This window comes from Kitasatospora sp. CB01950 (assembly GCF_001905465.1).
In the GTDB taxonomy this organism is placed as follows: Bacteria; Actinomycetota; Actinomycetes; order Streptomycetales; family Streptomycetaceae; genus Kitasatospora.
Genome location: NZ_LISX01000013.1, coordinates 55001 through 97308, shown reverse-complemented (window position 1 = coordinate 97308; position 42308 = coordinate 55001). Strand labels below are relative to the sequence as shown.

General features: G+C 74.2%; 37 protein-coding genes and 2 pseudogenes (1 of these 39 cut by a window edge). 13 read left to right on the top strand and 26 right to left on the bottom strand.

Features of this window, described 5'->3' with window-relative positions; genetic code table 11:
• The 3 genes from AMK19_RS36165 to AMK19_RS38275 all read right to left on the bottom strand — a co-directional run.
• The coding region (locus AMK19_RS36165) for a WXG100-like domain-containing protein (protein WP_158071951.1) at window positions 1-1508 on the bottom strand (1508 nt) is incomplete at its 3' end.
• A gap of 222 nt (window positions 1509-1730) precedes the next feature.
• Window positions 1731-2114 (bottom strand): hypothetical protein, encoded by a 384-nt coding sequence (locus tag AMK19_RS27205; RefSeq protein WP_073816229.1) that lies wholly within the window; start codon window positions 2112-2114, stop codon window positions 1731-1733.
• Between the two features lie 354 nt (window positions 2115-2468).
• Window positions 2469-3149 (bottom strand): ArsR/SmtB family transcription factor, encoded by a 681-nt coding sequence (locus AMK19_RS38275; RefSeq protein WP_073816227.1) that lies wholly within the window; start codon window positions 3147-3149, stop codon window positions 2469-2471.
• 263 nt (window positions 3150-3412) lie between these two features.
• Between AMK19_RS38275 and AMK19_RS27195 the strand changes: the two genes are divergently transcribed.
• On the top strand, window positions 3413-5113 hold the full coding sequence (locus AMK19_RS27195; protein ID WP_083647403.1) for a PxKF domain-containing protein: 1701 nt from the start codon (window positions 3413-3415) through the stop codon (window positions 5111-5113).
• A 67-nt stretch (window positions 5114-5180) separates the two neighbouring features.
• Here AMK19_RS27195 and AMK19_RS27190 read toward each other — a convergent pair whose 3' ends face one another.
• From AMK19_RS27190 to AMK19_RS27175, 4 genes are all read right to left on the bottom strand, one after another.
• Complete coding sequence (locus tag AMK19_RS27190; RefSeq protein WP_241844611.1) at window positions 5181-6992, bottom strand: hypothetical protein; 1812 nt, start codon at window positions 6990-6992, stop codon at window positions 5181-5183.
• The gene (locus AMK19_RS27185; RefSeq protein ID WP_073816224.1) at window positions 6989-7741 is read right to left on the bottom strand and encodes an ABC transporter ATP-binding protein; all 753 of its coding nucleotides are present in this window, start codon (window positions 7739-7741) and stop codon (window positions 6989-6991) included. Before AMK19_RS27185 ends, AMK19_RS27190 begins: the two co-directional genes overlap by 4 nt.
• Window positions 7742-7945: 204 nt before the next feature.
• Window positions 7946-8503, bottom strand: coding sequence for a GNAT family N-acetyltransferase (locus tag AMK19_RS27180; RefSeq protein WP_073816222.1), 558 nt, complete (start codon window positions 8501-8503; stop codon window positions 7946-7948).
• A 68-nt stretch (window positions 8504-8571) separates the two neighbouring features.
• The gene (locus tag AMK19_RS27175; protein ID WP_073816221.1) at window positions 8572-9732 is read right to left on the bottom strand and encodes an FAD-dependent monooxygenase; all 1161 of its coding nucleotides are present in this window, start codon (window positions 9730-9732) and stop codon (window positions 8572-8574) included.
• Between the two features lie 151 nt (window positions 9733-9883).
• On the opposite strand from AMK19_RS27175, the gene AMK19_RS27170 reads away from it, so the two are divergent.
• A complete protein-coding gene (locus tag AMK19_RS27170; RefSeq protein ID WP_073816219.1) occupies window positions 9884-10639 on the top strand; it encodes a TetR/AcrR family transcriptional regulator in 756 nt (251 codons plus the stop codon).
• Window positions 10640-10937: 298 nt separating this feature from the next.
• Here AMK19_RS27170 and AMK19_RS27165 read toward each other — a convergent pair whose 3' ends face one another.
• From AMK19_RS27165 to AMK19_RS27155, 3 genes are read right to left on the bottom strand one after another with little or no spacing between them, the layout of a single operon-like run.
• Window positions 10938-11723, bottom strand: coding sequence for a heme ABC transporter ATP-binding protein (locus AMK19_RS27165; protein WP_083647402.1), 786 nt, complete (start codon window positions 11721-11723; stop codon window positions 10938-10940).
• Entirely contained in the window at window positions 11720-12805 is a 1086-nt protein-coding gene (locus AMK19_RS27160; protein ID WP_143200421.1) for an iron ABC transporter permease, read from the bottom strand. The genes AMK19_RS27165 and AMK19_RS27160 overlap by 4 nt, the downstream gene beginning before the upstream one ends.
• Window positions 12802-13857 carry a heme/hemin ABC transporter substrate-binding protein gene (locus AMK19_RS27155; RefSeq protein WP_073816217.1) on the bottom strand — a complete coding sequence of 352 codons (1056 nt, stop codon included), beginning with the start codon at window positions 13855-13857 and terminating at the stop codon, window positions 12802-12804. Before AMK19_RS27155 ends, AMK19_RS27160 begins: the two co-directional genes overlap by 4 nt.
• 160 nt (window positions 13858-14017) lie before the next feature.
• Here AMK19_RS27155 and AMK19_RS27150 point away from each other — a divergent pair, with 160 nt between their 5' ends.
• The 3 genes from AMK19_RS27150 (at window position 14018) to AMK19_RS27140 (ending at window position 18453) form a co-directional block, all read left to right on the top strand.
• Window positions 14018-15454, top strand: a complete 1437-nt coding sequence (locus AMK19_RS27150) for an HtaA domain-containing protein (protein ID WP_073816216.1) — start codon at window positions 14018-14020, stop codon at window positions 15452-15454.
• 52 nt (window positions 15455-15506) lie between these two features.
• Window positions 15507-17036, top strand: a complete 1530-nt coding sequence (locus AMK19_RS36670) for an HtaA domain-containing protein (RefSeq protein ID WP_073816214.1) — start codon at window positions 15507-15509, stop codon at window positions 17034-17036.
• Between the two features lie 223 nt (window positions 17037-17259).
• The gene (locus AMK19_RS27140) at window positions 17260-18453 is read left to right on the top strand and encodes a hypothetical protein (RefSeq protein ID WP_143200420.1); all 1194 of its coding nucleotides are present in this window, start codon (window positions 17260-17262) and stop codon (window positions 18451-18453) included.
• Between the two features lie 35 nt (window positions 18454-18488).
• Here AMK19_RS27140 and AMK19_RS35515 read toward each other — a convergent pair whose 3' ends face one another.
• The 3 genes from AMK19_RS35515 to AMK19_RS27130 form a co-directional block, all read right to left on the bottom strand.
• Window positions 18489-18746 carry a hypothetical protein gene (locus AMK19_RS35515; RefSeq protein ID WP_143200419.1) on the bottom strand — a complete coding sequence of 86 codons (258 nt, stop codon included), beginning with the start codon at window positions 18744-18746 and terminating at the stop codon, window positions 18489-18491.
• Window positions 18747-18804: 58 nt separating this feature from the next.
• Window positions 18805-19104: a hypothetical protein gene (locus tag AMK19_RS36155; RefSeq protein WP_083647400.1), complete on the bottom strand. Its 300-nt coding sequence runs from the start codon at window positions 19102-19104 to the stop codon at window positions 18805-18807.
• 69 nt (window positions 19105-19173) lie between these two features.
• A complete protein-coding gene (locus AMK19_RS27130) occupies window positions 19174-19890 on the bottom strand; it encodes a biliverdin-producing heme oxygenase (protein ID WP_073816209.1) in 717 nt (238 codons plus the stop codon).
• Window positions 19891-20031: 141 nt separating this feature from the next.
• Between AMK19_RS27130 and AMK19_RS27125 the strand changes: the two genes are divergently transcribed.
• Complete coding sequence (locus tag AMK19_RS27125) at window positions 20032-20802, top strand: methyltransferase domain-containing protein (protein WP_073816207.1); 771 nt, start codon at window positions 20032-20034, stop codon at window positions 20800-20802.
• Window positions 20803-20806: 4 nt separating this feature from the next.
• On the opposite strand, the gene AMK19_RS27120 is transcribed toward AMK19_RS27125, so the two are convergent.
• A complete protein-coding gene (locus AMK19_RS27120; protein WP_073816206.1) occupies window positions 20807-21805 on the bottom strand; it encodes a hypothetical protein in 999 nt (332 codons plus the stop codon).
• 205 nt (window positions 21806-22010) lie between these two features.
• On the opposite strand from AMK19_RS27120, the gene AMK19_RS27115 reads away from it, so the two are divergent.
• Window positions 22011-23231, top strand: coding sequence for a serine hydrolase domain-containing protein (locus tag AMK19_RS27115; protein WP_073816204.1), 1221 nt, complete (start codon window positions 22011-22013; stop codon window positions 23229-23231).
• A 55-nt stretch (window positions 23232-23286) separates the two neighbouring features.
• Here AMK19_RS27115 and AMK19_RS27110 read toward each other — a convergent pair whose 3' ends face one another.
• Window positions 23287-24315, bottom strand: a complete 1029-nt coding sequence (locus AMK19_RS27110) for a methyltransferase domain-containing protein (RefSeq protein ID WP_073816202.1) — start codon at window positions 24313-24315, stop codon at window positions 23287-23289.
• Between the two features lie 92 nt (window positions 24316-24407).
• On the opposite strand from AMK19_RS27110, the gene uppS reads away from it, so the two are divergent.
• Complete coding sequence (gene uppS / locus AMK19_RS27105; protein ID WP_073816200.1) at window positions 24408-25184, top strand: polyprenyl diphosphate synthase; 777 nt, start codon at window positions 24408-24410, stop codon at window positions 25182-25184.
• Window positions 25185-25297: 113 nt separating this feature from the next.
• Here the strand turns inward: uppS and AMK19_RS27100 are convergent, their stop codons facing one another.
• Window positions 25298-25750 carry a PaaI family thioesterase gene (locus AMK19_RS27100; RefSeq protein WP_073816199.1) on the bottom strand — a complete coding sequence of 151 codons (453 nt, stop codon included), beginning with the start codon at window positions 25748-25750 and terminating at the stop codon, window positions 25298-25300.
• Between the two features lie 167 nt (window positions 25751-25917).
• Here AMK19_RS27100 and AMK19_RS27095 point away from each other — a divergent pair, with 167 nt between their 5' ends.
• The gene (locus AMK19_RS27095) at window positions 25918-26568 is read left to right on the top strand and encodes a TetR/AcrR family transcriptional regulator (protein WP_083647399.1); all 651 of its coding nucleotides are present in this window, start codon (window positions 25918-25920) and stop codon (window positions 26566-26568) included.
• A gap of 59 nt (window positions 26569-26627) precedes the next feature.
• Here AMK19_RS27095 and AMK19_RS27090 read toward each other — a convergent pair whose 3' ends face one another.
• From AMK19_RS27090 to AMK19_RS27080, 3 genes are all read right to left on the bottom strand, one after another.
• A complete protein-coding gene (locus AMK19_RS27090) occupies window positions 26628-28265 on the bottom strand; it encodes an alkaline phosphatase D family protein (RefSeq protein WP_073816196.1) in 1638 nt (545 codons plus the stop codon).
• Window positions 28266-28392: 127 nt separating this feature from the next.
• The gene (locus AMK19_RS27085) at window positions 28393-28884 is read right to left on the bottom strand and encodes a YfbM family protein (protein ID WP_073816195.1); all 492 of its coding nucleotides are present in this window, start codon (window positions 28882-28884) and stop codon (window positions 28393-28395) included.
• Between the two features lie 70 nt (window positions 28885-28954).
• On the bottom strand, window positions 28955-29716 hold the full coding sequence (locus tag AMK19_RS27080) for a DeoR/GlpR family DNA-binding transcription regulator (protein WP_073816194.1): 762 nt from the start codon (window positions 29714-29716) through the stop codon (window positions 28955-28957).
• A 90-nt stretch (window positions 29717-29806) separates the two neighbouring features.
• Here AMK19_RS27080 and AMK19_RS27075 point away from each other — a divergent pair, with 90 nt between their 5' ends.
• A complete protein-coding gene (locus AMK19_RS27075; RefSeq protein ID WP_241844610.1) occupies window positions 29807-31021 on the top strand; it encodes an MFS transporter in 1215 nt (404 codons plus the stop codon).
• Window positions 31022-31233: 212 nt separating this feature from the next.
• Here the strand turns inward: AMK19_RS27075 and AMK19_RS27070 are convergent, their stop codons facing one another.
• Window positions 31234-31686 (bottom strand): DUF6228 family protein, encoded by a 453-nt coding sequence (locus tag AMK19_RS27070; RefSeq protein ID WP_073816190.1) that lies wholly within the window; start codon window positions 31684-31686, stop codon window positions 31234-31236.
• Window positions 31687-32151: 465 nt separating this feature from the next.
• Between AMK19_RS27070 and AMK19_RS27065 the strand changes: the two genes are divergently transcribed.
• Window positions 32152-32940 (top strand): GNAT family N-acetyltransferase, encoded by a 789-nt coding sequence (locus AMK19_RS27065; RefSeq protein ID WP_073816189.1) that lies wholly within the window; start codon window positions 32152-32154, stop codon window positions 32938-32940.
• A 16-nt stretch (window positions 32941-32956) separates the two neighbouring features.
• Here AMK19_RS27065 and AMK19_RS27060 read toward each other — a convergent pair whose 3' ends face one another.
• Both AMK19_RS27060 and AMK19_RS27055 read right to left on the bottom strand, forming a co-directional pair.
• A complete protein-coding gene (locus AMK19_RS27060) occupies window positions 32957-33748 on the bottom strand; it encodes a class I SAM-dependent methyltransferase (RefSeq protein WP_073816187.1) in 792 nt (263 codons plus the stop codon).
• Complete coding sequence (locus AMK19_RS27055) at window positions 33745-34086, bottom strand: S26 family signal peptidase (protein WP_073816185.1); 342 nt, start codon at window positions 34084-34086, stop codon at window positions 33745-33747. Before AMK19_RS27055 ends, AMK19_RS27060 begins: the two co-directional genes overlap by 4 nt.
• Before the next feature lie 150 nt (window positions 34087-34236).
• On the opposite strand from AMK19_RS27055, the gene AMK19_RS38270 reads away from it, so the two are divergent.
• The gene (locus tag AMK19_RS38270) at window positions 34237-34497 is read left to right on the top strand and encodes a hypothetical protein (protein WP_143200418.1); all 261 of its coding nucleotides are present in this window, start codon (window positions 34237-34239) and stop codon (window positions 34495-34497) included.
• 130 nt (window positions 34498-34627) lie between these two features.
• Here AMK19_RS38270 and AMK19_RS27045 read toward each other — a convergent pair.
• Window positions 34628-35227 (bottom strand): annotated as a pseudogene (locus tag AMK19_RS27045) (RNA ligase (ATP)); the annotation flags it as partial.
• Between the two features lie 600 nt (window positions 35228-35827).
• Between AMK19_RS27045 and AMK19_RS27040 the strand changes: the two are divergent.
• Complete coding sequence (locus tag AMK19_RS27040) at window positions 35828-36916, top strand: alpha/beta hydrolase family protein (protein WP_241844609.1); 1089 nt, start codon at window positions 35828-35830, stop codon at window positions 36914-36916.
• Window positions 36917-37005: 89 nt separating this feature from the next.
• On the opposite strand, the gene AMK19_RS27035 is transcribed toward AMK19_RS27040, so the two are convergent.
• From AMK19_RS27035 to AMK19_RS38710, 3 genes and pseudogenes are all read right to left on the bottom strand, one after another.
• On the bottom strand, window positions 37006-41715 hold the full coding sequence (locus tag AMK19_RS27035) for a tetratricopeptide repeat protein (RefSeq protein WP_073816182.1): 4710 nt from the start codon (window positions 41713-41715) through the stop codon (window positions 37006-37008).
• Between the two features lie 4 nt (window positions 41716-41719).
• A complete protein-coding gene (locus tag AMK19_RS27030; RefSeq protein ID WP_073816180.1) occupies window positions 41720-42049 on the bottom strand; it encodes a trypco2 family protein in 330 nt (109 codons plus the stop codon).
• A gap of 83 nt (window positions 42050-42132) precedes the next feature.
• A pseudogene (locus AMK19_RS38710) lies at window positions 42133-42308 on the bottom strand (hypothetical protein) (its annotated part continues 22 nt past the right edge of the window); the annotation flags it as partial.

The following is a 42308-nucleotide window of genomic DNA, read 5'->3' as shown; positions in this document are numbered from 1 at the left end:
GCCGGACGCCCACCATCGGCACTCGTGTGCGACGCACCCTCATGACCCGCAGGCCGACCCGCGTCAGCACCCGTGTGCGACGCACCCTCATGACCAGCCGGCCGACCCGAGTCAGCGCCGCTCTGACCCGCACCGTCCGCACCGGTCCGCGTCGGACCGTCGTGCGTCGGCGTCGGCGTCGGCGTCGGCGTCGGCGCGCCCGAACGGCCGTCGTGGCCGGGCGAGTTCACGCCGTCCGCGCCCGTCCGCGTGGGGCTGTCGTGCGACGGGGTGGACGATCCGGCGCTCGTGTCGTGGGCGGGAGGCTGGTGGTCGGTGCCGACCCGGGTGCCGAAGGGGTCGAGCGCCGGACTGTTGTCGCGCGGCGGTCGGGCCGGGGCGGACTGCTCGTGGCCGCTGTTCGGCGCGTGGTCGGACCCGCTGCCCGTCGAACCGTTCGCGCCGTTCGTACCGCTCGCGCCGTCCGAGCCGGACGAACTGATCGTCGGGCCGCTCCCGCCGCTTCCGTGCTGCAATGACCCACCGGTGGGCGAACTCCCGCCCCCAGAGGCCGAGTTCGTGTGCCCGCCACCCGACGGCACCGACCCGCCGCCACCCGTGCTGCCACCCGCCCCGGCCCCATCGCCATGCCCGGCCGACGCCCCCGAGCCCGACCCCGACCCCGCCCCAACCCCGGAGCCGGACCCAGAACCGGCCCCGGCGCCCGAAGACTCCCCTCCCCCGCTCCCCGCCCCGTCGTGCTCGCCGCCCGGCGAGGAGTCGCCGCGCCCGGCCGCGTGGTCGATGCCGCCGCGGACGTGGCCGCCGGCGCGCGAGCCGAGGCCGTCGCGGAGGGACTCGGTGAAGGTCTGGCCGGAGTTCTTGACGGACTCCTTGAAGTCGTCGAGTCCGCGCTTGCCCGTGCGCCCCAGGTCGTAGCCGTTCTGCGCGCCGAAGCCCTGGTTGACGGTCTGCGCGATCAGGTCGCTGATCATGCCCTGGATCGCCGAGACGGCGGGCTCCTTCAGGGTCTCCATGATCGCTTCCATCAGCGCCTTGCGAAGCTCCTTCAACAGACGACGAACAATCATCTTCGTCGCCGCGGTCGCCCCGGCCGCACCCAGCTCCGACAGGCCGAGAGTGAACGGCGCGGCAGCCTGCGCGGCGATCAACTCGACTGCCAGTGCCACCAATTGGGCGATCACCGCCACCTTGCAGGTGATCACGATGACGGCGGCCGCGTCGAACGCCGCGGCGATCAGACGCGAGGCCATCGCCGCGTCGGCGAGGTAGCCGTCCGAACCGCCGCCGGAGAACTTCTCCCAGGTCTTGCCGAAGGCGTCGATGCTGTCGCCGGAGTTGCTGGACAGCACGCTGTTGGCGGCGGTCGCGCCCCGGTAGTGGATCTCCTCGACCTGGTCGGCGAAGTCCCGCCAGACCTGCGCGGACTCCCGGAGTTTGTCCTCGTCCGCGGTCGGCCAGTCGAAGCCGAGCATCTCCAGGACCCACTCGACACTGTCCGGCAACATCAGCGACACTTCGCCAAACCCCCTGCGCCTCACGGGAAACGAACAAACGGACCAACAAACGGACCAACAAGCGGACAGATCAACAGACCGTCAATTCACCCCGACGGCACAGGGAAAGGGCCGACCTCGCCGGCCCCCGGGGCCCGGGGCCCGGGGCCCGAAAACCGGAAGCCCGGAAGCCCGGAAGCCCGGAAGCCCGGAAGCCCGGCGCCCAAAAACCCGTCAGTAGACCCGCGGCCGCTGCAACGACTGGATCCCGCCGCCGAGTTCGTCCGCGCGGGCCTCCATGGTGTGGAGGGTGTCCTCGGTGTCGGCCTCGTTGGACTCGTGACTGGCGGCCATGTTCTGCAACTTGTCGCCGATCTCGCCGATCCGGGTGCCGAGGGACTCCATCGACTCCTTCATGCCGTCGCGCAGGCCCTCGTAGACGATGCCGAACTTCTCGCCGAGGTCGTCGTCGCCCCAGGGCGGCGTGTCGCCCTGTTCGAGGGCTTCGAGTCGGCCGGAGAGGGTGCCGAGGGCGGAGAGGAAGTCCTGCCCGACGGCGGCCATGTTCCGGCCCTCGGCCCGTAGGTTCTGCGAATCGACCACGATCTGCTGAGACATGCCCGCCCCCGACTCGGACCACCGGGGCCGCTCGCACTGCTGACCCCGTGAGTTCGGGACCCCCGGGTCGGTTCCGACGGCGGCGGGTCCAATTTTGGTCCCTGCATCATAGGGCCGGAATCATTGCCAAGCCATGCTGCCCACCAACGTCGCAAAAGCTTGTCACCACACCTCCACCGTCGTGCAGTTGACCCGCACCGGCCCGGATCGCCCACCCGAGCTCCACAGGCCTTGATCTGCAACGGTGCTCCGCCGACGAAGTGCCCCAGCGGCCCCACCGGCCCCGGACCCGGAAGGCCCACCGCCACCCCACGGGGCCTTCACATCATCGCCACCGGCTGCACACGCGGGCAGTCAGGCCGCCGCCCCGCCCGCGTCCACGGGCAGGTCCGCGAGCCGCCACTCCAGCATCCCGTCGTCCAGCCGGATCGCCCGCCGCCCTCGCGCGGTGAGCAGCCGGACGGCGTCGTAGGCGAGGGCGCAGTATGCGCCGCGGCAGTAGACGACGACCTCGGCGTCCTCGGGGAGTTCGCCGATCCGTTCGGCGAGTTCCTCGACGGGGATGGAGAGTGCGCCGGGGATGTGTCCGGCGGCGTACTCCTCGGCGGGGCGGACGTCGAGGGCGACGGCGCGGCCGTCGGCGATCCGGGTCAGCAGGTCCTCGCGGGTGACGGCGTCGGGCTCGTCGGGGGCTTCGGGGCCGAGGTAGGCGGTCCGGGCGGGGGCGACGGCGGCCTGGTGGCGTTCGGCGACGCGGCGCAGCAGGTCGAGGAGTTGGGCGACGTCCTCGCCGGCGAGGCGGTAGTGGATGCGGACGCCCTCGCGGCGGGTGGCGACCAGTCCGGTCTGCTTGAGGGTCTGGAGGTGCGCGGAGGCGGTGGTGAGGTTGAGTCCGGCGGCTCTGGCGAGCGCGTCGACGGTGCGTTCGCCCTGGGCCAGCAGGTCGAGCAGTTCGAGTCGTTTGCCGCTGGAGAGGGCTTTGCCGGTGGCGGCGAACGCCTCGTAGAGCTCGGTCTTCGCGGCCCGGTCCGCCATGGCTGCGACCCCTTTCTCGGCAATTCTATGGAATAAGGGTACTCGGCCACCGCGCAGCCCCCGGCCGGCGCAGTGGAAGAAGTGCCGAGGAATCGTCAATACCGGCTCACAAAAGGCCAGTTGAGCCGGGCCACGCGCCCTGGTGCGGCCCGCCCCGGTGCGCCAGGCTTCTCCCGAGGGCTCCCCCCTGCACCCCCACAACCCCCGCGGCGCTTCGCCGGGCGGATCCCCGATCGGTGCGCCGGACAGAGAGGTGGAGTCACATGACAGCGCTCCCCAGCGGACGGGCCGGCTCGCCGGGCCGTCTTCGAAGGCTGCGGCACCGGGCGTCGGTCGTCTCGGTGGCCGTCTCGGTGGCCGTCTCGGTGGCCGGCGCGCTCGGAGCCCTCGGCGTGGTCGTGCCCGTGTCGTCGGCGCACGCGGCCGGCGAGGTCGGCGAGGCTCCCTCACCCGGCAGGGCCTCCGCGCACCGGCTGGTCTACATCGCCAACTCGCGCGCGAACTCGGTCACCGCCTACGACCCGTCGACCGCCTCGGCCGTCGCGACCATTCCGGTCGGCACGTACCCGCAGGCGGTGGCGGTCTCCCCGGACGGCAGCGAGGCGTACGTCGTCAACAACGGCAGCGGCACGGTGTCCGTGATCGACACTGCCACCGGCACGGTCGGCTCGACGATCGCGGTCGGCCGGCTGCCCGGACCGGTCTCGTTCTCCCCGGACGGGACGCACGCGTACGTCGGGCACTACGTCAGCGCGCGGGCCGGCGGCGTCGACGTCATCGACACCGCGACCCGGACGGTCACCACGACCGTGGCGGTCGGCAGCCAGCCGTTCGGCATCGCCGTGGCCCCCGACGGGGCGCACGCGTACGTGGCGAACCTCATCGGCGGCTCGGTCTCGGTGATCGACACCGCCACCAACAGCCTGACCGAGACGATCGTCGACAGCCGGGCCCGGATGCCCGCCGCCGTGGCGGTCTCGCCCGACGGCGGCCGGGTGTACGTCGCGAACTTCGCCGGCGACAACGTCTCGGTGATCGAGACCGCCAGTAATACGGTCACCGGCGTCGTCCCCGTCGGGGCCGGGCCCGGGGGCGTGTCGATCACCCCGGACGGCGCCCACGCCTACGTGGCGAACCAGAACGAGGACACCGTCTCGGTGATCGACACCGGGACCGGCGGCGTCAGCGACACGGTCGCGGTCGGCGCCACCCCCGTCGGCGTGCTGGTCGACCCGGCCGGTGGCGCCGCGTACGTGGCCAACAGCCGCGCGGGCACCCTGTCCGTGATCGACACCGCCACCCGCAACGTCACCCGTACGGTCGACACCGGCAGCTCCCCGTACGGCCTGGCCGTCGCCACCGTCGCGCCCACCGTGACCGGGGTTCGGGCCGGCCACGGGCCCGACGCCGGCGGCAACAGCGTCACGGTCGTCGGCGCCCACCTGGCCGGCGCCAGGGCGGTCATGTTCGGCGACACGCCGGCGACCGGCGTCACCGTCGTCAACGACTCCACCCTCAGGGCGACCGCCCCCGCACGGCCCGGCGGGGCGGTGAACGTCACGGTGACCACCCCGGCGGGCACCAGCCCCGTCGGCACCGCCGGCCGGTACACCTACGCGTATCCGTTCAGCGGCTTCCGGCCGCCGGTCGCCGACCCGCCCGCCGTCAACCGGATGAACGCCGGCCGGGCGGTCCCGATCAAGTTCGGCCTGGGCGGCGACCGCGGCCCGGACGTCGTCTCCCGCGACCACCCGACCGCCACCCGCGTCGACTGCACCACCGGCGCACCGCTCGGCCCGCCCGTGCCCACCGCCGCCACGGACGGCGGGCTGCGGTACGACCGGGCCGCCGACACGTACAGCTACGTCTGGAAGACCGATCGGTCCTACGCCGGCAGCTGCCGACTGTTCACCCTCGGCCTGAACGACGGCACCCTGCACACCGCGCTGTTCCGGTTCAGCTAGCCGAGGCCGGGGCCGGGCGGCGGGCCGTACCCACCGCCCGGCCCTTGTCCCGACTTCATGTCCCCGCCTACCCCGCCGCGCCGGGCCGGGCCTGCGCGGGCAGCCGGCCCGCCCTCGCCGACGCCCACTGGAACAGGACGGCGGCCATCGTCAGGGCGATGACCGAGGCCTGGACCAGGGCGCTCGCCGACCCGCCGCGCAGCGCCGCCGAGAACGACAGGGCCAGCACCGGGACGGCGACCGCCGGACCGGCCGCGTACCAGGCGGCGAAGAACGCGACGCCGGTGCCGCCGGACGGCTGCGGGCGGTACAGCAGGTCCCGGCGGGCCGCGCCGCGGCAGGCGTTCACCAGTCCGGCCGCGACCAGGGGCGGGACGGCGATGGGCGCCAGCCAGGCTGCCGGCCCGCCGCCGAGCGACAGCGCCACGGCCGACCCGGCCACTGCCAGCACGAGGCCGAGCACGGTGGGCACCACCGCGTGGCGCTGCATCAGGCCGGCGAACGGGTACGGGGACCAGGACGCCCGGCGCACGTCGTCGGTCTCGATCCGGGCGGGTTCCAGCAGTTGGGCGACCGCCAGGTAGTCGAAGGCCAGCGCGACCACGGTCACGACCCAGGACAGCACGCCGCCGGTGCCGTGCGCGAGGACCGCGCAGAGCACGGCCGGCACGGTCAGCAGCACCGCGCGCCCGAGTCGGGCGGGCGTGCGGAGCAGGGCGAGGGCGTCCCGCCAGTACAGGATCAGCCAGGCGTGCCGGGGCGCGGGCAGCCGGAGCCGGAGCTGTCGGCCGTTGCCGGACGCGCCGCTCACGGCCAGCCGGGCGGCGCGCAGTTCGACGGTCCGCAGCGCGGCCAGCACGCCGGCCGCCGCCCGGGCGCGCTCGCGCAGCAGGGGCAGCGGCAGGGTCCCGGCGGCCCGGTCGGCGAGCACCAGGGAGGCCGCGGTCGCCACCACCAGTAGCGCGGCGGCGGGCGCGGCTCCGGGGACGGCGGCGGGCGTCGGGCCGAGCGCGGCGAGTCCCGCCCAACCCCACGGGCCCGACCACAGCTCCGCCTGCTCCAGCCAGTGGACGGGGTGGCCGGCGACGGCCAGCGCGCTCTGCGTCGCGAGCGCCAGGATCAGCAGGGTCGCGTACGGGGTCAGCCTGCGTGCCCAGCGGGCGGCCGACGGGCTGCTCTGCACCAGCAGTCCGGCGCAGACGCCCAGCAGCGGCAGGCAGAGTCCGCCGACCAGGCACCAGCCGAGGGCGGCGGGCAGGCCGACGCGCGCGGTCAGGCCGAGCGCGACCATGCCGCCGACGGCGATCACCAGTCCGGGGAAGGCGGCCAGCCCGCAGGAGAGCCAGAACCACGGGCGCAGCACCGGACGCGGCCGGACGGGGTGCGCGAGCAGCCAGTCGGTGGTGGCCCGGGGCGGCAGGACGGGCCCGCGCCACAGTCCGTCGCGGACGGCCAGCAGCAGGGTGGCGAGTCCGACGGCGGCGATGCCGCTGGGCATGGCGGCCAGCAGGTCGGGGCCGTGGCCGGTGTAGTCGGCGCCCTCCGAGGCGTGGACGAAGAGGCCGAGGCTGGGGAGGCCGCCCCACATCACCAGGATGAGCACGGTGCAGTAGAGCGCGAACGCGACCTGCTTGGTCCGGTTGCGCCGGTGCGGTGCGCGCAGGGCGCGCAGGACCGCCAGTGCCTCGTCGGTCCAGTCGTCGTCCTCGCTCCACTCCGCGGCGGTCGCGCCCCCGGCCCACTCGTCGCCGCAGCCCCGCTCCTCGTCGCCGCCCCGGTCGGCGCTCTCGGCCTCGTCAGTCGCGGAGACCTCGCCCGTCGCCGCGGCCTCGTCCGTCGCCGCAGCCTCGTCCGTCGCCGCAGCCTCGGGGCGGCTCATCGGGCGCCCGCCGATGCGGCGCGACCGGCCGTGCCGGTGCCGTCGGCGCCGAGGACGGCGGCGGGTGCGCCCTGTCGGACGATCCGTCCCTCCTCCAGGACCACCACCCGGTCGGCGACCTCCCGTGCGAGGTCGGTGTGGTGGGTGACCAGCAGCACCGCGACCCCGTCGGCGAGTTCCGCCGTCAGGAGTTCGGCGAGCCGCCGGCGCGCGTCCGGGTCGAGGCGCTGCTCGGGCTCGTCGAGCAGCAGCAGGTCCCGGGGCCGGACGAGGGCGCAGGCCAGCAGCAGGGCCTGCATCTGTCCGGAGGAGAGGGCGGACGGCAGCGCGTCGGCCCGTTCGGTGAGGGAACGGTTCTCCAGCACCTGCGCGACCCAGTCGGCGGCGTCGACGACCCCGTGCGCGACGGCGACCAGCAGCAGGTGCTCGCGCACGGTCAGGTCGGGGTAGCAGGCGACCATGTCACCGACGACCGCGACCCGGGCGCGGATCCGGGGGTCGTTCTCGTTCATCGGCAGACCGTCGAAGCGAACGGTTCCGGTGGTCGGCAGGTCACGGCCGGCCGCGATGCGCAGCAGGGTGGACTTCCCGGATCCGTTGTGCCCGAGCAGCGCCACGCATTCGCCGGCCGCCAGTTCGAGGCCGACGGGGTGGAGCACTTCCCGGCCGCCGTACGCGCGGCTCACCCCGGTCAGTTTCAGCAACGCTGGACGGGAGCCGGCACGGGGTGCGGCGGATTTCTTGGCCATGTGGACGGCGCCTCTCGACGGATTGGTCGACCAAGTATCGCCCGCTGCCCGCGCGCGGTTCTCCGCCCCTCCCGGTCCGGCCGAACGCCGGTGCGGGGCGAGTCCCTCGGTGCGGCCCGCGTCCAGCCCCCGCCCCAGACCCAGACCCAGGCACCGGCACCGGCACCGGTGGGCCGATGACCGTACCGGCAGGCCGGCAGGCCGTCACACCGCAGGCACGCTCAGCACCATCTCGTGCTCCACCGACGCCTCGTCCCCCGGCATGGGCACGGTCAGGCCGCTGCGGGCGAAACCCATCCGCCGGTAGAACGCCTGGGCGCGCGCGTTGTTCTCGTGCACGAACAGGCGCACCTGCGCGACCCGGGGCTCGTCGAGCTGCCGGGCGAACGTGATCGCCGCGTCGAACAGCTCGCGTGCCAGGCCGGTGCCGCGCTGCTCGGGGCGGACGAACACGCCGACCAGGTGGGCCTGGTCGACGAGGGCCGGCCCGCCGAAGACGTCCTGGCGGCCGGCCCGCTCGATCAGCACCGTCACCGACCCGTCCAGTCCCCCGTCCGGCCGCTCGGCGACGAACTGCTGGGCGATCATGTCGCCGCGGGCGCCGGCCGCGCGCTCCTGCCAGTGCTCGTCCGGCTGCGCGGACGCGGCCTCGTAGGTGTCCAGGAAGGCGATCTTCGCGACCGGGTCGCGCAGCGCGTCCAGGCGCAGGCCCTTGGTGCGCTGCCAGTCCTCGGCGGTGGTGGCTCGTATCACGTGGTTCATCGTCCGATCCTCGCTGAGCTGCGGGAACGCAGGCAACCATTTTTCAGCACCGGCCGCCCCGCGCCGGCTCACACCGGCTCGGGCAGTTCCAAGGTGGCGACGTCCTTGCCGAGTTCGAGCATCCGCCGCAGGATCCGCCCGTTGCTCAGCAGGGCGTTGCGGGCCCGCAGCCCGGCAGCGGTGCGCGGGGCGAGGAACGGGCCGGTGCGGTCGCCGCCGCGCTGGCAGCGTGCGGCCCAGGGGCGCACCGTCCGCTCGTAGCGGGCGAACGCGGTGCGGTGGTCGCCGTCGGCGCGGGCGAGTTCGGTGGCGAGGACGTACGCGGCGACCAGTGCGGTGCCGGTGCCCATGCCGCCGATGGTGGCGCCGCAAACGGCGTCGCCGAGCAGCGCGATCCGCCCGTGGGACCAACTGGGCACGTCGGCGCGGCTGATCGAGTCGAAGTAGAGGTCGTCGGCGTCGCGGAGGGTCTCCAGCAGGTGCGGGACGGGGCGGCCGAGGTCGGCGAAACGTTGCTGCAGCAGGGACTTGAGGGCGTCGGTGTCGTGCCGGTCGTGGTCGACCGGCGGCGAGGCGAACAGCAGAAACGCTCCTGCGCGGTCCGGGTCGCGGGGGTTTGCCCCGGCGGCGGCGAGCCGGCCGGGGGTGTTGACGCCGGTGCTGCCGGCGGGCAGGCCGAGCCGGTTGGGGAACTGCCAGGTGGCGGCGTAGTAGCCGAGGTGGCGGACGTAGTCCTGTTCGGGGCCGAAGGCGAGGGCGCGGATCCGGGAGTGCAGTCCGTCGGCGCCGATCACCAGGTCGAAGCGGCGTTCGGGGCCGTAGCGGAAGGCGGCGCGGACGCCGCGGTCGTCCTGCTGGAGCGCGGTGACGGTGTCGCCGAACAGGTACTCGGTGGTGGATTCGCTGTGCCGGTACAGGAGTTGGGCGAGTTCGCCGCGCGGGATCTCGATCTCGCCGCCGGCGAAGTCGGCGGGCAGCCGGAGTCGGACGCGGCCGTGGCGGTCGGTGAAGGCCATCGGGCTGCCGCCGGTGTCGAGCGCGCGCAGCTCGTCCAGCAGGCCCATGCGTTCGAGCACCGTCAGGTGGGTGGGGCCGCGGAAGTCGACGGCCTGGCCGCCGGGCCGCAGCGCGGGTGCGAGTTCGACCACGGTGGGGCGGTGGCCGTACCGGCCGAGCCAGTGGGCGAGCGCCGGGCCGCCGATGCCGGCGCCGGAGATCAGGATCTGCACGGTGTTTCCCCCTCGGAGAGCAGAGTCCAACGGGCCCTCCCCGGGCCCGGAGCAGAAAATGTGTCTCGCGGACACTGTTTGCTTCTGTGTACCGTAGACACAGTTTCCAGCCGGGCGCAAGGCGGTCCCGGCCCGGCACCAGGGAGGGCCAGTGAACGAACAGGACGCGGCGGTACGGCTGCTGTGGGGTCCCCCGGCGCGGCCGACCCGGGGGCCGAAGCCGGCCCTCAGCCTGGAGTCGATCGCCCGGGCCGGGGTCGAGATCGCGGACGCCGAGGGCCTGGCGGCGGTGTCGATGCAGCGGGTGGCGGGGCTGCTGGCGTACACCAAGATGTCGCTGTACCGGTACGTGCAGGGCAAGGCCGAGCTGATCGCCCTGATGGTCGAGCACACGGTCGGCGAGCCCCCGCCACCGAGCGCGGCCCCGTGGCGGGACCAACTCACCGACTGGGCGCACCGGATGGCCGCGCTGTTCGCCGCCCACCCCTGGGTGCTGGACGCGCTGTCCGGCGGCCCGCGGCTCACCGGCCCGCGCGAACTGGCCTGGCTGGAGCGGGTGGTGGCGGCGCTGGACGGCCACGGGCTGAGCGGCGCCGAGCGGATGGACGCCGCCGTGCTGCTGGTCGGCCACGTGCGGACGATCGCCGCGCAGCAGCGGCAGTCCCGGGAGGGTTCGCCGGAGGCGGAGATGCTGCGCGCGCTCGGCGGGTTGGTGGCGTCCCACGCGGAGCGCTACCCGGCCCTCGCCGCCGCCATGGCCGAGCCGGGCGAGGGCCGCGACAACGCCTTCGACTTCGGCGTCGAACGGATCCTGGACGGCCTGGCCGCCCTGATCGACCGCCGGAAGCCCCTCGACCGCCGGAAGCCCCTCGACAACCGGAAGCCCCTCGACAACCGGGCGGATTGACCGATCTACCGAGGTTTCACGGGGCCGGACGGCGCGGCCCGGCGCGGTGGCGGCCGCGCCGGGCGGGGGTGCGGGTGGCGCTCACGGCGCCGGCCAGCACGAGGGGGGTGAGCAGCAGAACCATGGTCAGGTGCATGCGGTGCCTCCGGGTGGTCCGGTTCCTGCTGGTGGCCGTTCCCGTGCCGGGCCCGGCCATGTGGGCCGCCGACGTGGGATCACCCGCCCGGACCGCGTCGCGGTCCGGATCTCCCCCGGTCGGTCGTCCCCCGGCTGTGGATCTTCCCGGGCCGACGATCCGTCAATCTGCTTCGCGGGGGCGCTCGGGCAGCACGATGGGCGCGCCTCCGTGCGGGTGCGCCAGTACTTCGACGGGGTGCCGGTAGACCCGGCTGAGCAGTGCGGCGTCCAAGACTTCGCCGGTCGGGCCGACGGCGACGGTGCGGCCGGCGTCGAGCAGGGCGATCCGGTCGGCGTGCGCGGCGGCCAGCGTGAGGTCGTGCAGCACCACGATCACGCCCCGTCCTGCTTCCGCGCGCTCCCGGGCGATCCGCAGGACGAGTTCCTGGTGGCGCAGGTCGAGGGCGGCGGTGGGTTCGTCGAGCAGCAGCAGCGGGGTGTCCTGGGCGAGGATCCGGGCCAGCGCGACCCGGGCCCGTTCGCCGCCGGAGAGCGCCGTGAACGGCCGGGCCGCCAGGTGCGCGCAGTCGGTGGCGGCCATCGCGCGGGCCACCGCCTGCTCGTCCTCGCCCGCCCGGGGGGTGCCGGCCCAGGGCGCGCGGCCCATCCGGACCACCTCCCCGGCCGCGAACGGGAACGACACCTCGTGGTGCTGCGGCAACAGGGCGCGCAGCCGGGCGAGTTCGGCGGGCCGGTAGGCCGCGAGCGGCCGCCCGTCCAGCCGCACCCGGCCGTCGGTGGGTCGCCGGTCGCCGGCCAGCACCGACAGCAGGGTCGACTTGCCCGCGCCGTTCGGGCCGAGCAGCGCGAGGATCTCGCCCCGGCGCACCGTCAGCCGGACGTCGGCGAGCAGCGGTCGGCCGCCGACGGTGCAGCCGACCGCGTCCGCGTGCAGGAGTTCCGTCATGCCCAGCCTCCCTGGCGGCGTCGGGTGCGGCGCAGCAGCCAGAAGAAGAACGGGCTGCCGATGAGTGCGGTGAGGACGCCGAGCGGGAGTTCGGCGGGTGCGGCGAGGGTGCGGGCGGCCAGGTCGCCGGCGACCAGCACCAGTGCGCCGCCGACGGCGGAGGCGGGCAGCAGGAACCGGTGGCCCGGCCCGGCGAGCATCCGCAGCAGGTGCGGGACGACCAGGCCGACGAACCCGATGATGCCGCTGACGGCGACGGCGGCGGCGGTCAGCAGCGCGACCACGGTGATCAGTACGATCCGCATCCGTTCGACGTCCACGCCCAGGTGCCGGGCCGGCCGCTCGCCGAGGGCGAGCAGGTCGAGGCGGCGGGCGTAGCGGGGGGCGACGGCGAGTCCGAGCGCGGCGAACGGCAGCACGGCCAGCACCTTGCTCCAGCTGGCCTGCGAGAGCGAGCCGAGCTGCCAGAACGTCACCTGGCTGATCGCGGCGGTGTCGGCGGTGAACAGCAGCAGGCCGATCAGCGCGCCGCAGAACGCGTTCACGGCGACGCCGGTGAGCAGCAGCGTCACCACCTCGGTGCGGCCGCCGCTGCGCGACATGGCGTAGACGGCGCCGACGGTGAGCAGTCCGGAGGCGAACGCGGCGGCGGTGACGGTCCAGCTGCCGAGGGCGTCCAGGCCGAGCACGATGCAGGCGACGGCGCCGACCGCGCCGCCGGAGGAGACGCCGATCACGGCGGGCTCGGCCAGCGGGTTGCCGAACACGCCCTGCATCAGCGCCCCGGCGCAGCCCAGCGCCCCGCCGACCAGCAGCGCGAGCACCACCCGGGGCAGCCGGACGTTCCACAGCACCGACTCGGGGACGCGTTCCAGCGGGTGGCCGCCGAGGTGGGCGCGGTGCGCGAGCGAGGCGAGGATGTCGCCGAGCGGGATCCGGTACGCGCCGGTGCCGGCGGCGAGCAGCGCGCAGGCCAGCAGGGCGATGCCGAGGGCGGCCAGCAGCAGCGGCCGCCGGTCGCGAACCGCCTTGCCCGTCTTGCCGGTCGATGCCTCTTCGGGCTTCACGACGGTGGTGGTCACCGGGCGCCGTCCCGGTGCAGTCCGGCGGCGATCTCGCGCAGCACCTGCGGGGTGCGCGGCCCGTAGGACAGCAACCGTCCGTCGTCCACGGAGACGATCCGGCGGTCGAGTCCGGCGGGGGTCTGGGCGACGCCCGCGAGGTCGAGCAGTCCGTCGACGCCGCCGACGGAGTCGAGGCCCTTGCTCATCACCAGGATCGCGTCGGGCGCGGCCTTGACCAGGGCTTCGCTGGTCAGCGGGGTGAAGTCGCCGGTCAGGCCGGCGGCCGTTCCGGCGTCCTCGCCGCCGGCGGCCTCGATCAGCGAGGGCGCGCCGGAGTCCGGGCCGCCCAGCAGGAACACCGAGGCGCTGCCGCGCAGGTAGAGGAATGCCACCCTGGGGCGCTGCGCGGCGGCCGGGATCCCCGACCGCACCTCCGAGATCTGCTGCTCCGTACGGGACTTGAGCTCCACGCCCGCCTCGGGGACGCCGAGGGCGGCGGCGACCCGGTCGATCCGGGCGCCGATGTCGGCGAGCTGCTTCGCGTCGTCCACCACGATCAGCGGGACGCCGGCGGCCCGGATCTGCTGCACCGCCTCGGCCGGGCCGGTGCTGCGGTCGGCGAGCACCACGGTGGGGCGCAGCGAGAGCACGCCCTCGGCGGAGACCTCGTGCGCCTGGGTGATCACGGGCAGCTGCGCGGCCTGTTCGAAGGTGGTGGACACGTCACGGGCCACCGCGTGCGGGCCGAGTCCGAGGCTGAAGACCAGCTCGGCGAGGCTCCCGCTCAGCGGAATGATCCGCTCGACGCTGTCGACCGTGACCTGCCGCCCGTCGGCGGACGGCACGGTGACGGGCAGTCGGGGCGTCGGCGTCCCCGGCAGCGCCTCGATCCGGTCCGGGCTCGCGGCGCCGCCGACCGCCGTCGGCGCGGCGGCGGGCTCGCCGGTGGCGCAGGCGCTCGCGCCGAGCAGCAGCAGGAGCCCCCCGAGGGCGGCTCCGGCGCGGGCGCGCAGGCGGGTGCGAGGAGCGCGTGGACGGTGTGGGCTGCGGGGGCCGCGGGGACTGCTCAACGTCGGGCCTTTCTGGGTGCGTTGACGTCCCGTCGAGGCCGACCGTGCGGGTCGTGGGCGGAACGCATGACCCATATATTAGGTTAGCCTTACCTCACCCCGGCAAGCGGGCTGTCCCCCGCGCCCCTGCCGCTTCCCCCTCCCCGAGGAGTGATCCGCCATGCCCGTCCCCGGACGGCCCCCAGCTCCGGCCCGCCTCCGCGCCGCCCTCACCCTGCCGTTGGCCGTACTGCTGACCCTGCTCTGTCTCCCCGGCCGGGCCGTCGCGGCCGACCCGGCGGTCTCCGGCGGACGGTTGGACTGGGGAATCAAGGCGAGCTTTCTGACGTACGTCACCGGCCCGGTGGCGAACGGCAAGTGGGCCCTGAGTGGCGGCGCGTCCACAATCGGCGGCTCGGTGTTCCGCTTCCACTCCGCGACCGGCAGCTACGACCCGGAGACCGGCCGGCTGTCCGCCGCGTTCCAGGGCGGCGTCCGCTTCACCGGCCACCAGGAGAACGGCGGCAACGCGCTCGACCTGAGCATCTCCCGCCTCACCGTCAAGGCCGACCCCGACGGCGGCGCCGCGCTGTACGCCGACGTCAGCTCCAAGTCCCGCCAGACCGGCAGCACCTCGTCCACCGCCCAGGCCCGGCTGGCCGACCTCTCGCTCTCCGGCGTCTCGCTGAAGGGCGCGTCCGGCACCGTCACGCTCAGCCGGGTGCCCGCCACCCTCACCTCCGCCGGAGCGGCCGCGTTCGGCGGCTTCTACACCGCCGGGACGGCCCTCGACCCGCTCACCTTCTCCGTCACCCTCAAGTCCGCCCCGACGCCCACGCCCTCCACGCCCGCGCCCTCCCCCTCCGAGTCCTCCTCCGCCGCCGCGCCCTCCTCCGCGCCCTCGACCTCGGCCCCCGCCTCCTTCACCAACGGCGCCCTCGACTGGGGCGTCCGCCGGACCTTCCGCGACTACGTCACCGGCTCGATCGCCCAAGGGAGTTGGCAGCCGGCCGACGGCGCGGCGGATGGCGGGGCATTCTTCCGCTGGACGCCCGCCCGCGGCACCTGGGACGCGGCCGCCGGCGCCCTGGACGCCTCGTTCACCGGCGCCGTCCACTTCACCGGCCTGCGCCAGGGCGACACCCTCGGCCTCGACCTGACGTTCGCCAACCCGCGCCTGTCCGTGACGGGCGGTCAGGGCCGCCTGCTCGCCGACGTCAACGGCCGCGCCCCCGACGGCTCCACCCGCAACGCCCCCGCCACCGAGCTCGCGACCTTCCCCGCGACCGAACTCAAGACCGAGAACGGGCTGCTCACCGCCACCGACCTCCCCCTGACCCTCACCGCCTCCGGCGCCCAGGCCTTCGGCTCGCTCTACCCGGCGGGCACCGAACTCGACCCGCTCACCTTCGCCGTCGCCCTCGACCCGTCGGCCGCCCTCCCCCCGCTCCCCGACCTCGGCAGCCCCACCACCCCCTCCCCCGACCCCGCCCCGATCGCCGCCGCCACCACCTCCTCCTCCCGGCCCACCACCGCCCTCGTCCTCACCGCGACCGCCCTCCTCGCAGCCGCCGCCACCGCCATCGCCTTCGTCGTCCGCCGCCGTCGCCGCGACTGACCCTCACCCCTGACCACCCCCGTTCCCCCTCTGCTCAAGGAGCCCATCACCCATGTCCCGCACCATCACGTCCCACCGCAACCGCACCCGCCTGGCCGCCCTCGCCGCCGTCACCACCGGCCTCGGCCTGACCGCCTTCGGCCTGCCGAGCCTCGCCTTCGGCGCCGGCGCGCCCACCTCCGTCAGCTACGACACCGGTTCCCTCGACTGGGGCGTCAAGGCCGGCTTCCGCACCTACGTCACCGGCCCGGCGGGCGGCGGCAGCATCGAACTGACCGGCGGCGCAACCCTCAACACGGACGGCACCTACCACTTCAACCTGGCCTCCGCCGGCTACGACCCGACGACCCACTCCCTGAACGCGGCCTTCGACGGCGGCGTCCACTTCCTCGCCCACGGCGGCGCACTCGACGTGGCCCTCAGCGACCTGCGCATCACCACCAGCGGCACCACCGGCACCCTCACCGCCGACACCGCCTCCAAGGAGACCGTCGGCGCCCCCGCCCCGACGCTCCGCCAGGACGTCCCGCTGGCCACCTTCACCGTCGCCCGCGACACCACCAACGGCACCCCCACCCCCGCCAAGCTCACCGAGGCGGGCGCCAAGGCCTTCGCCGGCTTCTACCAGCCCGGAGCCGAACTCGACCCGCTGTCCGTCCTCCTGAAGCAGTCCCCCGCATCCCCCTCCCCCTCGCCCACCCCGACCACCGAACCCACCACCGAGCCCACCACCGAACCCTCGACTCAGCCCACCACCGAACCCACCACCGAGCCGTCGACCCGGCCCACCACCTCCCCCTCTCCCTCCACCTCCACCTCCGCCTCCGCCTCCCCGTCCCCCTCCACCCCGCCCAGCAACGAACTCGCCATCGCCGACGGCCGCCTGGAGTGGGGCGTCAAGGAGGGCTTCCGCACCTACGTCACCGGTCCGATCGCGGCCGGCAAGGTGCAGTTCGACGGCGGCGCGAGCGACTACCGCTTCGGATCGGCCACCGGCAGCTACCGCACCGACTCCCACGCCCTGACGGCAGACTTCGCGGGCTCGGTCCGCTTCCTCGGCCACCAGTCCGCCGACGGCCACTACGAGTTGGACACCCGGCTCTCCCGCCTGGGCATCCGGGTGGACGGCTCCGGCGCGTACCTGGTCGCCGATGTCGAGGCCGCCACCCGTGGCGGCGGTGCGCCGGTCGCCCTCAGCGGGGTGCGCCTCGCCGAACTCGACCTCACCAAGGCCGACTTCAGGCCCGTCGACGGCGTGGTGACGCTCCGCCAGGTCCCGGCCAGGCTCACCGCCGCCGGCGCGCCCGCCTTCGGCACCTACCCGGCCGGCGAGACCCTCGACGCCCTCACCGTCACCCTCGCCTTCGACCGCAACGCCACCCTCCCCACCCCCACCCCGACCCCCACCTCCGGCACCACCACGACCGACACCACCCCCACCCTCACCACCTCCTCCACCACCGACGGCGAACTCGCCTTCACCGGCGGCGGCAACTCCCTCCCGCTCCTCGCCACCGCCGCCGGCCTCGTCCTCCTCGGCGGCGCCACCACCGTCCTGGTCCGCCGCCGCACCACCGACTGACCGCCCCACCGACCCCGGGCGGCCCCCAACCCCCGCCCGGGCCCCTACTGACCACACCGCAGCCCTCCGCTCCCGAACTCTGCCCGGCCGGCCCGGACTCGGACCGACCCGTGATCGTCCCGGAGCAGCCGCACAATCGACGAACCGCAAGGCAGCCAAGCCGGTACCGGGTCGGCCGGAAACTCGTTCGCACCGCCGACCCGGTCGCGGGCACAATCGGCCGATGGACCTGCCCGCACTGTTGGCCGCTGTCGAACGCAGAGACGATGACGCGGCGCTCGAACTCCTTTATGGCGCTACTGCGGACGATCTGGCCGCCGATGATGCCGTGACCTTGCTGGCCGCGGCCGCGAGGGCCGGACGTGAGAGGATCGTCGACCACTTGGCCGTCTGGGGCATGGATGTGACCCGCCCCTGGGACGACGGCGTGGACCCCGTGACCTGGGCCGCCGAGAACGGCCGGTACGGGGTGCTGAATGCCCTGCTGTCCCACAGCGACAACCCGTTGAGCGGCGACAGCCCGCACCGGCGCGCGCTGCGTGTCGCGCAGGACGCGCTCGCGTCCGGGGTAGGAGCCGGGAACGAGCCGCCACCCGCGCACTGGGCGATCATCACCACTCTGGAAGCCACTCTCGGTGTCCGTCACTCGCCGGACGAACTGATGGTCCGTGCCCTGGTGCATGCCGACCGTGACCATGACGACTGGTTCGCCTCGGCCTGCGAACTGGGGCGCCGGATCGACCAGGAGACCTTCGACTGGGCCCTGGAAGCGGCCCAGGACGCCTCCGATCTCGACCGCAGGCGCTTCGGCATCGACACGATGGACCAACTGGCGATCGCGTTCAGCCTCCTCCCGCTGCCGGACGACGCCGAACTCCCCTTCGAACGCGAGGCCGAGGACTTCCTGCGCCCGCTGCTCCACAGCGAGCAGGACCCACGCGCGCTCGCCCTCGCCATCGGCGCCTTCGCCTCCTACAACAACGCGGGCGACACGGTCGCGGTGGTCCTGGAGCACGCCTACCACGCCCACCCCAGGGTCCGGGCGAGCGTCTCCACGATCATCCACACCAACACCGCGCAACACCAGGAAGCCCTCGCCGCCCTCGTGCACCTGGCCGACGATCCTGTGCCCACGACCCGGGCGAACGCGCTCAGCAAACTCCTCATGTCCACCGTCGACACTCCGGAGCTGCGCACACTCTTCGCCACGCACCTGGCAGACCCGTACTTCGACGCCCGTCTGAACGCCGCCGCCGGACTCGCCCTACGTGATGACGAACGCGGACAGGCCGTCCTCGCCGAGATCGAATCCGGCATCAAGAACATGAACAGCCCCGGCACGGGCAGTCTCTCCATCATCGACCACCTCCTACGGATGCGCGCCGAGGCAGCCGAACCAACCGCCCAGGACCGTTGACGGCCCGTCACCGGTCAAGGTCATGTGGCAAACGGTCAGAACTGCCTGTCAAAGGTCACCAGGCCGGCCTGCGCAGCCTCGGGCACGGGGCCTGGGACGCCGTCGACTTCTGGCTGCACGCCACCGGGCAGCACCTGCGCTTCGCGCTCCGTCCCGGCGACTACCGGAACCGGCGGCAGGCCGTCGAGAGCCTCGGCGCGAAGACCGGCCGGGTCGAACGCACCGCCGCAGCGACGGACGCCTCCACGACCGGAAGTGTCGTCGGACCGTCCCGCGATGCCGGGACGAAGCATGGCAGATGGACGTCCTGCGACGGCACTCGTTGTGGCGTCACCGCCGCGCCCAGACGCTCTAGCGTTCGGCGGCCAGCATCGCCAGCTCCCGGAGGCGGGTGAAGTACTCGCTCGCCTCCGCGTCGTCCGCGAGGGCGGGGAGGATGCGGTGGAGGGTGGCGATGCCGTGGCGGAGGGCTTCGCGGCGGCGGTGGTCGAGGGGGCCGGTGAGGGCGGAGGACACGCAGCCGGCGAGGTGGCTGTCGAGCAGGACGAGGTCGTCGCCGACCGGGGGCTGCCGGTAGCAGCTGCGCGGGAAGGGCAGGGTGAGGAAGTCCTGCCACAGGCGGGCGAGCCGGTCGGGGTGCGTGTCGCTCATGGCGTCGATGATGCCCGAGCGAACGGCTGCCGCGTCACCCCGTCCCGGCCCGCGGGCAGCAGGCAGCGGTCAGGCCTGGCGGCCCGCCGGGTGGCTCAGGCCCGCCAGGTGGCTCAGGCCCGCCGGGTGGCGTTCGGCGAGTTCGGCGAATATCGCGCCGTTGAGGCCGAAGGCCGCCTTGCACTCGGCGGCGACGCGCTCCCGCTCCGCCTCGTCCAGCAGTTCGCCCGCGGCGTCCAGCTTGGCGCGGTAGTCGCGCTTGAACGCGGCGGGGTTGTCGATCTCCTCGAAGACGTAGAACCGGACGCCGTCGCCCTTCCGGGCCAGGCCGAAGGTGCGTTCGGCGACGCCGCGGATGATCTGGCCGCCGGACAGGTCGCCGAGGTAGCGGGTGTAGTGGTGGGCGAGGTAGCCGGCCGGCCAGTCGGTGGCGAGGGTGTGGATGCGTTCGGCGCAGGCGGCGGTGGCGGGCAGCGGGGTGAGGGTGTCGCGCCAGTCCGGGCCGGCCAGGTGGTCGAGGTCGCGTTCGATGGCGGCGGTGCGCAGCAGGGCGCGATCGGTGAGCGGTCCGGTGACGGGGTGCCGGGCGAGGGTGTCGAGGTGGGCTTCGAGGGCGCGGTAGACGTACCGGAGTTGGGCGGTGAGGTCGGTGTAGGCCTGGATGCCGAGCCGCCCGCCGAGCAGGTCGCTCATGAAGGAGGACTGTTCGGCCGCCTGGTGTTCCTCGGCGCTGGCGGTGCGCAGCTGGACGGAGAACGGGGCGGTGACGGGGGCGTGGACGGACATGGTGGGGCCTCCAGAGATCGAGTACCCCGATTATTTAGGTAAGGCTTGCCTTAGTCAAACCTCTTGCCGACGCCGCGTCGGAAACCCCGCACACCGTCAATTCGTTCGCCCGCCAACGCCCCACCTGCTTGGATGCTCGGCATGAACAGTTCATTCGACGAGCTTCTCGCCGAGGCCGAGACCGCCCCGGTCGACGGCTGGGACTTCTCCTGGCTGGACGGCCGGGCCACCGAGCAGCGCCCCTCCTGGGGGTACCGGCGGCTGCTGGGCGAGCGGCTGTCGGGGGCGTCGGCCGCGCTGGACGTGCAGACCGGCGGCGGCGAGGTGCTCGCGGGCGCGGCCGCCCGCGCGGCGGGCTTCCCACCCACCATGGTCGCCACTGAGGGCTGGCCGCCGAACGCGGCCCGGGCGACCCGCCTGCTGCACCCGCTCGGCGCGGTGCTGGCGGCCGTCCCGGAGGACGCCCCGCTGCCGTTCGCGGACGGCGCGTTCGACTTGGTGACGAGCCGTCACCCGGCGGTCGTGCACTGGGCGGAGATCGCCCGGGTGCTGGCGCCGGGCGGCAGCTACGTCGCGCAGCACGTCGGCGGGCGGACCAACGTCGAGCTGAGCGCGTTCTTCCTCGGCCCGTTCGAGCCGGCCGACACCCGCGAGCACGAGGTGGAGGCGGCGCAGGCGCGGGCGGCGGGGCTGGAGGTGGTGCAGTGCCGCAACGAGCGGCTGCGGCTGGAGTTCTTCGACGTCGGCGCGGTGGCGTGGTTCCTGCGCAAGGTGATCTGGACGGTGCCGGACTTCTCGGTGGACCGCTACCGCGAGCGCCTGCGCGAACTGCACGAACTGATCGGCCGGGAGGGCGTGTTCGTCTCCACCATGTCCCGCACCCTGATCGAGGCCCGCAAGCCCGCCGCCTGAAGCGTCAGCGCGCGAACCACCGCACGGGGTGGCCGGCGGGGCCGGTGGTGAGCCAGCTGCCGTCGCCGAGCGGCTCCAGGTCGTAGGGGTGCTCACCGTGGGTGGCGAACTCGCCGAGGACCCGGCCGTCGTGGGCGTCGACCCGGTACGTCCGGAACCACTCCTCCTCTTCCTCGGTCTCGCCGACCAGGACCAGCAGCAGGGTGTCCGCGTCGAGGTAGCCGCCGCTCCACTCCACCACGGCCTCCCGCTTCTCGGCGTCCGGGCCGAAGTCGCCGAGGACGACGGTGAGTCGGACCTCGCCGTCGGCCAGCGCCAGCACGGTCGCGTCGTCCTGCCCGTGGTCGACGGTCAGCAGGTGGCGGCCGTCGGGCGACAGGCCGATCGGGCACCGGTCGTCCCAGGGCAGGCGCTCCACCCGCAGGCCGTCCTCGGTCAGCGTGCCCCGGTGGACGGTGGTGCCGTCCTGGCCCTCGCCGACGTCTAGCAGCATCGCGCCGCCGCCCGCGTCCACCCACTGCTCGCCGCCGTGGCCGGCGGTCTCCAGGTCGGCCCGGCCGAGCAGCGCACCGGTCTCGGCGTCCAGCACCGCCCACCGGTCGGCGTCGGCCCGCCCGGCCATCGCGTCCGGTCGGTAGACCCAGACGGTCCGACCGTCCGGTGCCACAACGCAGTTGGGCGTGTGGTTCCACGCCCCGCCCTGCGCCGGCTCGAACGCGTAGCGCCACAGCTGCTCGCCGGCGGGGTCCACGCACACCACGGCGTCCGAGGTCGCGTAGTACGCCCGGGCGAGGTCGGCGGGCACCGCGCGGCTCACCGGCTCGTCGCCGGCGACCGGCCGGAACACGGCGACGGGCGCCAGCTCGACCGAGCCCGCGCCCGCGTCTGTGCCCGCACCCGCACCCGCGCCCGAGCCCGGGGCGGCGGTGTCGGGCCGGTAGGCGCAGATCTCGCCGTCCACCATGCGCGTGACGACGGGACGCTGCTGCGAAAGGTCGCTCATGGCGGGGACGTTAGCGCGCGCCTCCGACAGCGCCGCGCTCCCCGCCGATCGACGGGGTGCCGGAGCGTCATCTTCCGCCCGCAGAACGATCTTCCGCACCGGCTCCTCCTCCCGACGACGGATGCCGCGCGGACGGCGCAGCCGTGAAGCTGACCTGCGACGAACCCCTGTCCGAACGTCAGAGCGTTTGTCGAAGGAGAATCGTGTGAAGAGTTACCGATCCGCACTGCGGCTGGCCGCGTCCGTGCTGGCAGGTGCGTCGGTGTTCGCCCTCGCGCCCGCGGCCGGAGCGGCCACCACCGCGCAGGCCACCACCACGCCGACCGCCACGCCCGGGGCGCCCGGTTCCGTGCCGGTGCCGCAGCGGTCCGTCCTCCAGCAGGGCCTGGACGCGCTGACCGACCGCGCGGGCGCCACCGGCGCGATCGCCGAGGTGCGCGACCACGGGCGGGCGGTGTGGCGCGGCACGTCCGGCGTCGCGAACCTGGCCACCCGTCAACCCGCCCCGGTGGACGGGGAGTTCCGGGCTGGCAGCATCACCAAGACCTTCGTCGCCACCGTGGTGCTCCAGCTCGTGGCGGAGCACCGCCTCGGCCTCGACGACCCGATCGAGCGGCACCTGCCGGGCCTGGTCCCGAACGGCGGCACCATCACGGTCCGTCAGGTGATGAACCACACCGCCGGGCTGTTCGACTTCCTGGAGGACCCGCGGTTCGCCTACGAGTCGGACGACGCGCTGCGCCGACTGCTCGCCGTGGACCGGTGGAAGACCCTCGCGCCCCGTGACCTGATCGCCGTCGGCGTCTCGCACGAGCCGTATTTCGCCCCGGGCGGCGGCTGGCACTACTCGAACACCGACTACCTGGTGCTGGGCGAACTGGTGCGTCAGGTCACCGGCAACGACTGGCGCACGGAGGTCGACCACCGCGTCCTCCAGCCGCTGGGCCTGCGCCACACCTTCCTGCCGGGCACCTCGACCACCGTCCCGGGGCCGCACAGCCACGGCTACCTGCCGCTGCCGGACGGCCCGGCCGACATCACCGAGCTGAACCCGTCGATGGCGGGCGCGGCCGGCGAGTTGATCTCCACCACGGACGACCTGGCCCGCTTCGACGCGGCGCTGCTCGGCGGCCGGCTGCTGCCCCCGGCGCAGCTCGCCGAGATGACGACCACGGTGGCGGCGGACGAACAGCCGCCGACCCGTTACGGCCTGGGCCTGATGCAGCTGCGGCTGTCCTGCGGCGACGTCTGGGGCCACCCGGGCGGGATCCACGGCTACGTCACGTACCTGTTCGGCGACCGCTCCGGCACCCGCCAGATCGCGATCTCGGCGAACCCGTACGACCCGCAGAAGGGCGCCGAGCTGAACCCGGCGGTCATCGGCCTGATCGACCGGACCTTCTGCGGTCCGAAGCCCACCTCCTGACCCGGCAGCGGCACCGAGGCTGCCCCGCTCCCCGTCCGAGCGGGGCCGTCTCCTCTCACTGCCGGGGCTTCTCGGCCGTCACCACGTGCAGGGTGACGGTGGCCAGGAACGGCCCGCGCGCGAGGTGGTCGAGGAACTCCTCGGCCTGTGCGGCCGTCAAGTACCCTGCGGCGACCGCCCGTTCGGTGTTGCGCCGGAGCCCGAGCAGCTGGTCGGCGGCCCGCACCTCGCGGTACACCGAGGTGACGGGCGCGACCGCGCGCACCTCGAAGCCCGACTCCCCGAGGAGGCGCGGCAGTTGGCGCCCGATCACCGGGTTGCGGACGATCCGGTCGGCGAGGTGTCTGGTCCAGGCGCGGGCGATGCCGAGGTCGGGGTGGTCGACGGCCAGGGTGTCCCAGTCGGGTTCGGCGGCGGCCAGCCGGCCGCCGGGGCGCAGCACCCGGTGGGCCTCGGCGAGGGCCCGGGGGACGTCGGCGAGGTGCTGCAGCAGCCGGTCGGTGCGGATCCGGTCCGCGCTGCCGGCGGCGAGCGGCAGGGCGTGCACGTCGGCGTGCAGCACCCGGGCCGGCGTGGTCGCGGCGGCCTGCCGGACCATCGCCGGGTCGTGGTCGATGCCGAGGACGCGGCCGCGGGCGGTGACGGCGCGGGCCAGGGCGTCCAGGTCGGTGCCGGGGCCGCAGCCCCAGTCGAGCACGAGCTGTCCGGGGCGGGCGTCCAGGGCGTCCAGCAGGGTCTGCTTGTAGGCGCGGACCTGGTCGGTGGCGGCAAGCCGTTCCTGGTAGGCGATCCGGTCGGGGACGACGGTCTCGAAGAGCCGTTCGGCGACCTCGGCGAGGGCGCCCAACTCCCGTGTCAGCGTGGCCCGTCCGTCGTCGGTGAGCCGGATCGGGCGGCGTCGGCCGTCGCCGTCCAGGTAGGCGATCAGGCCTTTGTCGCGCAGCCGGGCGAGGGCGCTGGAGAGGCTGCCGCGGCCGAGCCGGGCGCCGGTGGTCCGCTCGATGGCGGTGTTGACGGCGTACCCGTGCAGCGGGCCGTCGGCGAGTGCGTTCAGCACCAGCATCTGGGCGTCGTTGGTGCGCACCTGGCTCCCGTTCCGGTTCCCGATAACACGCGGTGCGTGCTATTCATGTTCCAGTATGCACCGCCGCCCACCGACCGTCGAAGGGCCGTCACATGCGCCTCGCCGCACCGCTGTACGCGCTGTACACCCGCCGCCTGCGCCGCCGCCTGGCCGGCGCCGAACTGCCCCGCCACATCGGCCTGATCATGGACGGCAACCGCCGCTGGGCCCGCGAACGCGGCCTGGCGGACACCCGTCTCGGCCACCGCTTCGGCGCGCAGCACGTGGGCTCGGTGCTGGGCTGGTGCGAGGCGCTGGGGGTGCGGCACGTGACGGTGTTCGTGTGCTCGGCGGAGAACCTGCAGCGGCGCGGGGACGACGAGATCGGCTACCTGATGCGGGTGATCGAGGAGGTCCTGACCGCCCACCTGACCGTCCCCCGCCCGCGCTGGCAGGTGCACCTGGCGGGCGACCTGGACACCCTGCCGGACTCCACGGCCCGCGCCCTGAAGCACGCGGCGGAGGCAACCGCGGACTGCCCGACGGGCGCCCAGCTGACCCTCGCGGTCGGCTACGGCGGTCGGCAGGAACTCGTGGACGCGGTACGGGACTTGCTGCACGAGCAGGCGGACGCCGGCCGCTCGGTCCGGGAGATCGCGGACGCGCTGACCGCCGAGTCCGTCGCCCGCCACCTGTACACCGCGGGCCGGCCGGACCCGGACCTGGTGATCCGCACCAGCGGCGAGCAGCGGATGTCCAACTTCCTGCTCTGGCAGAGCGCCTACGCGGAGCTGTACTTCTGCGAGGCCTACTGGCCGGCCTTCCGCGAGCTGGACTTCCTGCGCGCGGTCCGCGCCTACGCGGTCCGCCGCCGCCGCTACGGCGCCTGACCGCGAACGCCCTCGGCCTGACCGCGAACGCCTCCGGCTCCGGGCGGGCCGCCGCCGGGTGCCGCCGGCCGAGCCGCGCCGACCTGCGCCGACCTGCCCGCTGACTCCAGGGATCAGGCGTCGCGCAGCATGCAGGTCAGGCGGCAGCTGCTGATGCGCTTCCCGGTCTCGTCGCTGATGGCGATCTCGTAGGTGGCTGCGGTCCGGCCCCGGAAGACGGCGGTCGCGACGCCGGTGACGTGGCCGGAGGTGGCCGGCCGGTGGTGGGTGGCGTTGAGGTCGACGCCGACCGCGTACCGGCCGGGCCCGGCGTGGAGGGCTGCGCCGATCGAACCGAGGGACTCCGCGAGTGCCGCCGAGGCGCCGCCGTGCAGCAGGCCGTACGGCTGCTCGTTGCCCTCGACCGGCATGACGCCCACGACCCGGTCCGGGGTGGCTTCGAGGATGCGGATGCCGAGCCGTTCGGCGAGGTGGCCGAGCGGGATGAGGTCGGGGTCGGCACCGGGGCCGGCGAGGCGGTCGACGAGGTCCTGGGGCGGGTTGAACGGGAGCGTCTGGCCTGTCATGGCGTTCCTTTCGGCAGGGGCGGGTGCGGCCGGCGGGTCTCGGAGGGCTCGTGCGCGCCGGTCCTCCCGACGGGCCGCCAGGATGCCCCGAAAGCCGCGGGGCAATTGCTTCAGGACTGTAGCTACAGTTGTGTAGCTTTCACAAGGCGGCACGATAGGCTGGTGCCATGGCTCGCCCCCGCACACCCGCGAAGCGCCCGTACGCCCCGCGGATGGCCCCCGCCGAACGGCGGGAGCAACTCCTGGACACGGCACTGGAGATCATCAACCGCGACGGCGTGGCAGCCGTCTCGGTGGATGCCGTCGCCAGGGCCGCCCAGGTCACCCGGCCCGTGGTCTACGGGCAGTTCACCGACGCGGACCACCTGCTGCGCGCCCTGCTCGAACGCGAGGGCCGGCGGGCCCGGGCCCAGATGGCGGCCACCCTGCCGGACGACCTGAACGGAGCGGACCCGGTCGAGGTCTTCACCGGCGTCGCCCGCGGCTACTACGACGCGGTGGTCGGCGCCCCGAGCCGCTGGCGCGCGATCCTGCTCCCGGTGGACGGTTCACCGCCCGCCGTGCGCCGGTACAAGGAGCGCAGCGACGCGCTGGTCCGGGAGCAGTTCGCCCAGGCGATCCGCTGGTTCCTCCGCGACTCCCCCGACGCCGCCGACCTCGACATCGAGCTGCTGATCCGCGTTCTGCTGGCGGCACTCGAGGAGGGCGGCCGACTCGTCCTCGGCGACCCCGACCACTACCCGCCCGAACGCCTCACCGCGATGGCCCGGTTCCTCGCCGAAACCTTCCTCCACCGCTTCCCGCACACCGCGCCCTGAACCCGACGGACCCGCCGGCGCCGCTGGGGGCGTCCGACGGGCCGTCAGGGGTGCAGGGATCAGGCGGGCTTGACGCCCGGGTTGCCGGCTTCGGTGACGAAGGAGGCGGCGGTGAGCAGCGTGCCGTCGGGGCGGGTGATGTGGCTGACGGCGCGGTAGTCGGCGCGGGCGTGGTGCCGGTCGAGGGTGACCACGGTGTAGCCGCGCCGCCCGTCGTAGAACTTCATGTGCGGGTTGGCGGCGGTCAGGGTGGCCCAGTTGGACGGGTGGGCCTCGCCGTCGCCGTCGCTGCTGATCGAGGTCCCGACGAACTCGACGCCGACAGTACGGGAGTTCGGGTCGTCGAAGTCGCGCTTGACGTCGAGCGCGTAGGCGACGTGGACGTCGCCGGTGAGCAGCACCAGGTTCTTGACGCCGGCCTGCTCGACGGCGGTCAGGAAGCGCTCGCGGGCGGCCGGGTAGCCGTCCCAGGCGTCCATCGACAGCTTGGAGCTGGCGGCGGTGGTGTTCTTGCGGCGGGAGAACACCACCTGCTGCGGCACCACGTTCCACACCGCCTTGGAGCGGCGCAGGCCGTCGGCGAACCAGCGTTCCTGGGTGGCGCCCATCAGGGTGCGCTTCGGGTCCGCGGACTCGGGGGTGGGGTACTGCCAGCCGTCGCCGTTGGCCTGGTCGTCGCGGTACTGGCGGGTGTCGAGGATGTCGAACTGCGCCAACTGCCCGTACTGGAACCGGCGGTAGAGGGTCAGCTCGGTGCCGTTGGGCTTCGGCATCCGCAGCGGCTGGTTCTCCCAGTAGGCGCGGTAGGCGGCGGCCCGGCGGGCGACGAACGGCGCCGGGTCCTGGTTCTTCTCGGGGATGCCGTTGGCGTAGTTGTTCTCGACCTCGTGGTCGTCCCAGGTGACGTACCAGGGGTGGGCGGCGTGCGCGGCCTGCAGGTCGGGGTCGGTCTTGTACAGCGAGTACCGCAGCCGGTAGTCCTCCAGCGTGGTGGTCTCGTGGCCGAGCGCGGCGGGCAGCACGCGGTCGGTGTACCGGCGGTCGCCGCCGACGGAGTCGATGCCGTACTCGTAGATGTAGTCGCCGACGTGGAACACCGCGTCCAGGTCCTCGTCGGCGAGGTGGCGGTAGGCGGTGAAGTAGCCGTCCTCGTACGCCTGGCAGGACACCAGCCCGATCTTCGTACTGTCCAGCTTGCGGCCGTGCGAGGGCGCGGTGCGGGTGCGGGCGACGGGGCTGCTCCACTGGCCGACGGTGAACCGGTACCAGTAGGCGCGGCCCGCCTCCAGTCCGTCCACGTCCACGTGCACCGACCAGTTGAACTCGGCGTGCGCCCGCGCGGTGCCGCGCCGCTCGACGCGGCGGAACCGCTCGTCCCGGGCGACCTCCCAGCCGACCCGGATGTTCCCGGCCGGCGGCAGTCCGACGCCCGGCTCCAGCGGGCGCGGCGCGAGCCGGGTCCACAGCACCACCGCGTCCGGCAGCGGGTCACCGGAGGCGACGCCGAGGGTGAACGGGTTCTCGGTGAGGGTGCGCGGCGCGAGTTCGTTCGCCTCCGCGTGCGCGCTCGGCAGGTTGACGCCGAACGCGAGCGCGGCGGCGGCCGAGGTGACGGTCAGGAACCGCCGCCGGTCGAGCCGGGCCGCGGCGGCACGCAACTGCTGGTCGGGCGTGGGACGGTGGGCACTGCTGCTCATCGGACGGGCGCCTTTCGCTGAATGGCCGGTGTGCGAAGCACATCCGATCCGTTCAGGTGGTCCGCCCGTGGTCATTGCCCCGGCAAACGAATGATCATCTGATGGCAAAATCGTGAAGGCCGCTGATTCACTGGTCGACGGTGAACACCACGGCCCGCCCGTCCTCGGCCGCGCGCCGGTAGAACTCCTGAAGCTCCGGCAGGAAGCCCACCGTGTACCCGAGGTCCTCCTCGCCCCGGGCCCCCTCGTAGTCCTCGAAATCCAGCTCCGCGTACCGCTTCCGCAGTCGTCCCTCGTCGACCTGCTCCAGCGCCGCCGCCACCGCCCGCACCTCGCCCGGGTCCACGTAGCAGACCACGTAGTCCTCGCCGTCGTACAGCGGCCGCCCGCCCAGAATGACGTGCGACAGCGGGAACTCCCCGTTCCCGAACTCCAGCCGCCCGTCCGTCAGACACCGGTGCAGCGCGTCCCACGCCTTGTCCACCTCGCACACCCACGGCTCGTCCCAGGCCTCCTCCACCTCCCCCACCAGCGCCAGCACGCCCTCGTCCCCGCCGCACGCCAGCAACCGCGCCCGCTCGGCCTCCGTCAACGCGAACAGCACACCTCGACACGCCATCCCGGCGCCTCCTCTCCGTCCCGCAGACCCAAGCACCCGGCACTGACATCCCGTCGACCCGACAGCGGGCTCAGACGCGGGCGACGGTCGCGCCCGCCGCTTCGAGTGCGGCGATCTCGTCGGCGGGGGCGGCGGCGTCGGTGACGACGGTGTGCAGGAGTCCGGCGGGAGCGACGTGGGCGAAGGCGGTACGGCCGAGCTTGCCGCTGTCGGCGGCCACGATCGTCCGGCGGGCGGCGGCCATGGCAGCCTTCTTCACGGTGGCGTCGTCGAGGTCGTAGGCGGTCAGCCCGTCGGCGGCGCTGAGGCCGCAGCAGCCGAGGACGACGGTGTCGAAGCGCAGGGCGGAGATCGAGGCGAGGGCGAGGGGGCCGGTCAGCGCGCCTTCGGTGGCGCGCGGCTGCCCGCCGGGAACGAGCAGGGTGGCCGGTCCGGGAGTGTCGCCGAAGACGTGGACGGCCGGCAGCGACAGCGGCATCACGGTGACGGGGCGTTCGCGCAGCAGGCGGGCGACCTCCACGCAGGTGGTGCCGCTGTCGAGGAGCACGGTCTCGCCGTCGGCGACGAGAGCGCAGACCGCGGCGGCGATGCGGCGCTTGGCGTCGACGGCCTCGCGGGCGCGCAGCGCGAACGGCGGTTCCTCGCCGCGCAGCAGCAGGGTGCGCGCCCCGCCGCGAAAGCGTTCCAGGGCTCCCTGGGCGGCGAGCGCGTCGAGGTCGCGCCGGACGGTCATCTCGGACGCGCCGGTCAGCTCGGCGAGTTCGAGGACGGTGGCGCTGCCCGCGTCCCGGACGGCCTGGGCGATCAGGGTGTGGCGCTCCGCGGTGTTCATACCGAGATTGAACCGCACCCCGCAACGCACAGGCAAGCTGTTCGATCTATGAGCTTTCGAACACGGAGAATGTTCATTATGGTCGGTGGCATGAAACACTCGCTCCAGGCCGCCCGCGTCGCGACCTACGTCTATTTCGTCCTGTGCGGCACCCTGATGGGCGCCTGGGTGGTGCACATCCCCGCCGTCGAGACCCGGGTCGGCATCGGCCACGCCGCGCTCGGCGGCCTGCTGGTGCTGCTCGGCCTCGGCGCGTTCGCCGGCATGCGGGTGGCCGGCCGGCTGACCGACCGCCTCGGCGCCCGCACCGTCGTCCCCGCCTCGGGCGCCGTGTGCGCCGCGTCGCTGGTGCTGCCCGGCCTCGCGCCGAACCCGTGGACGCTGGCCGGCGCACTGGTGGTCTTCGGGTTCGCCAACGGCAGCCTGGACGTGAGCATGAACGCTCACGCCGTCCACGTGGAGAAGGCCTACGGACGGCCCGTCATGTCCGGCTTCCACGCCACCTTCTCGGTCGGCGGCGTGATCGCCGCGCTGGCCGCCGCCGCGGCCGGCGCCGCCGGCCTGGGCCCGGCCGCCACCCTCGCCGGCCTCGGCGCCGCGGGCCTCGCCGTCGCGCTGCTGACCGCGCGCAGCCTGCTGCCCGGCACCGCGCCCTCCGGCGAGGACGGGCCCGCGACCGAGGCCCCGGTGCCCGCCGCCGGGAGCGGCGCCCGCCGGCAGATCCGGGTGCTCGCCGTACTGGCCCTGCTGGTCATGCTGTGCGAGGGCGCGGCCAACGACTGGAGCGCCCTGCATCTCAAGGACGTCCTCGGCGCGCCCGCCGGCACCGCCGCGTTCGCCTACGGCACCTACGCCGCCGCGATGACCACCGGACGCCTGCTCACCGACCGGATCGTGACCCGCCACGGCTCCATGGCCGTCCTGCGCCACGGCGCGCTCACCGCCGCCGTCGGCATCACCCTCGTCGCGCTGACCCCCTGGGTGTGGGCGGCCTTCGCCGGATGGGCGCTGTTCGGCCTCGGCCTGTCCGGCTGCGTCCCCCAACTGTTCAGCGCCGCCGGCCACGCCGACCCCGCCGCTGCCGGGGCCAACGTCTCCCGCGTCGCCGGACTCGGCTACCTCGGCATGCTCGCCGGCCCCGCCGTCATCGGCTGGCTCACCCGCCTCACCGCCCTCAACCACGCCTTCCTGCTGCTCACCCTGATGTGCGCGGCCACCGCCGCCACCGCGGGCATCCTGCGCACCACCGCCACCCCCGGCACCGACCACCGACCCGCTCCGGCACCCGCCGGCAGCAGCCACTGACCACCCGCACCGCCCGGGCCGACCAGCGCCACCGACCCCCGGTCACCTCCCGGCACCGGCCCGAGAACGCCTCAGGCCCCGGCGTGCAGCACCGCCCCCGCGATCTCCCGCACCCGCTCCATCGAGATCCCGGTGCGCTGCCCGACCGCCAACGGGTGGTCGGTCGGCTCCGGTTCGACGGAATCCAGGATCGACCGACATGAGGCGCGAGCCTATCCCCGGTCGACGAACTCCCCCACGTCCGCCGCCAGCGCGGCCAGTTGCTCCCCGCCCTCCAGCCACGTCGTCACCGACGCCTCCCACCCGCGCTGCGCCGTCCGCCACGGGCGCAGCACCCAGGTCAGGCCGACGTGGCCGCCGGAACGGAACACCGCGCGGACCGTCAGGTCCCGGTCCGGCGTCCGCCAGTCCCGCTCGCCCTCCCAGCCGCGGAAGTCGTCCGCCAGTCCCGCCAGGAACCCCGCGAGCCCGTCGGTCGCCCCCACCCAGCCGACCACCCCGTCCAGCCGCGCGGCCAGCCCGGACGCCGACACCTCCACCGCGAACCGGACCGCGCCCGCCTCCGGCCCCGCCCGGTCCACCAGCCGCACCCCGACGCCCGCCGAATCCGCGCACCGCACCGCCACCACGCCCTGCACGTCCACTCCTTCGCCGACCCCGCTCATGTGCCCGAGACCTCGTCCAGCCGCGCGACCGCCTCGGCGATGCCCAGGTTCCGCCCGGTGAGCAGGCTACCGACCCACGCCCGCGCGAGCGGTGACGGCGAGCCCAGCAGGCGTCCGATCCGCGACGAGCCGTCAGGCGCTGTGCCGCGCGCGTACCGTCCGGCGAGGACTCCCCGTCGAGCGGCGACCAGGCCACACACCCGGACCGTAACGGGAGGACGTCGGAAGGCCGTGACGGCCCACGCCCCGGCGGGCGGCCCCCACATCACCGGTACGGCATGCCCCTGCCGGGCCGGTCGCCGGTCGAACGCCGAACGCTCCCGCCGGCCACCTCGCCGCGCCGCCGCACCCGACTCGCGCTGCCGCGCCCCGGGTTGTGCCGCCGCGCCCCGGGTTGTGTCACCGTCCGGTCATGATCACGCAACAGCCGCCGCCCCGCCGCCACTCCCCCCGTACGCTCCCCGCATGAGCCTGTCAGTTGCTGATGTCGCCGCCGCCGGTGCGGCCTGGGTGTGGATGCCGGACGACGCCGAGGTCGTCGCCGATCCGGAGTTCACCATGCTCCGGCTGCCCGACTACGTCGCCTTCGACCTCTCCGTCGTGTCCTTCACCCCGGCTCGCCCGCTGCCTCGGGTCGTTGACGCCGTGGTGGCCCGGGCCCGGGCCTTCGAGGTGCCCGCGCTCGACTGGCAGGTGCTGCTCGGCGACCCGCCGGGCCTGGGCGCCGAACTGGCGGCGCGCGGCGGCCGGGTGAAGCTCGAACTGGAGATCCTCGCCGCCGACTTGAGTGACGGCGGACCGACCCTCCGCCCGCCGACGGTGGACGTCGCCCTCCGCTGGGCCACGGACACCACGACCGCCCGCGACGGACTCGCGATCGAGGCCGCCGGCTTCCGCGGCGAACTCCCGCCCGCCGAACGGATCGAGGCGGTCGCGGCCCGGAACGCGGAGACCGTCCCGGCCGGCCGCGGCGGCCTGCTCGTCGCCTACGTGGACGGTGAGCCCGTCGGCACCGGCGGCGTCGCGGTCGTCGACGGCGTCGCCCGCCTCTCCGGCGGCGTGGTAGCCCAGCCATGGCGCGGCCGCGGGGTGTACCGCGCCGTGCTCGGCGGCCGGCTGTCCTACGCGGTGACGCACGGCGCGACGATGGCCCTGGTCAAGGCGAACCCGACCACCTCCGGCCCGATCCTGCGCAAGGCCGGCTTCACGTCCTTCGGCCCGGAGCCGGTGTACGCCGTCCCCCTGCACGCATAGCCGCCCGCACGCGCCCTCAGAGTCGCGTCGCCCGCAGCACTCCCGTCAGCATCGGCACCACGAACTCGCCGCCCGCCGTCTCCGGCCGGCCCGCCAGGTAGTCCCGGGCCTGCGCCAACCGCGCCTGCCGCTCGGGCTCCGGCATGACCAGCAGGCCCGCCTTGGTGCCGAGCGTGGCCACCAGCGACTCGGCGGTCCGGCGCTGCCCGTGCGGGAATTCGGCCTGCCCGGCCGCACCGAACCGGGCGGGCCCGCCGGACGGCGGCAGGTGCATCGCGGCCGTCGCGGCGCGCCAGCTCGCGGGCACGTCGCGCGGACCGATCGCCTCGCTCCCGCCGACCTCGGCGAGCCCGGCCACCCAGGGGACGCCGTCGTCGAACAGGTTCCACAGCCCGGCCAGCACGCCGCCGGGCGCGAGCACCCTGGCGATCTCCGGACCGGCCGCGTCCATGTCGAACCAGTGCATCGCGTTGCCGGACACCACCGCGTCAACTGCCCCGTCCGGCAAGGGAATCGACTCCGCGCTGCCCGTCACCGCCCGCACCCCCGACAGCTCCCGGCGCAGCTCGGCCAGCATCGCCGGGTCGGGTTCGACGGCCACCACCTCGACGCCCGCCGCGAGCAGGCACCCGGTGAGCTTGCCCGTCCCGGCCCCGAGGTCCAACACCCGTCGGCCGGGGGCGAGTTCGAGCGCCCATCGGACGGCGTCCGGCGCGTAGTCGGGCCGGTGCGCGGCGTACGCCCGGGCGGCCGCGCCGAACGACGAACGGTGCCTCGCCCGCTCGTTCTCCTCCCCGGGCCGGGTCACCTCGTCCGCCCCGACGCGCCGGGCCGGGGGACGCCGTCCACCGAGACGCAGATGCCGAACACCCGGTCGTGGCTCGTCCAACCGTTGACGCGGCCCCGGTTGTTGCTGATCTGCACGCGCCGCCGGGCCGGGTCGAGCGCGGACACCAGGTGCAGGTGGACGGTGCCGGCGACCCGGGCGAGCACGATGTCACCGACCGTCAGCAGCGACGCGTCCACCGGCGCGACGACCACCGACTGCCTGCTGCGGATCAGCGGCACCATCGACGAACCGCTCGGCCGGAACTCGACCGTGGCCCCACCCGCGACTCTCGCCGCCACACCGCCCAACACTCCCATCCGCCGAGCGTGACAGCACCCGCCCGGCCCGCGCCACGCAATTTCGAACTGCCGTCCGGAAACTCTGGCGGACGGCGCGCCGCACACGGAAGAATGCGCGCCGGGGAACGGCCCGTCCGGGGCCAGCCACTGTTCTATGGAGTGTTCGCCGTGAAGCGTCCCGCCCTGGTCCTCGCCGCCGTCATGTTCGCCGCCACCGGGGCCTTGACCGCCTGCGGCACCACCCACGCCACCGACGCCGGCTCGGGCTCGGCCCCGAAGGCCCAGACCTCCGAGTCGGCCCAGCCGCAGCGCTGGCAGCGCAACCCCGCCAGCATGGACCAGAAGCTCCCCGACGTCTCGAAGCCCTGCACGGACGCGCCCGCCGGGCAGGCCGGCACGACCCCGATCAACGGCGGGAACTGCGGCTGAGCAGGCAGCGCCCACCGGGACGAGGCTTCAGCTCCAGGACTTCAGGTTCAGGACTTCAGGTTCAGGGCTTCAGGTTCAGGGCTTCGGCTCCAGGGCTGAAGCCTCGTCCCGTGCCACCCCGCCCGGCCTGCTACTCGTACTCGGTGCCGCCCTTGCGCGTCAGGTACCCGCCGCCGACCGCCTTGACGATCGCCCGGCCGCCCAGGACCGGGCTGCAGCGCTCGACCGCCGGCCGGACCACCACGCCCTCCCGGGTGTGCAGTTGCCGCCCGGAGACGGTCTCGCGCCCCTCGGCGAGCTCCAGCACGCGTTCCGCGTCGAACGGTCCACGCCACAGCTCGGGCACCAACGGCAGCTCACCGGACAGCAGTTGGGCCGCGTCCAGCCAGTGCAGCTGACCGTCGATCACCGCCGACACGTCGAACACCGCATACCCGGGCGGCTGCTCGGTGCGGCTGCTCGCCCCGTACCCGAGGTCCTGGACGCCCTGCCCGAACACCTCCCCGAAGATCCCGATCCGGCTCGCCCCCAGCCGATCGGCGAGCCGGGCCGCCGACTCCGGTATGCCGTAGGCCCGGACGGCACGCCAGTAGAGGTTCCCCCCGGCCTCCTTCAGCGCGAACCCCTGCGCCCCGAGCCCCTTGGACGAGACCTGGACCGCGCCGGTGTCGGCGTGGAAGGTGAGCAGGCAGCAGCTTCCGTGCAGCTTCTCGGTGACCACCACCGGCTCAGGGCCAGGGCCAGCCCACGGTCGAGCGCCGCCCCGGCGTCGCACGGCACATCGGGCCGCACGCCGCCGCCCTCCCACGACCCGCTCCTCCCCCTTCACCGCACGGCTCCTCGGAGTGCTCCGCGATCCACGCCAACGCGGCGGGCGACACCGGCACCCCTCGCCCAGCGCCTCCCTCGCGGCCAGTCGGCGCAGCAACTCCCGCCGCTCCAACTCCCGCGCATACGTGGTCTTTCCGCAGCCCGGCAACCCGGACAGCAGAGGCACCACCGGCTTCGCTCTCCGCACGCCCCCAGGCTACGACCGCGGACGGCCGGCCTTCGTCCAACCCCCTGCTGGCATCCGGTGCCGAGGTAGGGACAGCCCCAGGACGGATACGCCTGCTGGCCGGACTGCGACACGAGGGCGACCGAACGTAGCGTCGGCGACATGAAACCCCCCTACCAGGCAGGCAGGTTACGGTCCGTGCTTCGTCGGCTGAACGTCGGGACGGCTCTGGCCGTCCTGGCCGCCGCGACCGTGACGACGGGAGCCGCATCGGCGGAGCCGGTGCACCGAAGCGATCGTGGACGGTTGGTGTCCGCCCAGCGGACGACCACCATGGCCACGAAGGAGGACGTCGCCGCGGCACTCGCCGCCGTCGGATACGACCCGGGCACGGTCCGGTTCGGCGTGGACGCCTACCGGCTGGTGTACGAAACCGTGGACCCCGGCGGCCGGCCGATCACCGCCAGCGGGCTGCTGGTGCTGCCCCGCGGCGGCGAACACGAGCTGCGGACGGTGTCGTTCACCCACGGCACGACCAGTTACCGGTCGGACGCTCCCTCCTCCATGGTCAAGGCCGGGTTCGCGTCCTCGCCCGCCCTCACGTACGCCTCCGCCGGGTTCGCCACTGTCGCCCCGGACTATCTCGGTCTGGGCGCCGGCCCGGGACTCCACCCCTGGATGGACGTGCCGTCGGAGACGACCGCCTCCCTCGACATGCTCCGGGCGGCCCGCAGCTTCGTCTCGACCACGGGCCGTGCACTGGGCCACGACGTACTGGTCACCGGGTTCTCCCAGGGCGCCTCGGCGGCGATGGGCCTCGCCCGGGCGCTCCAGGCCGGCGACGACCGGTGGTTCCGGCTCCGGGCCGTCGCCCCGGTCAGCGGCGCCTACGACTTCGAGCACGCCGAGCTGCCGGCACTGCTCGCCGGCTCTCTCGACGCGAAGTCGAGCGTGCTGTACTCGGCGTACCTTCTCGTCGCCTGGAACCGGCTGCACCAGCTGTACGACGCCCCGGACGAGGTCTTCCGGCCGCCGTACGCCGACACGATCGAGGCGCTGTTCGACGGTTCGCACACCGGCCCGCAACTCTTCGCAGGCACGCCCGACACCCTCGACGCACTGCTCACCCCGCACGGCTTCGACATGCTCCGCCACCCCACCGGCCGCCTGGCCGAGGCCCTCCGGGTGGCCGACAGCACCTGCGACTGGACCCCACGCGTCCCGGTCCGCCTGTACGTGGCCGACACGGACGAGCAGGCGGCCTCCACCAACACCGACCACTGCGAGGCCACCCTCCGATCCCACGGGGTGAACCCGGCAGTCGTCGACCTCGGCACCCCCGACTTCGCCGGTTCCACCCACCTCGGCACCAACGTCGCCGCCACAGCAGCCATCGTGCGCTGGTTCAGCCACCCGCACTGACCAACCCGCCGGACCGGCCCGCGAGGTCGGATCGGCGGGCGGTGTCGCGGGAGCGGCCGCATTCGACGGGGTGGAGTCGGTGATGTCCGCTACCGGGCGTCCAGCGCGTCCAACGCGTCCCGCAGCCGCACGAACCGGGCCAGGGCGATCTCGACCAGCGCCGGCCGGTCCTCGGCGATGATCTGCAGCCGGTCGATGGCCTCGCGCACGCCGACGCGCGCCGTGTCGAGGTCGGTGCCGGTCAGCAGCCGCACCTCGGCGTGGAGGAACAGGGCGTCCGCCACCAGCACTCCGGTCGGGTCCTCGATGTCGCGCAGGAGGGCGACGGCCTGCTTCGTCGTCTCCTCCGCCTGCTCGTTGCGGCCGTGCTGGGCCAGGCACCGGCCCAGCACGGCCATCGCTCCGGCCACTCCGGCCGGGCCGCGTCCGGGGTTGGCCAGGTGCACCCGGCGGTGGATCTCGACGGCCTCCGTGGCGTCGTCCAGCGCTCCCGGGAGCGGCGGCTCCTGCTGCGCCCGGACGCGGGCACGGACCGTCAGGGCGTTGGCCACGATGCCCTCGTACGCCTCCGACCCGCTGCCGTCGATCTGCCGGGCCGCCCGGACCGCGTCGTCCAGCACCGCGGGGGCCGACGGTTCGCCCAGGTCCTCCAGCAGCGCACCGCGGGTGGTGAGCGTCATCGCGACCCCGGCGTGACCGAGGGGATTGCTGTCCGGCATCCGCTCGAAGGCATCACGGACCTCCTGCAGCGTGTCCAGCGCCTCAGCCTGCCGGCCGGCCGCCCAGAGCACCTGGACGTGGGCCGTCAGGGCCAGGGCCGGCGCGGGCATCGAGGCGTCCCACTCGCTCCGGGACATCGCCCGCCACAACTCGACGGACTCCCCGATGTGCGCCGCCGCCTCACTTGCCCGGCCCAGCTGGCTCAGGACACCGCCGAGGTTGGACAGGGCGTGGGCGAGGACGGCCCGCAGTGCGGGGGTGGGCTCGGCCTCCCACCGTTCGCGGTGGATCGCCAGCACCTCGGCCGCGATCTCGGCGCTCTCCAGCAGCCGTCCGCCTACTGCGAGTTGGGACTGGAAGTGGCTGAGCGTCGAAAGCAGCTCCGGCTGGTGGCGGTCGGGGTCGACCAGCGCCAGTCTGCGGTGTGCCGCGACCACCACCCGCAGCGCTGCGTGCGCCTCCTCCACCCGGCCGGCCAGGCTCAGCAGCGCGCTGAGTGTGGAGAGCGTGTCGGCCGACTCGGGCTGGGCCGCCGTGGGTGTCGCGGCCTCGACCGCCTCGGTGGCCACGGCGGCCGCTTCCTCCCGCCTGCCGGTCATGTCCAGGCAGAGCGCCTGGGTGGTGAGCAGCCGTGCCAGAAGCGGGTTGTGGGCGGCGGGGTCCTCGGCGGTCAACTCGCGGCAGATCCGCACTCCCTCCGCGCAGGAGGGGAGTCCCTCGGCGGGTCGGCCGGCCGACCGGTGCGCGCCGGCGATGTTGTTCAGGCAGCGCGCGAGGTCCGGCCGGGCGGCCCCGGCCAGGTGGCCGGGGAGGTCGCGGTAGATACCGACCGCCTGCTCCAGCTTGACGAGTGACTCCTCCGGTCGGCCGGCGGCGTCCAGGCAGAGTGCCAAGGTGCAGAGCACCATCGCGTGATCGGCGGCATGGGCGTCCCGCAGTTCGCGGTGCAGCTCGGCGTAGACGGCGACGGCGCGTTCGGCCGCGCGTTCCGCCTCCGCCAACCGGCCGACAGCGCGCAGCTCGTTGGAGTAGGAGTTGAGGGTCATCGCCAACGGATCGCGATAGGGCCTTGGCTGATGCTCCACCAGATCGTTGTAGATCTCGACGGCTTCGCCCACCACGGCCAGCGCCTCGGCGCTCCGGCCGACCTGGCTCAGGGCGATGGACAACGAGTTGAGCGCCCGGGCCAGCCCGTCCCGGTAGGCGGCCGGTCGGCCCTCGGCGAGTCGGCGGCGAATGGCCACGGACTCCTCGATCGCCTGTACGGACTCCTCGTCACGGCCGGCGGCGCCGAGGCAGTTGGAGAGCGTGCCCAGCACGACGACCAGCAGCGGTCGGTGGGCATCCGGCCGTTGGCGGGCCAGCGGGCGCAGCAGCGCGATCGCCTGCCGACTCCGCTCCAGGCCTTCGGTGTTGCGCCCCAGCACGTGGTACTGCAGCGCCAGGTTGTGCAGGGCGCGGACCAGGTTGGTTTGGAGCGCCTCGCCGCCCGGGGCGGCGACAAGCCGTTCCAGGCGTTCCACCGCCTCCTCCTTGAGCGGCAGCGCGAGCTGCGGGTCGCCGAGGTCGCCGTGCACCATGGCGAGCGTGCCGAGGGTGATCGGGAGGTGCTCCGGCTTCTCCAGCGCGCCGCGCTCGGCCAGGTCGCGGTTGATCGCGACGGCTTGCGCGGCCGGGGCGAGCGCTTCGGCCAGCCGGCCCAGGCGGAGCAGGATGAGTGCCTGGTTGTTGAGGCACCCGCTCAGCCCGTTCCGGCAGGCCGTCCTGTGCTCGGTTGCCAACTCGTGTTCGGCCAGGGCGGGTTGGAGCAGGTCAATGGCCTCCTCGACCACCACCAGGGCGCGGCTCCACTCCCCGGTGTCGGTGTACCGCTTGCAGAGCTCCCGTAGGCCGGTGACCAGTGCCAGCAGGTCCGGCCCGTTGCCCACCCGTGCGTCCCGGCGGTGCGTGACCAGCCGCTCCATCAGCCGCACGGCCCAGGGTCCGAGGTGGTAGGAGTGGTCCGGCAGGGCGCTCCGCCACCGGTCCAGTTGCTCGATCCCGGTCCCCGGTGCGTCGAGCAGCGACTCCAACCCCGCGAGCAGCGGCCCGGGCCGTTCGACCTGGGGCACCACGGCGAGTGCGGGCAGGGCCAGTTCGTCGGGCCGGCCGGTGCAGAGCCGGGTCAGTACCGGGCTCAGCTCGGCCTGCAGCGGCCGGTGGCCAGCGGCGCGACTGAGCACGGTGAGCATCCGCTCGGCTGCCGGGCCGTCGGCTCCGGCGGCCAGTGCGGGCAGCAGGTGGCGGCGGGTGAGCACGCGCTCGCCCACGAAGCGTTCGGCGAGCCGGTCGGGCTGCAGGCCGCCCCAGTGCGCGGGACCGGCGCGGTCGGGCGGGTAGGCCGCGGCGAGCCAGTCGGCGAACTTCCAGCGGTCCCCTTCGTCGGCCAGCCCGCGCACCCGCCGCAGTGTTTCGTCCACCTGGTCGGGGGTGTCGGCGCCGAGCAGCACCGCCGCCGCCAGGGCGTCGCGGAACAGCTCGGCGTCGGGCGCCTGCTCGGTCGGGACCCCGCGGGCCGCCAACAGCCCCTTCCAGTAACGGCCTTCGTGGCCCAGCAGGCGCTGCTCGACGTCGTCGGGGCGCTCGCTGCGGCGCCGCAGGCCGGACCGACCGGCGGGCTTCGGGGTGTCGGTCGGTCCGCCGGCGTCCAACAGGTCGGCCAGCACGGTCATGTGCAGGGTCAGCAGGTTGGCGAAGCCGGGGTCGGCGAGGTCGCGGTCCGGCAGGGCCGCAGCCAGTTCGGTCCACGGCGTGCGGCCCTGTACCGCCGGGAGCCGGGCCGCGAAGGCGAGCGCCGCCGCGCGGTACAGCGCCGGGCGCCCGTCGGGGTCCTCGGCCAGCGGCGGCAGCGGGATCTCGGCGGCCCGCCCGAGCACGGCGGCGGTGGCGGAGCTGAGTTCGCGCGCGTGGTCCCACCAGTCGCCGTCGGTGCGCGCGATCAGCACCACCTTGAACGGCAGTTCGCGCGGCCGGGTGACTGCCAGCAACTGGCCGACCTGCTGGAGCCGGTTCTCCGCGTAGTCGAGCACCACCAGCATCCGACGGGGGGTCTGCTGCAGCAGGGCGAGATCGGCGGCGGTCAGCTGCTCGTCGGACCGCAGCCAGACCGAGGCCCACGGACCGTGGTCGGCGCCGTCGGACGGGGTGACCAACTGCCGGGCCAGCTCCCGCACCAGCCGCGTCTTGCCCTGGCCGCCGGGACCGTGCAGCAGCAGGGCTTCGACCTCGTCCTCCTGGCACCAGTCGACCAGGTCGGCCAACAGGTCCTGCCGGCCGTGGAATCCGACCGTCTCCCGTTCGGGCCGCAGCAGTGCACTGGGCGAGCTGTCGGTGCCCGCCAGACCGAGTGACTCCAGGCCGGCCAGCGCGGCGAACTCGACGGCCTCCAGCCGGGTCGAGTCCGCGCCGTACTCCACCAGCGCCGCCCGGAAGGAGCTGTTGCGGAGCAGCAGGTAGGCGGGCACGACTTCGAGTTGGCCGTGTTCCGAGTGGGCGACCTCCGCGGCCACCACCCCGATGACGAACCCTTTGCAGAGCAGCGCGGCGCCGGAGAATCCGCCCCAGGGCACGACCTCCTCCGTCCATCCCGGCCGGGAGGTGCGCAGGTCGACCACGTAGCGGTTGGACAGTGCCGCACTGCCGGGGTTGACGGTGCCGCTCTCCTGCCACACGTCGGTGTAGGGCTTGCGGGCGGGCCCGTCCGCCGTGGCGCAGTACTGGGCGAGTTCCGGCGAGCCCTGGGCCTCGCACGGCCGGTCCGTCAGGGCGGTGACGAACTCGCCCCAGCGCACGCCCGCCGTGCCCGCCGACTGCCGGCGCCGGTCCGCCACCTGCAGCAGTGCGGCGTCGTCGCGTCCGCCGCTGGTGCCGTGCCAGACGACGACGGCCGTGACGGGCTGCCGGTCGCCCGGACGGTAGACCGGCACCGCTGCGGCGCCTTCGATCACATGGGCCGAGGTCAGCACCAGCCGGGGGCCGATCAGGTAACCGGACCCCTTGCCGTGCGGTCCGTCGACCAGCACCACCCGCGGCTCGGGCATGGGTTCAGTTCGCGACGTAGCCGTCGAGGTCGCCCGGTCCCGCCGGGGCGTCGGGGTCGCCGTGGATCAACAGGCCTCCGCCGTCGCGCAGTCTGGGCGTCAGGGTGAAGCTGACCCGGTGGGTGGTGCCGCGCGAGACGCCGGCCTCGGCGTCGGCGGAGACCGCCCAGACCCGGAACTTGCCGCCGACCTTGGCGTCGGCGCGCAGTTCGACCTCGAACTCCATCTCCACCGGGCCGACTTCGAAAACCAGGTCGGAACTGGCCCCCCTGCTGCGGGCCTTCAGCAGTTCGTCCCGCACGGCCGCCACCGCGTCAGCGAGTTCGATGTCCATGTCGCCGTCCCCTCCCCTGGTCCCTGGCGTCGCCGGACATACTAGACGAGCGGTTCCGAAGTCGGGCAGTGGTCGCGAGCAATGAGTGAGCGGGTGACGGACACCCCGGCCGGGGTACGGACGAGATGCCGTTCCGGCCCCCGCAACCAGCACGCGTGCGAGCGGCTGCAGCCGTGGCCGGCCCGGCCCGCGAGGTCGGAGCGGCGGGCAGTGTCACGGGCGCGGGCGAAGCGGATCCACCGGGCCTCGGAGTGGAACC

Bases quoted from the DNA above. Each gene is read 5' to 3' on its own strand.
- AMK19_RS27205 (WP_073816229.1), bottom strand. From the start codon at position 2,114: ATGTCTCAGCAGATCGTGGTCGATTCGCAGAACCTACGGGCCGAGGGC.
- AMK19_RS38275 (WP_073816227.1), bottom strand. From the start codon at position 3,149: ATGGCGGACCGGGCCGCGAAGACCGAGCTCTACGAGGCGTTCGCCGCC.
- AMK19_RS27195 (WP_083647403.1), top strand. From the start codon at position 3,413: ATGACAGCGCTCCCCAGCGGACGGGCCGGCTCGCCGGGCCGTCTTCGA.
- AMK19_RS27190 (WP_241844611.1), bottom strand. From the start codon at position 6,992: ATGAGCCGCCCCGAGGCTGCGGCGACGGACGAGGCTGCGGCGACGGAC.
- AMK19_RS27185 (WP_073816224.1), bottom strand. From the start codon at position 7,741: ATGGCCAAGAAATCCGCCGCACCCCGTGCCGGCTCCCGTCCAGCGTTG.
- AMK19_RS27180 (WP_073816222.1), bottom strand. From the start codon at position 8,503: ATGAACCACGTGATACGAGCCACCACCGCCGAGGACTGGCAGCGCACC.
- AMK19_RS27165 (WP_083647402.1), bottom strand. From the start codon at position 11,723: ATGACGGAACTCCTGCACGCGGACGCGGTCGGCTGCACCGTCGGCGGC.
- AMK19_RS27150 (WP_073816216.1), top strand. From the start codon at position 14,018: ATGCCCGTCCCCGGACGGCCCCCAGCTCCGGCCCGCCTCCGCGCCGCC.
- AMK19_RS36670 (WP_073816214.1), top strand. From the start codon at position 15,507: ATGTCCCGCACCATCACGTCCCACCGCAACCGCACCCGCCTGGCCGCC.
- AMK19_RS27140 (WP_143200420.1), top strand. From the start codon at position 17,260: ATGGACCTGCCCGCACTGTTGGCCGCTGTCGAACGCAGAGACGATGAC.
- AMK19_RS35515 (WP_143200419.1), bottom strand. From the start codon at position 18,746: ATGCTTCGTCCCGGCATCGCGGGACGGTCCGACGACACTTCCGGTCGT.
- AMK19_RS36155 (WP_083647400.1), bottom strand. From the start codon at position 19,104: ATGAGCGACACGCACCCCGACCGGCTCGCCCGCCTGTGGCAGGACTTC.
- AMK19_RS27130 (WP_073816209.1), bottom strand. From the start codon at position 19,890: ATGTCCGTCCACGCCCCCGTCACCGCCCCGTTCTCCGTCCAGCTGCGC.
- AMK19_RS27125 (WP_073816207.1), top strand. From the start codon at position 20,032: ATGAACAGTTCATTCGACGAGCTTCTCGCCGAGGCCGAGACCGCCCCG.
- AMK19_RS27120 (WP_073816206.1), bottom strand. From the start codon at position 21,805: ATGAGCGACCTTTCGCAGCAGCGTCCCGTCGTCACGCGCATGGTGGAC.
- uppS (WP_073816200.1), top strand. From the start codon at position 24,408: ATGCGCCTCGCCGCACCGCTGTACGCGCTGTACACCCGCCGCCTGCGC.
- AMK19_RS27100 (WP_073816199.1), bottom strand. From the start codon at position 25,750: ATGACAGGCCAGACGCTCCCGTTCAACCCGCCCCAGGACCTCGTCGAC.
- AMK19_RS27095 (WP_083647399.1), top strand. From the start codon at position 25,918: ATGGCTCGCCCCCGCACACCCGCGAAGCGCCCGTACGCCCCGCGGATG.
- AMK19_RS27090 (WP_073816196.1), bottom strand. From the start codon at position 28,265: ATGAGCAGCAGTGCCCACCGTCCCACGCCCGACCAGCAGTTGCGTGCC.
- AMK19_RS27085 (WP_073816195.1), bottom strand. From the start codon at position 28,884: ATGGCGTGTCGAGGTGTGCTGTTCGCGTTGACGGAGGCCGAGCGGGCG.
- AMK19_RS27080 (WP_073816194.1), bottom strand. From the start codon at position 29,716: ATGAACACCGCGGAGCGCCACACCCTGATCGCCCAGGCCGTCCGGGAC.
- AMK19_RS27075 (WP_241844610.1), top strand. From the start codon at position 29,807: ATGAAACACTCGCTCCAGGCCGCCCGCGTCGCGACCTACGTCTATTTC.
- AMK19_RS27070 (WP_073816190.1), bottom strand. From the start codon at position 31,686: ATGAGCGGGGTCGGCGAAGGAGTGGACGTGCAGGGCGTGGTGGCGGTG.
- AMK19_RS27065 (WP_073816189.1), top strand. From the start codon at position 32,152: ATGAGCCTGTCAGTTGCTGATGTCGCCGCCGCCGGTGCGGCCTGGGTG.
- AMK19_RS27055 (WP_073816185.1), bottom strand. From the start codon at position 34,086: ATGGGAGTGTTGGGCGGTGTGGCGGCGAGAGTCGCGGGTGGGGCCACG.
- AMK19_RS27040 (WP_241844609.1), top strand. From the start codon at position 35,828: ATGGCCACGAAGGAGGACGTCGCCGCGGCACTCGCCGCCGTCGGATAC.
- AMK19_RS27035 (WP_073816182.1), bottom strand. From the start codon at position 41,715: ATGCCCGAGCCGCGGGTGGTGCTGGTCGACGGACCGCACGGCAAGGGG.
- AMK19_RS27030 (WP_073816180.1), bottom strand. From the start codon at position 42,049: ATGGACATCGAACTCGCTGACGCGGTGGCGGCCGTGCGGGACGAACTG.